Annotated in this window: 54 protein-coding genes and 1 tRNA gene (2 of these 55 running past the window's edge); 31 read left to right on the top strand and 24 right to left on the bottom strand. The window is 66.0% G+C overall.

Annotated features, from left to right (window positions below):
- Positions 1-21: the 5' portion of a response regulator gene (locus ABE464_RS03880; RefSeq protein ID WP_346470829.1), read on the bottom strand. Its footprint begins 3,096 nt before the window's first position; only the first 21 of its 3,117 coding nucleotides appear in the window; it begins with the start codon at positions 19-21; its stop codon lies off the left edge, out of view.
- 153 nt (positions 22-174) lie between these two features.
- Between ABE464_RS03880 and ABE464_RS03875 the strand changes: the two genes are divergently transcribed.
- From ABE464_RS03875 to ABE464_RS03860, 4 genes are all read left to right on the top strand, one after another.
- Positions 175-1,332: an ATP-binding protein gene (locus ABE464_RS03875; protein ID WP_346470828.1), complete on the top strand. Its 1,158-nt coding sequence runs from the start codon at positions 175-177 to the stop codon at positions 1,330-1,332.
- The gene (locus ABE464_RS03870) at positions 1,325-1,690 is read left to right on the top strand and encodes a response regulator (protein ID WP_346470827.1); all 366 of its coding nucleotides are present in this window, start codon (positions 1,325-1,327) and stop codon (positions 1,688-1,690) included. The genes ABE464_RS03875 and ABE464_RS03870 overlap by 8 nt, the downstream gene beginning before the upstream one ends.
- 110 nt (positions 1,691-1,800) lie before the next feature.
- Positions 1,801-3,585: an EAL domain-containing protein gene (locus tag ABE464_RS03865; protein ID WP_346470826.1), complete on the top strand. Its 1,785-nt coding sequence runs from the start codon at positions 1,801-1,803 to the stop codon at positions 3,583-3,585.
- 66 nt (positions 3,586-3,651) lie between these two features.
- Complete coding sequence (locus ABE464_RS03860) at positions 3,652-3,891, top strand: DUF1653 domain-containing protein (RefSeq protein ID WP_346470825.1); 240 nt, start codon at positions 3,652-3,654, stop codon at positions 3,889-3,891.
- Positions 3,892-3,928: 37 nt separating this feature from the next.
- Here the strand turns inward: ABE464_RS03860 and ABE464_RS03855 are convergent, their stop codons facing one another.
- On the bottom strand, positions 3,929-4,924 hold the full coding sequence (locus tag ABE464_RS03855) for a GAF domain-containing protein (RefSeq protein ID WP_346470824.1): 996 nt from the start codon (positions 4,922-4,924) through the stop codon (positions 3,929-3,931).
- A 172-nt stretch (positions 4,925-5,096) separates the two neighbouring features.
- Between ABE464_RS03855 and ABE464_RS03850 the strand changes: the two genes are divergently transcribed.
- The 3 genes from ABE464_RS03850 (at position 5,097) to ABE464_RS03840 (ending at position 9,504) form a co-directional block, all read left to right on the top strand.
- Positions 5,097-5,315: a hypothetical protein gene (locus ABE464_RS03850; RefSeq protein WP_346470823.1), complete on the top strand. Its 219-nt coding sequence runs from the start codon at positions 5,097-5,099 to the stop codon at positions 5,313-5,315.
- Positions 5,316-5,474: 159 nt separating this feature from the next.
- Positions 5,475-6,689: an MFS transporter gene (locus ABE464_RS03845; RefSeq protein WP_346470822.1), complete on the top strand. Its 1,215-nt coding sequence runs from the start codon at positions 5,475-5,477 to the stop codon at positions 6,687-6,689.
- Positions 6,690-6,786: 97 nt separating this feature from the next.
- On the top strand, positions 6,787-9,504 hold the full coding sequence (locus ABE464_RS03840; RefSeq protein ID WP_346470821.1) for a UvrD-helicase domain-containing protein: 2,718 nt from the start codon (positions 6,787-6,789) through the stop codon (positions 9,502-9,504).
- 27 nt (positions 9,505-9,531) lie between these two features.
- Here the strand turns inward: ABE464_RS03840 and ABE464_RS03835 are convergent, their stop codons facing one another.
- The 9 genes from ABE464_RS03835 to ABE464_RS03795 form a co-directional block, all read right to left on the bottom strand.
- Positions 9,532-10,320: a CHAD domain-containing protein gene (locus tag ABE464_RS03835; protein WP_346470820.1), complete on the bottom strand. Its 789-nt coding sequence runs from the start codon at positions 10,318-10,320 to the stop codon at positions 9,532-9,534.
- 57 nt (positions 10,321-10,377) lie between these two features.
- Positions 10,378-12,321 (bottom strand): response regulator, encoded by a 1,944-nt coding sequence (locus ABE464_RS03830; protein WP_346470819.1) that lies wholly within the window; start codon positions 12,319-12,321, stop codon positions 10,378-10,380.
- Positions 12,308-13,168, bottom strand: a complete 861-nt coding sequence (locus ABE464_RS03825; RefSeq protein WP_346470818.1) for an ATP-binding protein — start codon at positions 13,166-13,168, stop codon at positions 12,308-12,310. Before ABE464_RS03825 ends, ABE464_RS03830 begins: the two co-directional genes overlap by 14 nt.
- Complete coding sequence (locus ABE464_RS03820; RefSeq protein WP_346470817.1) at positions 13,165-14,181, bottom strand: ATP-binding protein; 1,017 nt, start codon at positions 14,179-14,181, stop codon at positions 13,165-13,167. The genes ABE464_RS03825 and ABE464_RS03820 overlap by 4 nt, the downstream gene beginning before the upstream one ends.
- Positions 14,172-14,573: an anti-sigma regulatory factor gene (locus ABE464_RS03815; RefSeq protein WP_346470816.1), complete on the bottom strand. Its 402-nt coding sequence runs from the start codon at positions 14,571-14,573 to the stop codon at positions 14,172-14,174. The genes ABE464_RS03820 and ABE464_RS03815 overlap by 10 nt, the downstream gene beginning before the upstream one ends.
- Positions 14,570-14,941, bottom strand: a complete 372-nt coding sequence (locus ABE464_RS03810) for an STAS domain-containing protein (protein WP_346470815.1) — start codon at positions 14,939-14,941, stop codon at positions 14,570-14,572. The genes ABE464_RS03815 and ABE464_RS03810 overlap by 4 nt, the downstream gene beginning before the upstream one ends.
- 1 nt (position 14,942) lies before the next feature.
- A complete protein-coding gene (locus ABE464_RS03805) occupies positions 14,943-15,803 on the bottom strand; it encodes an STAS domain-containing protein (RefSeq protein ID WP_346470814.1) in 861 nt (286 codons plus the stop codon).
- Between the two features lie 352 nt (positions 15,804-16,155).
- Positions 16,156-17,211: a hypothetical protein gene (locus ABE464_RS03800; protein WP_346470813.1), complete on the bottom strand. Its 1,056-nt coding sequence runs from the start codon at positions 17,209-17,211 to the stop codon at positions 16,156-16,158.
- Positions 17,212-17,327: 116 nt separating this feature from the next.
- Positions 17,328-17,843, bottom strand: coding sequence for a hypothetical protein (locus ABE464_RS03795; protein WP_346470812.1), 516 nt, complete (start codon positions 17,841-17,843; stop codon positions 17,328-17,330).
- 465 nt (positions 17,844-18,308) lie between these two features.
- On the opposite strand from ABE464_RS03795, the gene ABE464_RS03790 reads away from it, so the two are divergent.
- The 10 genes from ABE464_RS03790 to ABE464_RS03745 all read left to right on the top strand — a co-directional run bounded on the left by ABE464_RS03790 (position 18,309) and on the right by ABE464_RS03745 (position 30,896).
- Positions 18,309-19,649: a TlpA disulfide reductase family protein gene (locus ABE464_RS03790; RefSeq protein WP_346470811.1), complete on the top strand. Its 1,341-nt coding sequence runs from the start codon at positions 18,309-18,311 to the stop codon at positions 19,647-19,649.
- Positions 19,650-19,763: 114 nt separating this feature from the next.
- Positions 19,764-20,345 carry a YceI family protein gene (locus ABE464_RS03785; protein ID WP_346470810.1) on the top strand — a complete coding sequence of 194 codons (582 nt, stop codon included), beginning with the start codon at positions 19,764-19,766 and terminating at the stop codon, positions 20,343-20,345.
- Entirely contained in the window at positions 20,342-20,791 is a 450-nt protein-coding gene (locus tag ABE464_RS03780; protein ID WP_346470809.1) for a protein-disulfide reductase DsbD domain-containing protein, read from the top strand. Before ABE464_RS03785 ends, ABE464_RS03780 begins: the two co-directional genes overlap by 4 nt.
- 13 nt (positions 20,792-20,804) lie before the next feature.
- Positions 20,805-21,806 (top strand): cytochrome c peroxidase, encoded by a 1,002-nt coding sequence (locus ABE464_RS03775; RefSeq protein ID WP_346470808.1) that lies wholly within the window; start codon positions 20,805-20,807, stop codon positions 21,804-21,806.
- Positions 21,803-22,339, top strand: a complete 537-nt coding sequence (locus ABE464_RS03770) for a TlpA disulfide reductase family protein (RefSeq protein WP_346470807.1) — start codon at positions 21,803-21,805, stop codon at positions 22,337-22,339. The genes ABE464_RS03775 and ABE464_RS03770 overlap by 4 nt, the downstream gene beginning before the upstream one ends.
- A 176-nt stretch (positions 22,340-22,515) precedes the next feature.
- Positions 22,516-25,074, top strand: coding sequence for a TonB-dependent receptor (locus ABE464_RS03765; protein WP_346470806.1), 2,559 nt, complete (start codon positions 22,516-22,518; stop codon positions 25,072-25,074).
- A gap of 175 nt (positions 25,075-25,249) precedes the next feature.
- The gene (locus tag ABE464_RS03760) at positions 25,250-27,487 is read left to right on the top strand and encodes an ATP-binding protein (protein ID WP_346470805.1); all 2,238 of its coding nucleotides are present in this window, start codon (positions 25,250-25,252) and stop codon (positions 27,485-27,487) included.
- A complete protein-coding gene (locus tag ABE464_RS03755) occupies positions 27,484-27,957 on the top strand; it encodes a response regulator (RefSeq protein WP_346470804.1) in 474 nt (157 codons plus the stop codon). Before ABE464_RS03760 ends, ABE464_RS03755 begins: the two co-directional genes overlap by 4 nt.
- Positions 27,950-30,373, top strand: a complete 2,424-nt coding sequence (locus tag ABE464_RS03750) for a PAS domain-containing protein (RefSeq protein WP_346470803.1) — start codon at positions 27,950-27,952, stop codon at positions 30,371-30,373. Before ABE464_RS03755 ends, ABE464_RS03750 begins: the two co-directional genes overlap by 8 nt.
- A gap of 145 nt (positions 30,374-30,518) precedes the next feature.
- Positions 30,519-30,896 carry a response regulator gene (locus ABE464_RS03745; RefSeq protein WP_346471121.1) on the top strand — a complete coding sequence of 126 codons (378 nt, stop codon included), beginning with the start codon at positions 30,519-30,521 and terminating at the stop codon, positions 30,894-30,896.
- On the opposite strand, the gene ABE464_RS03740 is transcribed toward ABE464_RS03745, so the two are convergent.
- Entirely contained in the window at positions 30,893-33,778 is a 2,886-nt protein-coding gene (locus ABE464_RS03740) for a PAS domain S-box protein (protein ID WP_346471120.1), read from the bottom strand. The genes ABE464_RS03745 and ABE464_RS03740 overlap by 4 nt on opposite strands.
- A 308-nt stretch (positions 33,779-34,086) precedes the next feature.
- Between ABE464_RS03740 and ABE464_RS03735 the strand changes: the two genes are divergently transcribed.
- The 6 genes from ABE464_RS03735 (at position 34,087) to ABE464_RS03710 (ending at position 38,429) form a co-directional block, all read left to right on the top strand.
- Positions 34,087-35,046 (top strand): cation diffusion facilitator family transporter, encoded by a 960-nt coding sequence (locus ABE464_RS03735; RefSeq protein WP_346470802.1) that lies wholly within the window; start codon positions 34,087-34,089, stop codon positions 35,044-35,046.
- A 75-nt stretch (positions 35,047-35,121) separates the two neighbouring features.
- Entirely contained in the window at positions 35,122-35,382 is a 261-nt protein-coding gene (locus ABE464_RS03730; RefSeq protein WP_346470801.1) for a hypothetical protein, read from the top strand.
- A gap of 39 nt (positions 35,383-35,421) precedes the next feature.
- Positions 35,422-36,165 carry an SOS response-associated peptidase family protein gene (locus tag ABE464_RS03725; protein ID WP_346470800.1) on the top strand — a complete coding sequence of 248 codons (744 nt, stop codon included), beginning with the start codon at positions 35,422-35,424 and terminating at the stop codon, positions 36,163-36,165.
- A gap of 147 nt (positions 36,166-36,312) precedes the next feature.
- On the top strand, positions 36,313-36,483 hold the full coding sequence (locus ABE464_RS03720) for a CsbD family protein (RefSeq protein ID WP_123729593.1): 171 nt from the start codon (positions 36,313-36,315) through the stop codon (positions 36,481-36,483).
- 292 nt (positions 36,484-36,775) lie between these two features.
- Positions 36,776-37,987: a serine hydrolase domain-containing protein gene (locus ABE464_RS03715; protein ID WP_346470799.1), complete on the top strand. Its 1,212-nt coding sequence runs from the start codon at positions 36,776-36,778 to the stop codon at positions 37,985-37,987.
- A 79-nt stretch (positions 37,988-38,066) separates the two neighbouring features.
- Positions 38,067-38,429 carry a hypothetical protein gene (locus ABE464_RS03710; RefSeq protein WP_346470798.1) on the top strand — a complete coding sequence of 121 codons (363 nt, stop codon included), beginning with the start codon at positions 38,067-38,069 and terminating at the stop codon, positions 38,427-38,429.
- A 5-nt stretch (positions 38,430-38,434) separates the two neighbouring features.
- On the opposite strand, the gene ABE464_RS03705 is transcribed toward ABE464_RS03710, so the two are convergent.
- Both ABE464_RS03705 and ABE464_RS03700 read right to left on the bottom strand, forming a co-directional pair.
- Positions 38,435-39,130 (bottom strand): thermonuclease family protein, encoded by a 696-nt coding sequence (locus ABE464_RS03705; RefSeq protein ID WP_346470797.1) that lies wholly within the window; start codon positions 39,128-39,130, stop codon positions 38,435-38,437.
- A 75-nt stretch (positions 39,131-39,205) separates the two neighbouring features.
- The gene (locus tag ABE464_RS03700; protein ID WP_346470796.1) at positions 39,206-40,450 is read right to left on the bottom strand and encodes an MFS transporter; all 1,245 of its coding nucleotides are present in this window, start codon (positions 40,448-40,450) and stop codon (positions 39,206-39,208) included.
- Between the two features lie 104 nt (positions 40,451-40,554).
- Between ABE464_RS03700 and ABE464_RS03695 the strand changes: the two genes are divergently transcribed.
- On the top strand, positions 40,555-41,526 hold the full coding sequence (locus ABE464_RS03695; RefSeq protein WP_346470795.1) for an AraC family transcriptional regulator: 972 nt from the start codon (positions 40,555-40,557) through the stop codon (positions 41,524-41,526).
- A gap of 334 nt (positions 41,527-41,860) precedes the next feature.
- On the opposite strand, the gene ABE464_RS03690 is transcribed toward ABE464_RS03695, so the two are convergent.
- Positions 41,861-41,950, bottom strand: a tRNA-Ser gene (locus tag ABE464_RS03690).
- A 73-nt stretch (positions 41,951-42,023) separates the two neighbouring features.
- Positions 42,024-43,016, bottom strand: a complete 993-nt coding sequence (locus ABE464_RS03685) for a LysR substrate-binding domain-containing protein (protein ID WP_346470794.1) — start codon at positions 43,014-43,016, stop codon at positions 42,024-42,026.
- 126 nt (positions 43,017-43,142) lie between these two features.
- Here ABE464_RS03685 and ABE464_RS03680 point away from each other — a divergent pair, with 126 nt between their 5' ends.
- Complete coding sequence (locus tag ABE464_RS03680; RefSeq protein WP_346470793.1) at positions 43,143-43,724, top strand: NAD(P)H-dependent oxidoreductase; 582 nt, start codon at positions 43,143-43,145, stop codon at positions 43,722-43,724.
- Between the two features lie 100 nt (positions 43,725-43,824).
- Here ABE464_RS03680 and ABE464_RS03675 read toward each other — a convergent pair whose 3' ends face one another.
- Positions 43,825-44,472 (bottom strand): hypothetical protein, encoded by a 648-nt coding sequence (locus ABE464_RS03675; protein WP_346470792.1) that lies wholly within the window; start codon positions 44,470-44,472, stop codon positions 43,825-43,827.
- A 320-nt stretch (positions 44,473-44,792) separates the two neighbouring features.
- On the opposite strand from ABE464_RS03675, the gene ABE464_RS03670 reads away from it, so the two are divergent.
- On the top strand, positions 44,793-45,152 hold the full coding sequence (locus ABE464_RS03670) for an SH3 domain-containing protein (protein WP_346470791.1): 360 nt from the start codon (positions 44,793-44,795) through the stop codon (positions 45,150-45,152).
- A gap of 56 nt (positions 45,153-45,208) precedes the next feature.
- Here ABE464_RS03670 and serS read toward each other — a convergent pair whose 3' ends face one another.
- Entirely contained in the window at positions 45,209-46,489 is a 1,281-nt protein-coding gene (serS, locus tag ABE464_RS03665; RefSeq protein WP_346470790.1) for a serine--tRNA ligase, read from the bottom strand.
- A 112-nt stretch (positions 46,490-46,601) separates the two neighbouring features.
- On the opposite strand from serS, the gene ABE464_RS03660 reads away from it, so the two are divergent.
- On the top strand, positions 46,602-47,237 hold the full coding sequence (locus ABE464_RS03660) for an energy transducer TonB (protein WP_346470789.1): 636 nt from the start codon (positions 46,602-46,604) through the stop codon (positions 47,235-47,237).
- A 148-nt stretch (positions 47,238-47,385) separates the two neighbouring features.
- Entirely contained in the window at positions 47,386-47,964 is a 579-nt protein-coding gene (locus tag ABE464_RS03655) for an energy transducer TonB (RefSeq protein WP_346470788.1), read from the top strand.
- A gap of 60 nt (positions 47,965-48,024) precedes the next feature.
- On the opposite strand, the gene aroA is transcribed toward ABE464_RS03655, so the two are convergent.
- From aroA to ABE464_RS03635, 4 genes are all read right to left on the bottom strand, one after another.
- A complete protein-coding gene (gene aroA / locus ABE464_RS03650; protein WP_346470787.1) occupies positions 48,025-49,338 on the bottom strand; it encodes a 3-phosphoshikimate 1-carboxyvinyltransferase in 1,314 nt (437 codons plus the stop codon).
- Positions 49,339-49,455: 117 nt separating this feature from the next.
- A complete protein-coding gene (gene pheA, locus ABE464_RS03645) occupies positions 49,456-50,652 on the bottom strand; it encodes a prephenate dehydratase (protein ID WP_346470786.1) in 1,197 nt (398 codons plus the stop codon).
- 51 nt (positions 50,653-50,703) lie between these two features.
- Positions 50,704-51,789 carry a 3-phosphoserine/phosphohydroxythreonine transaminase gene (gene serC / locus ABE464_RS03640; RefSeq protein ID WP_346470785.1) on the bottom strand — a complete coding sequence of 362 codons (1,086 nt, stop codon included), beginning with the start codon at positions 51,787-51,789 and terminating at the stop codon, positions 50,704-50,706.
- A 124-nt stretch (positions 51,790-51,913) separates the two neighbouring features.
- Positions 51,914-52,714: an FHA domain-containing protein gene (locus ABE464_RS03635; RefSeq protein ID WP_346470784.1), complete on the bottom strand. Its 801-nt coding sequence runs from the start codon at positions 52,712-52,714 to the stop codon at positions 51,914-51,916.
- A gap of 121 nt (positions 52,715-52,835) precedes the next feature.
- On the opposite strand from ABE464_RS03635, the gene ABE464_RS03630 reads away from it, so the two are divergent.
- The 3 genes from ABE464_RS03630 (at position 52,836) to ABE464_RS03620 (ending at position 55,005) form a co-directional block, all read left to right on the top strand.
- Positions 52,836-53,111, top strand: coding sequence for a polyhydroxyalkanoic acid system family protein (locus ABE464_RS03630; RefSeq protein ID WP_346470783.1), 276 nt, complete (start codon positions 52,836-52,838; stop codon positions 53,109-53,111).
- A 99-nt stretch (positions 53,112-53,210) separates the two neighbouring features.
- The gene (locus ABE464_RS03625) at positions 53,211-53,705 is read left to right on the top strand and encodes a phasin family protein (RefSeq protein ID WP_346470782.1); all 495 of its coding nucleotides are present in this window, start codon (positions 53,211-53,213) and stop codon (positions 53,703-53,705) included.
- Positions 53,706-53,970: 265 nt separating this feature from the next.
- The gene (locus ABE464_RS03620) at positions 53,971-55,005 is read left to right on the top strand and encodes a restriction endonuclease (protein ID WP_346470781.1); all 1,035 of its coding nucleotides are present in this window, start codon (positions 53,971-53,973) and stop codon (positions 55,003-55,005) included.
- Between the two features lie 3 nt (positions 55,006-55,008).
- On the opposite strand, the gene hutC is transcribed toward ABE464_RS03620, so the two are convergent.
- Both hutC and ABE464_RS03610 read right to left on the bottom strand, forming a co-directional pair.
- On the bottom strand, positions 55,009-55,737 hold the full coding sequence (hutC, locus tag ABE464_RS03615) for a histidine utilization repressor (protein ID WP_346470780.1): 729 nt from the start codon (positions 55,735-55,737) through the stop codon (positions 55,009-55,011).
- Between the two features lie 27 nt (positions 55,738-55,764).
- Positions 55,765-57,100: the 3' portion of a formimidoylglutamate deiminase gene (locus ABE464_RS03610; protein WP_346470779.1), read on the bottom strand. Its footprint extends 41 nt past the window's final position; only the last 1,336 of its 1,377 coding nucleotides appear in the window; its start codon lies off the right edge, out of view — the gene reads right to left on this strand; it ends in the stop codon at positions 55,765-55,767.

Below are 57,100 nucleotides of genomic sequence, written 5' to 3'. Positions count from 1 at the left end.
GGAGGTAGGCGCAGAATTCATGCCGTGTTCCAGCTCAAAAGGGGGCTGATGGTACCCGAAGCAGTAAACGGCTGTTAAGCGCCAGAAGTCAGCGTGTTTGGCGCACGTTCTTGACACTTTCTTCACATCATGGCCCCTACGGTTCGGTCCCTTATCGGGGAGTCGATAACCGTCGTGGTCCAGGCCGTATCCAGCGTTGCACCGCTTGCCGACGAAAGCCGGCAGCTGAAGCTGTTGATCGACAACGTGAGCGATCACGCGATCTATCTGCTTGATACGCAAGGCAGCATCTGCAGCTGGAACCGGGGCTGCGAGCGGGTCAAGGGGTATACCGCCGAAGCGGTGATGGGCAAGCATGTCGGCCTGTTCTATACACCCGAGGACCAGCAGCTGGGTGTCCCGCAGCAGGCACTGGAATACGCGCGCGATCATGGCCGCTTCGTCGGTGAAGGCTGGCGCGTGCGCTGCAACGGTGAGCGCTTCCGCGCCGGTGAAGTGATCGAGCCGGTCCGCGAGGATGGGTGCCTGCTCGGCTTCGTCAAAGTCACCCAGGATGTCACCGAGCGCTACCAAGCCCAGCGCCTGCTGCAGGATGCCCAGCGCGCGCATGTGCAGCAGCGGCAGCTGGACAATGTCGGCCGGCTGACCCGTGGCCTGGCCCATGAATTCAACAATCTGCTGACCACGATCGGCAACGCGCTGGATATGATTGCGCTGCGCCCCGGCGCCGACGGGCGAACCCAGGAGCTGGTGGACCTGGCGCAGGCCGCCGCCGACCGCGGCTCGCTGCTGACCCGCCAGTTGCTGGCATTTTCCTCGGATCAGACCCTGGTGCGCGAGCCGGTGATGGTGCAGGAATTCCTGCTCGATGCCCTGCCCGTGCTGCGTCGCGCCTGCCCGGCCGGGATCGAAGTAAAGCTGGATCTGACTCCGAATCTGCCCCCGATCGTCACCGATGGCGTACAGTTGCACAGCGCCGTGTTGAATCTGGTGCTCAATAGTGGCGAAGCGATGCCCCAGGGCGGCACGGTCACGATCACGGCCGAGGTCGAACAGCGACTGGCACCGGATCTTTCCCAGCCCATGCGCCGCCACTATGTCGCCATCGCGGTGACCGATGAGGGCAACGGTATGCCCCCGGACATCGCCGAGCGCGCCAGCGAGCCGTTCTTCACCACCAAGGAAGTCGGCAAAGGCAGCGGGCTGGGCCTGAGCCAGGTATTTGGCTTCGTGTCCCAGTGCGACGGCTTTGTCGACGTACAAACCGCCCCCGGACGGGGCACCACCGTCCGCCTGTTGTTACCTGTCATTGAGGAAGTCGAGCATGTCTGAGCCCCTACGCGTATTGATGGTCGAAGACCAGCAGGACCTGCGTGAACTGATTGGCCAGGCGCTGCAGGACTTCGGCATCGAGATCCATACCGCCGACGATGGCCCGGCCGCACTGCGGCTGATGCAGGATCCAGGTGGGTTCGACGTGGTGTTCAGCGATATCAGCATGCCCAATGGCATGAGTGGCGTAGAGCTGAGCGAGCATGTGGCCGATGTGCTGCCCAATGCGCGCATCATCCTGGCCTCCGGTTATGCGCGCTCCCAGCTGCCGCCGCTGCCGGAACATGTCGAGTTCCTGCCCAAGCCCTATCGCCTGCGCCAGCTGGTGACCCTGTTGCAGTCCCCCATCTCGCCCTGAGCGGGCACGATGCTGCCAGGGTGAACGCTTCATCCGTGCTTTGCCTGCTTCACACCGGTTCCGCATGCCAGGCGGGATAGTAGCGGTGAAGTCGGAACAGGGCGCGGTAAATGCTGGACAGAAGCAATGATGTAGATCGGATCGCGTTGATCGAGGCACTCAACGTCATGGATCCAGCGTTGGGTACCGCGCTCGATCCCATTGCCGAGTTGACCGCCTTCAGCTTTGGCGTCCCGATCGCATGGGTGTCCATCCTCGATGCCGATCACCAGCACATCATTTCCCGCGTCGGCCTGGCCATCAGCCGCACCGAGCGGCATGCCTCCATCTGCGCGCGCGTTCTGGGATACAACACCGTCATGCAGGTCGCCGATCTGCGTCAGGACCCGCGCTTTGCCGACAATCCCCTGGTGACCGGACCGGAGCAGCTGCGCTTCTACGCCGGTGCGCCGCTGGTGACCAAGGCCGGCGTCGCGCTCGGCACGCTGTGCATCATGGACCGTACGCCACGGCAGCTCAGCGCCGAAGAACAGCTGCAGCTGCAGACCTTGTCGCGGGTGGTCGTTGCTCAGATGGAACTGAAAATGTCGTTGGGCCGCCGCGAGCAGATCAGCGGGTTGCCCAACCGGCACCAGTTCCAGGCCGATCTCAACGCCTTGGCCCGCCATGCCGATGCGCGTGCATTCACGGCCGTCGTGCTGGATGTGTTCGATCTGCAGAGCGCCAACGATGCTGGCCAGGCGCTAGGCATGAAACCGGTTGAAACCCTGCTGCGGCAGGCCGCCCTGCGCGTGCAGGATGTCCTGCGTGACCTGGCGCAGGTCTACCACATCGGCGTGACCCGCTTTGCGTTCCTGCTGGCTGACCACTCGCACGAACAGACCGAAGCGCTGCTGGATCGGCTGCGCATCCGCATGCGCCGACCACTGATGGCCGGCAGTATTCCGATGTCGCCGCAGTTCCATGCCGGTGTCTGCGATTTCGTCTCGGTACCTGAGCAGACCGGCGATCTGGTCCGCAAATGTCTGGTCGCCATGCACCACGCCATCCAGACGGATGCCTGCCTGTGCTGGTATTCGCAGGAGCGTGACGATGCACTGCGCCGCCGCTATCGGTTGGCCTCCGACGCCGGGCGCGGCCTGGCCCAGCACCAGTTCAGCCTGGTCTATCAGCCGCGCTTCGATCTGATCACCGGGCTGCCGGTATCGGCCGAGGCGCTGCTGCGCTGGACCCACCCGATGCTCGGTCCGGTCAGCCCCGGCGAATTCATTCCTGTTCTGGAGCGCACCGCGTTGATGCCCGCCATCAGCCGCTGGGTGATCGACCATGCGCTGGCCCAGGCGGCGCAGTGGCAGAAGATCGTGCCCGGCTTCAGCCTGTCGCTCAATCTTTCACCGCGCGATTTCGACGACCAGCGGGTGTGGAACGTGCTGTCCGAACGGCTGCACGCGCATGGGTTGGTGCCGGGACTGATTGAAATCGAAATCACCGAAGGCCAATGGCTGAACCACCATCCTGCAGCCCTTCCCCAGCTGCGGCAGATGGCCGCCGCCGGCGTACGCATCGCGATCGATGATTTCGGCAGTGGGTACAGCAACTTCGGTTACCTCAGCGAGGTACCGATCAGCCACATCAAGATCGACCAGACGCTGGTCACCGGGCTGGCGCGCTCGCGCACCGCACGCTTGAAGGTGGAAGCGATCATCAAGCTGGCCCGCCAGCTTGGCTATCGCACGGTGGCCGAGGGCGTGGAGAACGAGGCCGAGTTGTCCCTGTTGCGCCTGTGGGGCTGCAATGAAGCGCAGGGCTATCACCTCGCCCGCCCGATGCATCCCGACGCGGTGCTGCACCTGGTCAGCGCCTGCCGGGCGGGGCCGCTGCCGGACGCGGGCTGACCACCCGCGACGTTGTCTGCACCTCAGGCGATAATGTCCGGCCCGCCTGCCTCCCTTGCCAGACTCATGTCCGATCTTGCCCCGCTGCCCACTCTTCCGCTCGGTCACTACCGCCACTTCAAGGGCGGCAACTACGAAGTGATCGGCGTCGTGCGCCACAGCGAAACTCTGATGCCGATGGTGCTGTACCGGCCGTTGGATTCAGATATCGGGCTGTGGGTGCGACCGTTCGAGATGTTCGTCGCGCAGGTGGAGGTGGACGGGCAGTGGCGTGCGCGGTTTGCGCGGGTCGAGGTGAACGGCTGAGGGGCGAAAAAGGGCGCATCACCGTCCAGCGGCGCGATCAGCTCAAGACCGCCCGCCGCGCGTCCACCAGCTCACGCAGGCGCGCGATCACCGTGCGGAACTGTTCCGGCAACATCGCCGCATCCAGGGCGTCGACCTGACGGGACAGCGCCGACAGTGCCTCGCTCATGCTGGTCACCGGTTGGCCTGTCTCGGCAGACTCCTGCGGCACGTCCAGCTGCGCGCCGATGATGCCCGCCAGTACCTCGAATGCCTTCACCGTGGCGGCGTCGAGCTTGGAGGGGTTCGGATCCAGCGCACACAGGGTGCCGTGGAAGCCGCCATCGCGGCGGAACATCGGCACCGAGATGTAACTCTCGAACCCGTACAACGCCGGCGTGGGATGGCTGGAAAACACCGGGTGGGTACTGGCCTGGTCGAACTGCACCAGATGGCGATGCTCGCGGATCTCATCGCAGATGGTGGTCTCCAGCACCAGGTCTTCACCGGGTCGCAGACCAAAATCGAGGTGGTCACGCACCGCGCAGGCAGTCCATCGATCCGCCGTGACGCGTGCCACAGCGACAAAACGCATGCCCGTCATCGCGCTGGCCAGCTCCAGCATGCCCGGCACGGCAGGCATCGCCAGCAGCGCGGCAACATCCTCCAGACGCGGGTCGGTTGAGCTGGCCAGCAGCGCCACTGGCGCAGCGCCGGGGCCATCCTCGTCGAGCGGATTCTCCATCGCTGCCAAGCGGCGATCCAGTGCTGTCGCGTTGACCTCGTTGAACAGAGTACGCACCGACGCAGACAACGCGCGCGGGTCCTTGATGGCGCCCACGAAGTGAATGCCCTGCCCGACCAGCCGGATCTGCTCGACGCCGTGATCCAACCGCAGCGATGGCCATGCCTGGCGATGCAGGATGCGCATCCAATCGTTGGGGGGCGTGTCAGCCAGAAGCGCGGTGACGATCACGCGTGGCGCGCCGGCGCCCTCCTGGTGACATGGCAGATCAAAGCCGATGAGCGCTGGAAAGCCGGCACTGGTAGACATCACAACCCCTTTAGCCGCATGGCGCAGCCATCGACAGGTGGTGGCTTTGACCACGAATTGTCGCATGAATGAGCGAGACTAGCCGTGACCGAAGTCGCCACCGATGCCGCCCGGAAGGTGCGGCGGCTATCATGCAGGCACGGACATCTCTATCACGTACAAAGGAATGCGCATGTTGGACGGTTTCTCGCTGTTGATTGGCCTCGGCTGGGCGCTGTTCGGGCTGCTGTGGATCTTCGTCCCCTTCGCCATTTTCGGCATCAAGGGGCTGCTGCGCGAGATCCTGGCCGAACAGAAGCAGACCAACGAGATTCTCAGGCGTGCCCATGGCGTCAGCCCGCCGTTGGACATGCCCGAGTCCCAGCCGTTCAGGCCCGTGCGATATCCGTGAAGAACCGGCAATAGCCGGTCAGGACGGGCGTCGCAGGCGTCAACGGCGAGCGATTGCGCGGGAACGCACGGCCGCTCGAATCCAGCGTTCTACCGTATGCACTGATTATGCTGCGCTGCAGCAGTACAATGCCGCGCTCACCCGTTCGACGCCCCCTGAATGAGCTCTTCTTCCGTCCCCCTGGCCGCCCGGCTTTCGCCGCGCGAGCGCACCCTGATCCTGCTGGCCTTGTCGCTGGGTGGCTTTGCCATCGGCACCAGCGAGTTCGCCAGCATGGGGCTGATGCTGGAAATCAGCCGCGGGCTGTCCATCAGCGAGACCCAGGTCGGCCATCTGATCAGCGCCTATGCCATTGGCGTAGTCGTCGGCGCCCCGGTGCTGGCATTTGCCGGTGCAGGGTTCGCGCGCCGCACTCTGCTGCTGGCGCTGATGGGCTTTTACGCCATCGGCAACTTGGCCAGTGCGCTGGCCCCCAATTACGGCACGATGCTGCTGGCTCGGTTCGTCGCGGGTCTGCCGCATGGCGCGTACTTCGGCGTGGCGATGCTGGTGGCCGCCGCGATCAGTCCTCCGGCCCAGCGCGGCGCGGCGGTATCGAAAGTGCTGCTCGGCCTGTCCGTGGCGATCCTGGTCGGCAACCCGCTCACCACCTGGCTTGGCCAGCAGCTCAGCTGGCGCACCGCCTTCGCCGTCGTCAGCGTGTTGGCGATCGCCACGGTGGCGATGATCGCCCGCTTCCTGCTGCCCGATCCGGATGAAGTCCGCACCTCCCCAATGCGCGAACTGCGCGCCTTCAACCGCACCCAGGTGTGGCTGGCGTTGGCGATCGGCTCGGTGGGCTTTGCCGGCATGTTCTGTGTCTTCACCTACCTCGCCCCGACCCTGGTGCAGGTCACCGGCCTGGCCGAATCGTGGATGCCGCTGGCCGTAGGCATCTTCGGCATCGGCGCGATCATCGGCAACGTGGCGGGCGGCTGGCTGGTGGACCGCTTCCAGTTCCGCGCGGCAGCAGTGGTGCTGGTCTGGTCGATCATCGTGCTGCTGGCGTTCCCGCTGGCCGCGCAGTCGGTATGGAGTGTGTTCCCGATGATCATCGCGGTGGGCACCATGGGCGCCTTGGCCGCGGTACTGCAGACCCGGCTGATGGATGTGGCTGGCGAAGCGCAGACGCTGGCCGCGGCGTCCAACCACGCTGCGTTCAATACCGCCAATGCGCTGGGCCCGTGGTTTGGCGGCATGGCCATCGGTGCCGGCTTCAGCCCCGCCGTGACCGGTTACGTCGGCGCGGCCACCGCGCTGGGCGGCCTGCTGCTGTGGGGCGTGGCGATGCTGGTGGACCGCCGTTCGCGTGGCGAGCCGGTGCTGCAGCAGTAGGCGCACCGCGTCCACTGCAGGCCGAGCCGATATCCCCGCCCAGGCGGGGATTTTTTCATTTCCTTATCATGGGTGTCCGATCAAACAGCGCTTACCGATGACGTACGAATGGGCCCCGAGCGACTGGGGTCAACGCCTCACGCGATCGCCGCACTGGCGCCTGCGCCTGGAAGACGAACAGCTGCTGCTGACCATCGACGGTCATCCGTACCACGCGCCCCTTTCCGCGCTGCAGGTGCACCCGCGCCTGCCATGGGCACGGCTCACCCTGCACCGCGAAGGGCAGGCCCCGCTGACGCTCGGCGGCCTGTCTCCGGGCGCTGCCCGGGTGCTGGCGTCCGCCCTGGCCGACCGACGTGGCGCACAGCATCAACGCGACCACGTCGCCCTGTTCCAGCAGGCCTACGCCGCGATCCAGCGCTGGCTTGCGCAGGTGCAGGCCGCGACCGATCTGGCCGACGATGAGTCGCTGTGGTTCACGCATGAGCAGCAGCAGGCGCTGCTGCAGGCGCGACCTGACCTGCCGCTCGATGAGGATGCACTGTGGGCGGTCTTCGATGACGCCGAGCTGCGCAGCGAGCTGGACGGCGATCCCTCGGCCATCGAAGAAGCCCTGATGCTGTGGCTGGCCGACTGGCCGACCCAGTGGGCACGCCGCAATGACGCGCATGAGGCGCGCGAGCTGATCGCCTGCCGGCCCTTGCTGGACCGTGTTGAAACCCGCCCGCTCACCGACGAGCAGGCCCGTGCGGTCATCTGCTTCGACAACCGCGTCCAGGTGGTGGCGGCAGCCGGTTCCGGTAAAACCTCGACCATGGTCGCCAAGGCGGCCTACGCCATCGAGCGCGGCATGGTCGCGCCCGAGCGCATCGTCATGCTTGCCTTCAACAAGGACGCGGCCACGGAACTGCAGGCGCGCGCCGACCGGGCCTTCCAGCGCCTCGGCCTGGGCGAGGTGCGGGTGGAAGCGCGCACGTTCCATGCGCTGGGCCGGCACATCATCGCCCAGGCCACCGGGCGGATGCCGCAGGTACCCGAGTGGGCCGTCGATAGCACACAGGGGTTCCATCGGCTGGCCGAGATCATCGACGCCCTGAAGGACCGCTCCCTCCATTTCCGCACCCAGTGGGACATGTTCCGGCTGGTGTTCGGCCGTGATCTGCCCGTCATCGGCGGTCCGCTGGAGGCCGAGGAGTGGGACAAGGACGGCCAGGGTTACGTGCGTACGCTGCAGGGCGAGCGCGTGCGCGGCATCGAAGAATGCGTGATCGCAGACTGGCTGTTCTACAACGGCGTGGCGTACACCTACGAACGACGCCACGCATTCGATGCCGGAACCGATGGGTACCGCCAGTACCGCGCGGATTTCCACTATCCCGGCGTCGCGCTGTATCACGACCATCTCGGCTCGGAGGGACACGAACGGGCGCCGGCGCATCACGGGGGCGCCCCGGTCACCGGCGGTGGCATCGAGCGGATCCAGACCACGTCGCACCAGTTGCGGACCGGCGACCTGTTCGTGCGGTTGGGCGAGGCCTTGTCGCAGCGGGGCATCGAACTGGACCCGAATCCCGACCGCGAGCTGCCCGACGGCGGCGCAACGCCCATGCCGGACACCGACCTGATCGGCCTGGTGCGCACCTTCATCAGCCACGCCAAGAGCAATGGCCTGCAGATAGAGGACATGGTCGAGCGTCTGCGCCGCCTGCCCGACGATCACTTCAAGCACCGCTACCGGCTCTTCCTTGAACTCATCATCCCGATCCTGGATGGCTGGGAGGATGCGCTGGTCGCCGAGGGCGGCATCGATTTCGAGGACATGCTCAACCAGGCCGCCGAACACCTGGAACACGGCCGCTTTGTCGCGCCGTTCGATCTGGTGATGGCCGACGAGTTCCAGGATGCCTCGCGCGCGCGGGCGCGTCTGTGCCGTGCACTGGTGCAGGCGCCGGGCAAGCACCTGTTCGCGGTCGGCGATGACTGGCAGTCGATCAACCGGTTCGCCGGCGCGGACGTCTCGGTGATGACCGGCTTCGTGGACTGGTTCGGCCAAGGCCAGGTGCTCAAGCTCGAGCAGACCTTCCGCTGCCCGCAGGCGCTGTGCGATGTCTCCAGCGCGTTCGTGTCACGTAATCCGGCGCAGATTCCCAAACAGGTACGCTCGGTCACGCCCGCGCATGGGGCGGTACTGCAGGCCTTCCAGGTGGCCTCGCGCGACCGGCTGGCCGGCGCGGTGGAGCAGTATCTGGCGCAGTTGCACCAGCAGTTGCTGACGGGCCAGGTGCCGCTTGGGCGCGATGGGAAAGTCACGGTGTTCGTGCTCGGCCGTTACAACGCCGACCGCGCGTTGCTGCCGGCCACGTGGCGCGCACGCCATGGGCAGCATATGGAGGTGAGCTTCCTCACCGCGCACCGCTCCAAGGGTACCGAGGCGGATTACGTCATCCTGCCCGGCCTGCTGGATCGGCGCTTTCCCAACACGCGGGCCGACGATCCGGTGCTGACCCTGGCGATGCCCGAGAGCGATGCCTATCCGCTTGGCGAGGAGCGTCGCCTGTTCTACGTCGCGTTGACACGTGCGCGCCGCTCGGTAGCGATGTTCACGGTGCAGGGGCGCCGCTCGTCGTTCCTGACCGAACTGGTCAACGATGGTGCGGTACGGGTGACCTCGATGGCCGGCGACGCGATTCACGAGCAGGCCTGCCCGGCCTGCAGCGTGGGCGTGATCGTGCCGCGCACCGGGCCGTATGGCGCGTTCCAATCGTGCTCGGGGTATCCACGCTGTGAGTACAAGCCGCCGCGCGCCTATGTGTAGATCAACAGGCGGTCGACACGCGCCAGGTCACTGCGAGGCAGCCGCCAACTGCGCATCGATCTGTTCAATCAGCACCCGCCGCTCCGGAACGCCGGGCATCACCCGCACCAGATTGCGGACCATGCGCAGGTCCTGCTGCCAGCCCAGCTGATCGCTCAGCGCATGCAGGGCACGCGCGTGCCTGGTGTGCCCGGGTCCCTTGATCGGCACCGAGCGGGACGGCGCCAACTGCGGCAGCGCCTCCAGTTGCATGCGCAGGCGACGCACTCGGCGGCGCCAGCGATGCAGGTCGTCGGCATCGTGACTGCGTGTCGCGCGCTTCTCCGCCTTCTGCGTACGCCGTTCACTGCGCGCCAGTCCTTTTCGGATGTCACCGCCCCTCAGGGATTCCCATGGCTGCGCCTTGAGATCGGTCACGATACGCAGCAGGGCCGCCTGGCGGCGTGCAAAGGCAGGATCGCGCGCGAGCACGCGGGCCAGGACCGCCTCACGCCGTGCGGTCAGGCGCATGCATACCGCCTCCCACGGTTGGTCGGGCTGCGCTGACGCCAGCCGTGCGCAGGTCTCCACGACCACGTGCGCGTCGCGCAACGCGGAGAGGCCATCTCCCAGCCGACGCAGCGCGGCGTCCGCTGCGTCTGTCTCGAGCACGCTGCTTTCCAGCAACGCCAGCAGGGCACGAAGGCGACGGATGGTCTTGCGCGCCCGATGCACCGCCTCGTGCACCTCCGGCGTGCGCTCGAATGCGTCGGCGATGGCCTGGCACTCGCCATGCGCCAACGCGCGGGCGGCAGGACCGATCTCGGGTCGCGTCATCGCAGTCTCCCCTGAGGGCGTGGGGCGATTGTACCCATGCCGCAGCGCCGGGCCCGCTCAGCCCGGATTGAACATCTGGCGCACACCCCGGAGCAGCTCGTTCACGCTGAACGGCTTGGGCAGCAGGGACATGCCCGGCCCGAGGAACTCATTGCGGACGGCCGCGCTTTCCGTATAGCCGGTGACGAACAACACCGGCAGGTGGGGGCGCAATGCCCGTGCCGCATCGGCGAGCTCCCGGCCGTTCATGCCGGGCAGGCCCACGTCGGACAACAACAGGTCCAGCTCGCGGTCCGAATGCAGCTCCAACAGGGCCTGCTGCGCATTGATGGCTTCCACGACCTGGTAGCCGGCCTCGACCAGCATCTCCCGGACCATCATGCGTACCGAATCGGTATCGTCGACCAGCAGAATCCGCTCGGCACTGCCACGGGGCAGTTGTGCAGGTGCCGATGCGTGGGCTGCGGCGGGCTGGAGCTGCCCTTCGGGCAGCAGCAGCTCGATCTCGGTCCCCTCGCCGCGCTCGCTGGCGATGCGCGCACTGCCACCGGACTGACGCGCGAACCCGTAGGTCATCGACAGCCCCAGCCCGGTCCCCTCGCCCTGCGGCTTGGTGGTGAAGAACGGCTCGAACACCTTGGTCAACAGCTCTGCGGGGATGCCCACGCCGTTGTCGAGCACGGTCACGGTGATGTAGTGGCCAGGCGCCAGCTCATGGTCGCGCTCGATCTCGGCACGCCCGGCGCGGATGCGGATCAGGCCCTGGCCGGCCAAGGCATCGCGGGCATTGATGACCAGGTTGAGGATGACGTTCTCGAACTGGTTCGGGTCGGCCACCGCAATCAGCGGTTCAACGCCCAGCTCCAGCTCAAGCTCGATGTTCTCACCGATCGACCGCTGCAGCATGTCTTCCAGCGAGCGCACCCGCGCCACGACATCGAAGGTCTGCGGGTCGAGTGGTTGCTTGCGGGCAAAGGCGAGCATGCGCTGGGTCAGCGCGGCCGCACGGTGTGCCGAGCCCGTGGCGATCTCGACGTAGCGGGAGGCCTTGTCCCATTTGCCGCTGGAGGCGGCGATCTCGATCATGTCCAGCCCGGAAATGATCGTGGTCAGCAGGTTGTTGAAATCATGCGCGATGCCGCCGGTGAGCTGGCCCAGCGCGTCCATCTTCTGCGCCTGCATCAACTCGATCTCGGTGCGCTCGCGCTCGGCGATCTGGAACGCGAGCTCGGAGGTCGCGCTCTCAAGTTCCTGGCGCTGCTCGTTGGCGCGCGCATGGTGCTCGGTAGTGTCTTCGATCAGTACCAGGCCCTGCCCGGCGGCCTGGTACGGCGTCACCCGCCATTCGGTCATGCGGGTGGCGCCACCCACGCGAAGGCTGAAAGTGCCCTGCCAGCGCTCGCCTTCGGCCAGGGCCACCTTCAGCGCGCTGAGCGGCGCGACCTGATCCTGCAACAACTGATCCAGCTGGCCCGGCCCCACCTGCTGGCCCAGCAGGCGGGTAAAGGCATCGTTGGCATCGTGGGCATTGAGCGAGGCATCCAACACCGCGATCGGGGCATTGATGTGCCGGAAAATCTCGCGGAAGCGTGCCTCGGTCTCGCGCAACGCCTCTTCAGCGCGGCGGGCGCGCAGCAGGCTGCGCAGCGTGGCCAACAGCACATCCGGATCGACCGGATGGATCAGATACGCATCCGCGCCCGCGTTGAGGCCGGTGATCATGTCACCGGTGGCGATCGACGCGGCCGAGACATGCACCACCGGCAGCAACTGCAGCCGGCCGTGTTCGCGCAACTGCCGCACCACATCAAAGCCGCTCATGTCCGGCAGGTTCACATCCAGAACGAGCGCACCGAAATCATGCTCGGCCAGCCGTGCCAGGCCCTCACCGCCGGTACCGGCTTCCTCCACATGGAACCCGTGGTGCTCCAGCACGCGGCGTACCGCGTAACGGGTCGCCACGTTGTCATCCACGACGAGGATGCGATCAGGAATCGCCATGCACGGCCTCCGTGGCCAGGGTCAGCGGCAACACCACATAGAAATGAGAGCCGGCACCGATTTCGCTCTCGACGCCGACATGGCCACCGAGCAGTTCGGCAAAGCGCTTGCACAGCGACAGCCCCAGCCCGGTCCCGCGCAGGCGCTTCTGCAGCGGAGTATCGACCTGCACGAAATCCTCGAACAGGGTCGACTGCAGTTCTGCCGGAATGCCGATGCCGGTATCGCGCACACTGAAACGCACCGCGTTGTCACCCTCCAGCTGGGTCGATACCACCACCTGGCCGCTGGGGGTGAACTTCAGCGCATTGGAAATGAAATTGCGCAGGATCTGCGCCAGCTTCTTGTCATCCGTGTACAGCATCGGCATGACCGGCGGGTCTTCGAACACCAGATCCACCTGGTTGCCCTCCACCAATGGACGGAACATGCCACGCAGGGCCGAGAACAGATCCATCAGATCGAACCAGGCCGGCGAGATGGTGATGCGCCCGGCCTCGATCTTGGCCAGATCCAGCAGGTCGTCCACCATCTCGCGCAGCTCACTGGTGGAGGCGCTGATGAAACGCACCTGTCGGCGCTGCTCCGCGGTCAGCGGACCATCCATGCCATCCTCCAGCAGCCGCGTCATGCTCAGGATCGAGCCCAGTGGCGTGCGGAACTCATGGCTCATGTAGGACAGGAACCGGCTCTTCAGCTCGGATACCTCGCGCAGCTGCTCGGCCTGCTGATCCAGCTCGGCATACAGCGCCAGCACACCCTGATTGGTTTCATCCAACTCAGCGCGCAGCGCATCGGCTTCCAGGCGCAGCTGCTCCAGCTCCTGATCACGGGGTGAAGCGCTCAATGCAGGTCTCCAAGACGCAGGGCAACGATGCCGGCATCATCCCGGCCACGATCGAAATCACGGTGCAGCACCGCCACGATCAAGGCGGGGTGGCGGTGTAACAGGCCGGGGTAGTCGCGCAGGCTCCAACGCGCCTGCAGTCCATCACTGTGCATGACCAGCAGCGTGCCTGCCGCGGCGTGAAAATGGAATGGTTGTGCCTTGCGGTACTGCACCCCGACGATGCCCGGGTGCGAGGCCAATCCGCGTGAGCCGGTGGGCTCGCACAGGCTGGCGGCAATGTTGCCGATCCCCGCGAACTCCAGCTGACCGCTCGCCACGTCCACGCAGGCCACCGCCGCCGCACCGCCGCGGGTGCCGGACATGCCCGCGTGCAGGATGCCGATCAAGGCCGGTGCCCCCGCCGCGGAGGCTTGTGCAACGGCAGCCACACCGGCCTGCGCTGCATCGGCGGCGGGCAGTCCATGCCCCAGCCCATCGATCACGGTGACCGCCACGGTCTGTGCATCGGCACGCAGATGCCAGGCATCGCCACAGGCCAGCTCGTGGCGCATCGGAATCCGCAGCGCACCATAGGGCACATCGATATCGCCTGGTGCACGGCTGGCATAGATCCGCGCCACGACGACCGCGCCTTTGGCATCGGACCAGGCATCCAGCACGGTGGCCTGGCGCTGGATCGCACCCAGCCCCAGGCCTTGAGTACCACCTGTCGAGTAACCGTCCGGGAGGCATTCGGCCAACGAGAAGCCCGGGCCGGCATCGACCGTCACCAGCTCCACCCCGTTGCCGCCGCGACCGCACACCGCGGACAGGTACATGCGGCCGCCGCGCCCGTGTTTGAGCACGTTCGTCGCCATCTCGGTGGCCACCAGTGCCGCACGGCCGGCGTCCATTTCGTCCAGGCCGACATGATTGGCCAGTGCCAGCGCTTCGCGCCGGGCCTGCCCGACCTGTGAGGATTCTTCGACCACCACGATCCGCGTCACCTGGCCGCCGAAGTTCAGCTCCATTTGGTGATCGTGATACGGGTGCCCTGCCCCGGTGCACTCTCCAGTTCGAACTCATCCACCAACCGGCGCGAACCGGACAGGCCCAGGCCCATGCCCGAGCCGGACGACCAGCCATCGGTCAGGGCCTGTGCGACATCCGGGATGCCAGGACCGTCATCAGCGAAGACCAGCCGTACGCCCTTGCGCAGTCCCTTCTCGACCACTTCCCAATCCATGGTCCCGCCGCCACCGTAGATGACGGCATTGCGCGCCAGCTCGCTGGCCGCGGTGACCAGCTTGGTCTGGTCGATCAGACGCAGCTTGCACGCCACACAGACCTGACGTGCAGCCTGACGGGCCAGCACGACGTCCTGCTCGATGCGGATCGGCAGCGAACCACTTGAAGGCGTCATAAGGCGGCGTCGTCTTCGTCAGTACGCTGCAGCAGCTTCATGCCCCGCTCCACATTCAATGCGGTGCGCACGCCACTGAGCGTCAGCCCCAGCTCGACCAGGGTGATCGCCACCGCAGGCTGCATGCCGACCACCACCGTGGTGGCATCCATGATCCGCGCCAGCGACGAAATCGTGGCGATCATCCGCCCGATGAACGAATCGACGATATCCAGTGCGGAGATGTCGATCAGCACACCGCGTGCAGAGGTGCTGCGGATCTTTTCCGTGAGGTCGTCCTGCAGGGTCAGCGCGAGCTGGTCATGCATGTCCACCTGGATGGTCACCAGCAGCAGATCGCCCATCTGCAGGATCGGGATGCGCTCCATCTCAGCGGGCGGTCCGGGTAACGGTCTGGCCGGTACGCTTGAGCGCCAGCGCCAGTGCATCGGCCAGGTTGGCCTTGGTCACGATCCCCTGCAGGTCCAGCCCGAGGTGCACGATGGTCTGGGCAATCTGCGGGCGCACGCCGCTGATGATCGCGTCGGCGCCCATCAGACGGATCGCGGTGACCGTCTTCAGCAGATGCTGGGCCACCAGAGTGTCCACGGTCGGAACGCCGGTGATATCGATGATGGCGATTTCAGACCCGGTATCCACGATCCGCTGCAGCAGCGACTCCATCACCACCTGGGTGCGCTGCGAATCCAGCGTGCCGATCATCGGCAACGCCAGCACGCCGTCCCACAGCTTCACCACGGGCGTGGACAGCTCAAGCATTTCTTCCTGCTGGCGCTGGATCACGTCTTCGCGGGTCTTCTGGAACACGGTGACCGTGTGGAGACCCAGCTGATCGATCAGCTCGGAGATCGCCCACAACTGGTCGCCCAGCTGGGCCACATCGTTCGCGTATGCCTGCTGGATCACCTCGAACAACGGCCGCTTCAGCGAGAAGATGAAGCTGGCGGTTTCCGAGGAGTTGAACCCCTTCAGCACGCGCTCGCGCGACAGCTCCTCCAGGAAGCGCCGGATGTCCTGCCACTCGGCCCGAGCCACGGAGCTCACGTCGGCCGCGGACAGCGCGTCCAGAAACAGGCGCCAGAACTCGCGGACCTGGGTGTCCAGCTCACGGGAAGAAAGCCGGCCGTCCTGTGCCTGGCCGGAACCGGCGAGATTGCCGGCCCACGCGGCCAACAAGGGCTCCTGATGGCTGCGGATAAGATCGATCGTGCGCTGCTGCAAAGCCGCCATGGAAATGTCCTGGAAGATGAGGAAACACCGGTTGCGCTGGCGACCCATCACCCCTATGAATGGGGGTCGCAATCTCGAAAGCTTAAATGAATTCAGGAAGATTGGGCATCACGGGTGATGCTGATGATGTGAAGACGATCTGCACCTGGCTGACTGGTTCATACATCCGCCGTGCCGCGCCACGTTGATTCGATCAAACGGGCGCTCCGCAAACGCATCAGGCCGCCCGAAGGCGGCCTGATGAGGGGTCGTTCAGCGCAACAGCGCGAACAGGAGCAACAACGGAATCGGAATGCCCAGCATCCACAACAGAATGTACTTCATGGTGTTTCCTCCTTAAGGATGGTCAGGCTCACAGGTCCCGGCGACGGCCGCCCCAGGTGGCACTCAGGCTGGCGATGAAGGCACCGATCAGCAGCGTGATGAACAGCCACAATGCGGCGTACGCGGTCGCCTTTCGGGCATCGTCAGCCGCCTGCTTCGCCTGCTGCTTGGCATTGTCCAGCGCCGCACGCAGGCGGGTCTGCACATCGGTCACGCGGGCCTGTGCCTCTGCCTGGCTCATGCCGGTCTGTGCCGCCACCAGCTGGCCGAGGTACTGCGTATCGGCCGGGTCCATCGTGTCGGACTTCAGGCTGTTGACGATGATGCGGTTGACCTCGGTACGCACCTCACGGCTGTCCGGGCGGCGGTCGGTGCCCGGCATCGGGCGCGGCGGCGGCGGCGGTGCACCGTTGGCAACCGGTGCCGGTGCGAGTGCCGTCGCGTCGGCCGGACCGGCGGGACCGGCCGGCGGTGCGGGCTGCGCAGCGGTCGGGTTGGCACGGAACAGCGAATCCACCCAATACTGCACGTCGCCCTCATCGCTACCCATCGCGGCCGAGCCCGCACCTGCGGCGGCAATACCGCCTGCGGTCGAGACCGCAGCGCCGGCAGTGGCACCGGCCACCTTGGCACCTGCACCAAGAATGCCGCCGATCGCCGAGGTCAACAGCGCAGCGGTCAGCAAGGTAGCCACGGCCCAGGACACGAACCCATGTGCGGTGTCGCGGAAGTAGGTTTCATCACCGTGGAGATTGCTCCACTTCGTCCGCAGGCGGCCAGCCAGATAACCGCCCAGCCCCGAGGCAGCGATGGCAGTGAAGGTCAGCCATGCAATGCTGGACCAACCGAACGTTTCGGCGGTCACGCCTTCAAATGACCACGGCGACACCGATGAAAGGCCCAGGCCCACGCCGAGAATCACCAGAATCAGCGAGAGCGCAGCGGCCGCGATCGCGCCGGCGAGAATCGCGCCCCACGACACTGCGCTTTCGCGCGGAAGATCCACCACCGGCGGTGGGGTGACCACAGCCACGGTCGCTGCGGCGACGGGCTCTGGGTGGGCGTAATCGCCTCGGGTATTCATAGCGGATGACACTCCTTTTCAAGCACTGCGGACGCAGCGCGCATCGGCAGGCTGCGCTTGAGGTTGTGAAATACGCGAGACGCTGAAAACAAGACGGTGTGGATGCGGGGCCGGGATCAGAGCCGCCGGCCGAGCAGCATGAACACGCCGAACAGCCCACCGAGCGCGCCGACGATCGCAAGCTCGATGGACGGCTCACGCAACCGCAGTGCCATGAAAATGCACAGCGCGCCCAGCGCCACGATTACCGCACCCATGGCGGCGGCACGTGCAGAGCCGTAGAAGTGCGTGCGGCGGATCGACTCGCTTACTGCCGGCTGTTTCCGCTGCCAAACGTCCAGTGCATGCTGGAACTCGCGCAGCAGGCGGTCCCGACTCTGCTGATCGGCAGCGCTTACCATCAGCGTCGTGCGACCACGACGCACCAACGTCAGGTAATCATCGGTGCCCCAGCGGGATAGCTCACCGAATGGCACCGCGTCGCGTCGCGAAAACACCAAACCGTCAGGCATCACCATGACGTCGTTGCGGGTAGGAAATCCCTGGAAGGCCAGCAGCGGCGGAATTACCAGACACACGATCGCGACCACGATCGCGACCCCCACCGGCCCACGGTTGAGCACGATGAACATGAAACTTCCGGCGGCGAGTGCAAATGCCAGCGGGACCGACAACTGATGCCAACGGGTGTAGACAGACACCTGGATACCTTCCCTGGGCTTCACGATGGCTTTCTCCTGTATCGCCACGCGGCGGCCTCGATGCTTCGCCTGCCTGCCGCACTGCGCCCGGCCAGTGGGCGCTTCGGGCCACCATGGTCTTCGATATGGCACCCCGCGGCAAATGGGCGCCCGCAGCGCCTGTGCGCTGCTGATATCAAAACAGTTATCAGCCTGCCATCGTCGCGCTGCTGAATATGCTGATGAAGATGCGTTCCAAGCGACGATGAACTTTTACGACATTCACGTGGCAATAATCCCATCACGCCATGGATGGCACATGACCGGCCAAGGACGGCCATTCTGCGGATGCAGTGGAACGGGGGCTGCATCGCCGGCGACTTGGCGCGACCAAGGGGATTATCTGGAAGCACTCTCATGACACTGGCATTATCCGGTCGCGTCGTCGCGACCCTGTTTCTCGCCTCAAGCCTGTTGTTCGCTGCGCCTGCACCTGCTGCAGCGAAAACACCGTTCCCCGCCGAAGGCATCTGGCGGGGCGAGTTCACCATCGATGGCGACCCGATTCCCTTCAACTTCGAAGTGAAGGGCAAGCGCGCGCAGGACGCGACCTTCACCCTGCTCAACGGCGCGCGCACGGACAAATTCAAGGTAACGCCGCGCGATGACGGGACGTTCTCGGTGCGGATGAACACCTACGATGCCGTACTGGAGGGCAAGGTTTCCGAAGACGGAAAGCATCTCGTCGGCCAGTACAAGGACCTGGTGCCAAGCCGCAACGGTGCGCGCAACCTGGCCTTCACCGCCGAACACGATGCAGCCTGGCGCTTCGTCAAACCCGGCCAGGACGAGGCGCCGGCGGCAGACCTCAGTGGCAAATGGGCCGTGCAGACCATCGACAAGGCCGCCCGCCAGGACAAGCGTAATCAGGTCGCCCTGCTCAAGCAGGAGGGCAATCGCCTGTCCGGCGTGTTCATGACCGTCGTCGGCGATACCCGCGAGCTGGAAGGTACCGTGCAGGGCAACCGTTTCTATCTGTCCGGCTTCAGTGGGCCCAGCCCGCTGCTGATCCGCGGCACGATCGATGAGGACGGCAACATCCAGGGCGCATTCGGCAGCGGCATCTACAACGTGGTCAAGTTCGAGGCCGAAAAAAGCGACAAGGTAGAACTGCCCGATCCCTACAAACTCACCTTTCTCAAGGACGGCCAGGAACGGATCGATTTCAGCTTCCCCGATCTACAGGGCAAGCAGGTTTCGCTGAAGGATGACAAGTATCGCGGCAAGGTGATAATCGTTGAAGTGATCGGCACGTGGTGCCCGAACTGCACCGATCAGACCTACTTCCTGGCGCCGTGGTTCAAGCAGAACCAGCACCGCGGGGTGGAAGCGGTGGCCGTGGCCTTCGAGCAGGAAGACAACTTCGACTATTTCCAGAAGACCCTGACCACGTTCAAGGATTACTTCGACATCCGCTATGACATCGTGTTCGGCGGCATCGCCGACAAGAAAGTCGCCACCGAGAAGCTGAAGGGTCTGAACTATATGGCCGCCTTCCCGACCACCATCATCATCGGCCGCGACGGCAAAGTCCGCGAGATCTATACCGGCTATACCGGCACGGTGACCGGCGAGTATCACAAGGACTATGTGACCCGCTTCAACAGCCTGCTCGATGGACTGATCGCCGAACCGGATCCGTACGCCGCCAGCGCCGCTGCATCGGCCACGCCAGCAACACTGGCGATCGCTCCGTAATTCCCTGCGGCGGCCAGCACGCCTGGTCGCTGCTTCCCCTCCTGCACAGCACACCCCGCACGGCCTCTTCGTGATGCCGCGGGGGACTGCGCGCCACTGCCCAGAGAGCTTCTCATGCGTCCTTCCCTGTTGCTGGCCCTGCTTGTCATTTCCAGCGCCCCCGCCGTGGCGACCGCCGCGCCGGTGACCTACCAGCTCGATCCCACCCACACCGATGTGCTGTTCACCTGGAACCACAACGGCTTTTCCTTCCCGACCGGCCGCGCAGCAATCAGCAGCGGCACGCTCATCTACGACGCGGCCAAGCCCACCGCATCGCAGGTGCAGGTGGACCTGCCACTGGTCGAACTGGCCACTCACGTCCCGAAGCTGGACGAGATCGTCAAGGGCGACAAGCTGTTCGATGTCGCCAACTTCCCGCAGGCCAGCTTCCGCAGTACCTCGGTGACCGCGCAGGGCACCGGCCGGCTGAAGATCACCGGTGATCTGACCCTGCATGGCGTCGCCCGCCCGGTCGTCCTCGATGCCACCCTCAACAAGGTCGGCGAGCATCCCAGCCGCAAGGTCCCCACGATCGGCTTCAATGCCACCGCCGTCATCCGCCGTAGCGAGTTCGGCCTGACCGGGTTCCTGCCCAACATCGCCGACGAGGTGCAGCTGCGCATCACCACCGAGGGCCAGGGGGCGAAGGAGTGAATCGCAGCCTTGCCCCATGGGTCGCCGCGCTGCTGCTCATCCCGTTCGGCGCAGGCGCCGCCGATACCCCGAAGGTCGCGCTCGATCCCCGACTAGAAGCGCGTGCCGACGGTACCCGCGAGCTGGTCATCGACGCGCGCATCGAGCCGGGCTGGATTCTGTATGCCTCGGATTTCGAGCAGCCGCAGATCGGCCCGCGGGCAGCGCGGATCAGCTTGGCGAACGGAGCGCAGACCGAGGGCCCGCTGCGCTCGGTGGATGCACGCGAGGGCCACGGCCGCAGCTTTGCCGGTGACTATCGCTACACCTACTTCAGCGAGCGTGGGCAGCTGCGTCTGCCCATCGCCGCAGGCAACACCCCGGTGAACGGCACGCTGCGGGCGCAGGTGTGCTTTGAAGAGAGCGGCCTGTGCGAACTGGTCCAGCAGGAGATCGCTGCGCGTTGAGCGCGGCACTGTCATGCGCCGTCCTGCCCGCCCCCTCGCCCTGCTGACCACCCTGATCGGTGTCGCCGTGCTGGCGCCGGTGTTCTCCGCCGATGCGCCGACCTATGACGGAGATCTGACCGACAACCCACGCGCCCAGCTTGGCCGGCAGCTGTTTTTCGATCCCATCCTGTCGCGTGATCGTACCGTCTCGTGTGCGAGCTGCCATCAGCCTGTGCGCGCCTTCGCCGATGACCGCGCCGTCAGCCTGGGCGTGGAAGGCCGCGCAGGCACCCGCAATACCCCCAGCGTCATGAACAGCGCCGGCCGGACCCGGTTCTTCTGGGATGGCCGCAGCGAAACCCTGGAAGAACAGGCCTTGGGACCGATCGCCAACCCGCTGGAAATGGACCTGCCGGTGGATGACGCCGTCGCCCGCCTGCTTGCCGATCCGACCTGGGTGGCACGCTTCCAGGACACCTACAACGCACCGCCGAGCCCGCGCACCCTGGGCCGTGCCCTGGCGGCCTACCAGAAGACCCTCAATACCGTGGACAGTCCTTACGACCGTTATGCTCTGGGCCAGGAAGACGCGATCAGCGACGCCGCCAAGCGTGGCCGCCTGCTGTTCATCACCAAGGCGCAGTGCGTGAGCTGCCATGCCGGCGAGGACTTCACCTCGGACCGCTTCAAGAACATCGGCATCTACAACGGCCGCCAGTTCAACGACGAGGGTCGCGGCGGCATCACCGGCGATCCGGCGCAGAAGGGCGAATTCAAGGTGCCCGGCCTGCGCAACGTCGCGCTGACCGCCCCCTACATGCACAACGGCATGTTCAATACCCTGCGCGAGGTGATCGTCTACTACGACGACCCGGGCAAAGTGATCCCGGACTCCATCGGCCGCGATGCGCAGCTGCGCGACCCGCTGCACCTGACCGAAGCTGAGATCGATGACATCGAGCAGTTCCTGCACACCCTCACCGACGACCGCTTCGCGGCCCGCACGACCTCCTCGACGGCCTCCCCGCCATGACCCTGCCCGACGTCCGTTTCGCCATCGTGCTGACCATCGCGCTGTCCGTCGCCCTGCCGATCGCCTCCCGCGCCGCACCGCTGACCACCGCCCCGCCCGCCGGCCAGGCGGCGCCTGCCCTGCAGTGGACGGATCTGGACGGCCGCCCTGCCACGCTGGCGCAATGGCGCGGCCGCCCGGTGCTGCTCAACTACTGGGCCAGCTGGTGCGGGCCGTGCCTGAAGGAACTGCCCGATCTGCAGCGCTTCTCGCAGGCGCAGACGCCCCTGCCTGATGGCGTGCACGTGGTCGGCATCGCCCTGGACGACATCGATGCCGCCAAGGCCTTGCGCGACCAGCTTCAACTCACCTACCCGCAACTGGTCGAGGGCGACGGCCCGCCCGGCACCGCGGCCGCCTTCGGGAACCGCATCGGCACGCTGCCGTTCTCGGTCCTGATCGATGCGCACGGCAAGGTGCTTCAGGTTCACAACGGCCCGTTGCATCCGGCCGATCTCGCCCGCTGGGCCGCTGCCGCAGGTGGGTCGCCGTGATCGGCTCCATGCGCATTGCCGCTACGGGGCAACGCTGTTGTCCAGGCCAGTCGCGCCAACACACCTGCTGACCCGGCCGTTTCAACGCCGACTGCCGGTGTGCATGTCTGCACCTGTGTCCATCTGTCCGCCGCAATCGCTGCCGCAGCGGCCCACCATTCCCCGGGGGATCCTCCATGCTGTCCACGCACCATCGCCTGCCGCTGGTTGTCGCCGTCCTGTCGGCACTGTCGCTGCCCCTCACCGCCCACGCCGCACCCGAGGTGGACGCTGCCACCAGCGTCAACACCGCCACCCTGGATACCGTCACCGTCACCGGCACCCGCGCGCAGGGCCGCACCGTGCGGGAAAGTGCCGCGCCGATCGATGTGCTGTCGGCCGAGGACATCCGCGCCGCCAACGCGACCAGCCTGCTGGATGTGCTCAACACCACGGTGCCGAGTTTCAACCTGCCGCTGGAAACCGGCGATCTGAACAGCATGGTGCGCGCCGGGCAGCTGCGCGGGCTCAATTCCAGCCACGTGCTGGTGCTGGTGGATGGCAAGCGCCGCCACGCCACGGCCTTGCTGGGCGCCGGTGGGTTTGGCGGCGCCGCGCCGGCCGATCTGGCCTTGATCCCCACCGGCGCGATCGAACGCATCGAAGTGCTGCGTGACGGCGCTTCGGCAATCTACGGCTCGGACGCAATCGCCGGTGTCATCAACATCGTGACCAACAAAGCCGCCCGTGGGGGCAACGTCTCCTACCGCGATGGCACCTACTTCGCCGGCGATGGCCGTTCGCGCGTGATCCAGGCCGATGCGGGGTTCGGCATCGGCGATGGCGGCTACCTGCATCTGGCCGCCCAGCTGGACGACCAGCACGCCACCGACTACACCAGTCCCGCGCGCGACACGTTCCTGTACTACTTCCCCCGCAACGCCGCCGGCAATGCGATCCGGCCCGGCGGCAACCAGGCCAGCAACCCGACGCTGCCGGCCGGTGCCACGCCGGACCCGCGCGAAGCCACCCGCGACAACAACGCCTGGCGCAACCGCGGCATCCGCGCCTTCCGCACCAAGACCGCCACTGCCAATGCGAGCATTCCGCTGGCCGCGACGGTCGACGCGTACGGCCTGTTGACCTTCGCCCAGCGCGACGCGTGGGCACCGCAGAACTTCCGCCAGCCACTGCGCAACGAAGTCGTGCGTGCCATCGATCCGGATGGCTTCGCCCCCACCGAGCACATCGATGAGAACGATGGCGCGCTGACGCTCGGCCTGCGCGGCCAGCTCGGCCAGTGGGATTGGGATCTGAGCAGCGGCTACGGGCGCGATGCGATGGACATCAATCTGCACAACAGCATCAACCCGACCTACGGGCTGGAGAGCCAGACCGACTTCTACATCGGCGACCTGCGCTACAGCGCCTGGACGCACAACCTGGACCTGCGCCGCCAGTTTCAGACGGCGTGGCTGGCCGCGCCGCTGGAGTTCAGTGCAGGCGCGGAATACCGCGACGAGCGCTACCGGATCGGGGCCGGCGATGTGCAGTCCTACACCCATGGCGGGCAGCGGGTGCTGGATGGGCCGTATGCCGGCACGGTGCTGGGCATCGGCCTGGGTGGATCGCAGGCACTGCCGGGCTATCGGCCGGAGGACGCGGTGGATGTCAGCCGCAACAGCGGTGCGGTCTACGTCGGGGTCGCCGCCGATCTGGGCGCGCGCTGGCGCGTCGATCTGGCCGGCCGCCACGAGCGCTATTCGGATTTCGGCAGCGAGACCACCGGCCGTCTGTCCACCCGCTTCGCGCTGCATCCCCGGCTCGCCCTGCGCGGCACGATCAGCAACGGCTTCCAGGCGCCGTCGCTGGCGGCGCAGGCCTATCGCAACACCTCCAATGGCAACTTCTACACCGACCACATCCTGCAGGCCGGCTCGCCCCAGGCCATCGCCCTCGGCGCGCAACCACTACGCGCTGAAACGTCCCGCAGCCTCAGCCTGGGCATCGTCGCCGAGCCGTGGCAAGGCGCCTCGCTGACCGTGGATGCCTACCGCATTGATGTGGACGACCGCATCGCGCTGTCCACCACCTTCCGCGAAGGGCTGTATCCGGGCTCGGGTGCACTGGTCACCTCGGTGGGCCTGGGCGCCCAGGATGGCGTGCGCTACTTCATCAACGCTGCCGACACCCGCACCGAAGGCGTGGAAGCCACCCTGGAAGGCCGCTGGGACCTCGGGCGCGGTGGCAGCCTGCGCTGGACCCTGGCCAGCAGCCACACGCGCGCGAAGATCACCGGTCTGGCCCCCACGCCGGCAGTGCTGGCGGCCTTCAACGTGCCGGTGTTCAGTACCGGCTCGCAGAACGACCTGCTGTACAAGGCGCCCAGGTCGCGGCAGGTGCTGGGGTTGGACTGGACCCTCGGGCGCTACCGGGTCGGCCTGCGCCAGAGCCGTTATGGCGACATCCAGCGCTACGGCTCCCCTACCACCGTTGCCACCAGCGGCCCCTACGCCGGGCAGGCGGAGATCGCCTACGACATCGGTGGGTTGTGGATCACCGATCTGGAACTCGGTGCCACGCTTTCGCGCGGATGGGACGTGTCCCTGAACGCCAACAACGTCTTCGATCGCAAGGTCACGAAACTGCCCGCGCCGCTGCTCGCGGCGAACGAGTATTACCGCTACGCCAATGGCGGCCCGATCGATGGCTCGGGGGGCCTGTGGTCGGCCACCGTACGCTACCGCTGGGAGTGAGCTGCGCGTAGCGCAAGGAACCCCGTCGCATCCTCACAGATCAGGACCGTCGCCTATGTAAAAATACAGGAACTGTGGCACACCGCGTCGCAGTGGACGGTGTGTGCTCCTGAGGGTCAGGCGGCGCCGTGCCATTCGGGCGGTTTCCAGCACTGGCACTATCAGGAGTCAATGAATGTCCTCGAGGAATTCCGGCGCAAGCGCCTTGGATCTGTCCAGCTGCGCGCGTGAGCCGATACGTACCCCGGGGGCGATCCAGCCATACGGGCTGGTCCTGGTACTGGATCAGCCGACATTGACCGTCAAGGCCCGCGCCGTTGCCCGGCCGGAGCTCCTGGAGCACCTGGGCGATCCGCTGGGCCAACCGCTGGATCACGTGCTGGACGGTACCCTTGCCCACTGCGGGCCGGTCCTGGCGGCGCTGCAGGACGGCGCCTCCCATTTCCTCGGCGCGCACCCGGTGGGACCGGCCGGCAACCATCACACGGTGGCGCACCGGATCGGGGCGGACATCATCGTGGAGCTTGAAGCGCCGGTTGCCGGCGAACCAGGTTCGCTGGAAGACCTCTATCCCTCGATCCGCCGCTTCATGGCCGCCATCGAGCAGGCGCCGACCACCCAGGCATTGTGTGAACTCGCTGCCACGCATATCCGCGAGCTGACCGGCTTCGACCGCACGATGATCTACCAGTTCGACACGGACTGGAACGGCGCGGTGGTGGCCGAGGATCGCAATACGGTGCTGCCCTCCTACCTCGACCTGCGCTTCCCGGAGTCGGACATCCCCGCCCAGGCGCGCGAACTGTACCGGCAGAACCGGGTCCGGCTGATCGCCGACAGTCATTACACCGCGGTGCCGCTTGTGCGCGTGTCGGCGTTCGCCGATGCCCCGCCAACGGACCTGGGCCCGGCGATGCTGCGCAGCGTCTCCCCGGTGCACCTGCAGTACATGCGCAACATGGGCACCGGTGCATCGATGTCGGTTTCGGTGCTGTGCGAGGGTGAGCTGTGGGGCCTGATTTCCTGCCACAACCAGGTCGCGCGCCGGGTGCCCTACCACGTGCGCACGGCCTGCGAGTTCATCGGCCAGATCCTGTCACTGCAGATCTCGGTAAAGCAGCGCGCGGTGCTGATCGAAGAACGCATCGCGCGCCGGGCGATCCAGGTCCGGCTGCTTGGGCGCATGGCCGGCGATACCGACTTCATGGCCGCGCTCGGCCGCGACCAGCAGAGCCTGCTCGCGCTGACCCAGTCCACCGGTGCGGCGATCGTGCACCGTGGCGAGTGCATCCTGCATGGCGAGTGCCCGAGCCAGCGCCAGGTGATGCAGCTGGTGCAGTGGCTGACCGCGCAGCAGATCGAGGGCGACATCTTCTGCACCGACACGCTGCCACAGGACTGGAAGGACGCCGAGGCCTTCGCCGGTGTCGCCAGTGGCGTACTGGCCATCTCGATCTCGCAGATCCACGACAGCTTCGTGATCTGGTTCCGGCCGGAGGTAGTCCGCACCGTGCGATGGGGCGGCGACCCGCGCAAGGAAGAGACCGGTCAGCCGCTGTCGCCGCGCACCTCCTTCGAGGGCTGGAAGCAGACCGTGCGCCAACAGTCGCTTCCCTGGAACGATGTGGACCGTGACGCCTCGCTGGAGCTGCGCGCGGCGATCGTGGACATCGTGCTGCGCAAGGCCGAAGAAATGGCCGCCTTGAACGAACAGCTGCTGCGCAGCAACAAGGAGCTCGAAGCGTTCTCCTATTCGGTCAGCCATGACCTGCGTGCGCCCTTCCGCCACATCGTGGGCTACTCGGAGCTGCTGTGGTCCTCGGCGGGCGAGAGGTTGAACGATTCAGAAAAGAGATTCCTCGAGACCATCGTGGAATCGGCAAAATCAGCGGGAACGCTGGTGGATGACCTGCTCAGCTTCTCGCAGATGGGCCGCTCGACGATGGGCCAGATCGCGATGGACATGACCGCCCTGGTGGATGACGTGCGCCACAAGCTCGACATGGAATACACCGGCCGCGCCATCGACTGGCAGATCGCGGGTCTGCCCAAGGTCCTGGCTGACCCGGGCATGCTGCGGCTGGTCTGGCAGAACCTGCTGGCCAACGCGATCAAGTTCACCCGGGACACGCCCGAGCCACGCATCCAGATCGGGCACGAACGCAACGACACGGAGGACATCTTCTTCGTGAAAGACAACGGCTGCGGTTTCGACATGCGCTATGTGGACAAGCTGTTTGGCGTGTTCCAGCGGCTGCATCACGTCGATGAGTACGAAGGCACCGGCATCGGCCTGGCCAACGTGCACCGCATCATCACCCGCCATGGCGGCCGGACCTGGGCCGAAGGCCAGGTTGGCGCCGGTGCGACCTTCTATTTCACCATCCCCTTTGTTACTGGAGACCACCTATGAGAGATCTGCGACCGATCCTGCTCGTAGAAGACAACCCGAATGACGCAGAATTGACCATGGCAGCGCTTGCACGCTGCCAGCTGCTCAATGATGTGACCCATGTGCGCGACGGCGTGGAAGCGCTGGAGTATCTCCGCTGCCAGGGTCGTTATGAAGGCGCCATGCACGGCGGGCCCGTGGTCGTGCTGCTGGATCTGAAGCTGCCCAAGCTCAATGGCCTGGAAGTGCTCAAGGAAATCCGCACCGACCGCGCGCTGAGCAGCACCCCGGTGGTGATGCTGACCTCCTCCCGCGAAGAGCAGGACCTGATCCGCAGCTATGAGCTCGGTGTCAACGCGTTCGTGGTCAAGCCGGTGGACTTCAAGGAGTTCCTTGAGGCCATCCAGGGCTTGGGCATGTTCTGGGGCATCACCAACCAGCCCCCACCCCACGGCACTCTGTTTGGCGGGAAGAGTAGACAAGATGGCTGAGGCTGCCACAACAAAGACCATCAGGATCCTGATGGTCGAAGACAGTGCGCTGGATGCCGAGCTGATCACGGCCCAGCTGCGACGCGCAGGCCTGCCCTTCACCTTCGAACGCACGTGGTCCCACGATGGCCTGGTCCAGGCGCTGGACGCTGGCGGCTTCGATGTGATCCTGGCCGATCACGTGCTGCCCGGGTTCGACGGCGATGCCGCGCTCGCCCTGGCCAGCGCGTTGGCCCCCGAGATTCCCTTCATTTTCGTTTCCGGCACGCTCACCGAAGAGCTTGCCGTCAAAGCCCTCAAGCGCGGCGCCCGCGACTACGTGGTCAAGTCGCGTCTGCAGCGCCTGCCCGATGCCGTGGTCCGGGCCATCCATGAAGCCGACGAGCGCCGCCGCCTGCAGCGCGTGGAGGCCGAGCTGCACGACAGCCACCAACGGCTGCGGCTGATCACTGATTCGTTGCCCGCGCTGATCGCCTACTTCGGGCACGACCACCGCTTCCGCTTCGCCAACAATGCCTACGTGGAATGGCATGGCCTCACGCCGGAAAGCCTGGTCGGCAAGCACACCCGCGAGGTCATCGGCGAGGAGAGCTTCGCCGAGGTGCAGCGTCACCTTGAGCGCGTACTGGGCGGGGAGAAAGTCAGCTTCGAAATGCTGTCCCGGCGCAGCATCGGCGAGCCACGCCACGCCCAGATCGACTGCGTCCCCGAGCTGGCGCCGGATGGGTCGGTCCTGGGGTATTACGCCATGGCGCGCGATATCAGCGAGCTCAAACTGGCGCAGTCGCTGCTCACCGCCAGCAATGCCTCGCTCGAGCGCCAGGTGGGTGAGCGCACCGCCGAACTGCATCGCAGCGAGAGTCGCCTGCAGGCGCTGTTCGAGTCCAGCTTCCAGCACCAGAATCTGCTCAGCCTGGACGGGCGCATCATCGACACCAACTCCGCCTCGCTGGCCGCCATCCTGGCCGACAAGGAGGACGTCCGTGACGCCGTGTACTGCGAGTCGGCGTGGTTCGCCGATACGCCCGGCGTGCCCCAGGTCGTCTGCGCGGCCGTCGATCAGGCGGCGGCGGGCACGGCCTCCCGGCATGAGCTCGAACTGCGCCTGCCGACCGGCAAACGCGCCTTTGAGTTTTCCTTCCGGCCATTGCTCGATCACAACGGCCAGATCACCGCCGTGGTGTCTGAAGCGGTGGAAACCACGGCCCGTCGCCAGGCCGAAGAGGCGCTGCGGCAGAGCCAGAAGATCGAAGCGGTGGGCCAGCTGACCGGCGGTATCGCCCACGACTTCAACAACATCCTGACCGTCATCGCCGGCAACATCGAGTACGCCAAGATGTTGACCGACCGGCTGGGCGAAACGGCCGGCAATTCGTCGCGCTCGCTGGACAATGCGATGAAGGGCGTGATGCGCGCAGCCAATGTCACCCAGCGCCTGCTGGCGTTTTCGCGCCGGCAGCCGCTGAAGAACATGCCGGTGGATCTCAACGAGCAGCTGCGTGGCATGCAGGACATGCTGCAGCGCTCGTTGGGCGAGCTGGTGCAGATCGAGATGGTGTACAGCCCGGATATCTGGTGCGTGGAGATCGACCCCAGCCAGCTGGAGGCCTCCGTCCTCAACCTGGCGGTCAATGCACGCGATGCGATGCCCGAGGGCGGCCGCCTCACCATCGAAGTGGACAACATCCATCTGGACGAGGATTACGCCGCGCAGCATCCGGACGTGCCCGCCGGCCAGTACGCCATGGTCCGGGTCCGCGACTCCGGCCAAGGCATGTCGGCCGAGGTGATGACACGGGTGTTCGAACCGTTCTTCACCACCAAGGAAGTCGGCCGCGGCACCGGGCTGGGGTTGTCGATGGTGTACGGCTTTGCCAAGCAGTCCGGCGGCCATGTGCTGCTGGATTCGACCGAAGGCGCCGGCACCACGATCACCCTGCTGTTCCCGCGCTCGGCCGCGGCACTGCCCAGCGAGCGCCTCGCCGACGAGCAGGTGCTGAACGCCTACGAGGCACAGGACGAGACGACCGTCCTGGTGGCCGAGGACAACGACGATGTGCGTGCCTACACCGTAGAGACGCTGCGCCAGCTCGGCTACCGCGTACTGGAGGCCCACGATGGCCCCTCCGCACTGCGCCTGCTCGAACGCCCGGAAGCCGAGGTGGACCTGCTGTTCTCGGACATCGTGATGCCGGGCATGTCCGGCTGGGCGCTGGCCAAGCAGGCACTGGGCCAACAGCCCGGGCTGCGGGTGCTGTTCACCTCGGGCTATCCCCGCGACATCGAGGCCAGTGGCACGGTCGGCCGGAACATCGCCATCCTGCCCAAACCCTTTACCCGTACCGACCTGGCACGCTCGATCCTCGGCGCGCTTCGCGAGGATGGCGGCGCCCCTGCGGGCAATGCACTGAATTGAGCGGTGTACGGGAGCTGCCGACGGGGGCAGCTTCCTGGAACTCATGACGCCGATCTTCCGCGCGGTGCACGGCGGGCTAACAGGCGCGGGCGCTAAGGTGGACCTCCACGCAGACCCCTGCATGCCACGAGGACGCTTGACCGCGATGACCGTTGTGACAGACCACCCGCGATGCCGCGTGCTTCTGGTCGAGGACGATGCACCCATCCGGGAGATGACCAAGGACATCCTCAACGAAGACGGCTTTGATGTCCTCGATGTTGGCGATGCCGAAACGGCACTGGGGTGTCTCAAGCAAGGACCGTTCGATCTGCTCGTCTCCGATGTCGGGCTCCCGGGGATGGATGGCCGCGACCTGGCCACGCTTGCCACCACGCTCCACCCGGCCATGCCGATCCTGCTGGTCACCGGCTACGCCGGTCAGGCCGGCGCCCGCCCCGACTTCCTGGCCTGCGGCATCAAGCTGCTGCGCAAACCGTTCACGCTCAGACAATTGCTCAGTACCGTGCGGGCGCTCGTCTAGGCGCCCGGAGTGCGTTCTGCGCCCGCAGCCGTCAGCAATGCACGCGCCCTGCGCTCCAGTTCGGTAGTGGTGAACGGCTTGGTGAGCACCTCCATGCCCTCCTCCAACTGCCCCGCGCCTACGGCCGCCGACGCCGCATAGCCGGTGATGAACAACACGGGCAGCCCCGGGCGCACCTGACGCCCGGCATCAGCGACCTGCCGACCGTTCAACCCACCCGTCAGGCCGACGTCGGTGATCAGCAGATCGATGGTCTCCTCCGAGCGCAGCACCTCGATAGCCTGCCCGCCCTCCGGTGCCTGCAGGACCCGATACCCGGCCCCACCCAGCACCTCGGTCAGCAGCGCACGGATCGCCTCCTCGTCCTCGACGACCAGAATCGTGCCGACGCTTGGCGACACTTCTGAATTCACATCCTGCGTGGGTTCCTCTGCTGTCTCATCCGCCGCTTCACCGAGGAACCGCGGCAGATACAGCTCCACCGTCGTGCCCTGCCCGACCTGCGAATCGATCCGCACCTGCCCGCCGGATTGCCGGGTGAACCCGTAGATCATCGACAACCCCAGCCCGGTGCCCTGGCCGATCGGCTTGGTGGTGAAGAACGGCTCGAACACCTTTTCGATGACCGCCGCGTCCATTCCCGTACCGGCATCTTTCACTGCCAGGCGGATGTAATCGCCCGGCGGCGTATCCAGCGCTGCCGCTGCCGGCTCCTGCAAGGTGACGTTTGCTGCACTGATGATCAGCGGTCCGCCATCGGGCATCGCGTCGCGCGCGTTGATGCACAGATTCAGCAGGGCGTTTTCCATCTGTGGCACATCGACCAGCACCGCCCAGGGATCGGAATCCAACTGCGTGGAGATCGAGATCGAGGGCCCCAGCGTGCGGGAAATGATATCCAGCATGCCGCGCACCATTGCATCGGCGACGACCGCCGTCGGCGCCAGCGTCTGCCGGCGTGAGAAGGCCAGCAGACGCTGGGTGAGCGCCGTGGCGCGTGCGGCACTTGACTGCGCCATCTCCAGATAGCGCCCGACATCGTCATAGCGCCGCTGATCGATGCGCAGCTCCAGCAGCTCCAGACCGACGGAGATGGCGGTCAGCAGATTGTTGAAATCGTGGGCCAGGCCGCCGGTAAGCTGGCCGACCGCCTCCATCTTCTGGCTCTGCCGCAACCGCTCCTCGGCCACCTGCAGCTCGGCGCTGCGGGCCTGCACGCGCTCTTCCAGGGTCAAGGTCAGCTCACGCAGTTGTTCCTCAGCCAGGCGCCGCTCGGTCACATCGGCGGCGGTGCCGAACCACTCGGTCACCTCCCCCGTTTCATCCAGCAGCGGTACTGCGCGCATCTGCACCCAGCGCGCAGTGCCGTCGGCCAGCAACGTGCGGTGTTCCACCTCAAGCGGCTGACGATGCGCCATTGCACGCGCGATGGCCTGCTCCAACAGGGGCAGATCGTCCGGGTGGACATACTTTTCCCGCCAATCGGTGATCGCCGGGAAGCCCTCACCGGAAGGCTGCTCGCCAGTGGCCAGGATCTGCCGCATCTCGCGCCAATCGGCCGTGACCGCGTACAGCGACTGCGAGGACGCACTCACCAGCGCCCCAAGGCGACGCTCGCTGTGTACCAGCGCGGCACTGGCCCGTTGCTCCTCAGTACGGTCGCCCAACACCTTGACGAAGCCCAGCACGGCGCCATCCTCGCCGCGCAGCACGGTCATCGCACCATTGGCCCAGAAACGCTCCCCGGACTTGCGCGTCAACCAACGCTCGCCGCTGACACCGCCCGATTCGATCGAGACGATACGGTTCTGGTGCAGCCGCCCGGCCTGGATGTCCTCCGGTGTATAGATCACCTCGACGTTCTGACCCAGCATCTCCGCTTCGGTCCAACCGAAGATGTGCTCGGCACCCGCATTCCACAGCGTCACCCTGCCCTCCAGATCGGAAGCCACGATGGCGTAATCCCTGGCGCTGTCGATGATCTGGCGGTTGCGGGCCTCCACCTGCCGCATCGAGCGCTGCAGCTCGACGTGTGGCGTGATATCCAGACCCTGCACGAACACGCCTGCCGTGGTGCCGTCCTCACCGGCGACGGGCTGGAACACGATGTCCAGCAACCGCCGGGCCGACGACGGGTCCGACGGGAACGGCGCGTCGTACGCGACCTCGTTGCCAATGTACGGCGTGCCGGTGCGATACACCTCGTCCAGCAGCGGCAGGAAGCCCTGCTCGACGATCTCCGGCAGCGCTTCACGAATCGACTTGCCCAACACATGACGGTTGCCAACCAACCGCTCATAACCGGGATTGGCCAGCTCCACGCGATGCTCAGGGCCACTGAGGAACGCCATGAACATCGGCGATTTGTCGAACAGTGCGATGAGACGCTCGTTCTCACGGGCCAGGCGCTGCTGGGCCACGATGATGTTGGTGACCTCGTTGGTCACGCAGAACGCACCGCCAACGCTGCCGTCGTCCAGAAAGATCGGCGAGAACGAAAAGGTCCACCAGGTGTCTTCCGGTTCACCGCGGCGGCTCATGGAAATGGGCAGGTTTTCGTAGCGCGACGCGTTCCCCGAAAATGCCGCCTCGATCGGGACCCGCACCGCATCCCAGGCATCGGCCCACAACTGCCTCAGCGGCGCGCCCAGCGCTCCCTCCAGCCGAGGCCCCAGAATCGGGCTGTAGGCATCATTGAAGAAAAACGTCAGATCCTCGCCCCAGACCACATACATGCTCTCGGGCGAGGCCAGGATCAGGTTGATGGCGTTGCGCAGCGCCCCGGGCCAGGTTTCGATCGCACCCACTGGCGTGGCCTGCCAATCCAAGGCCCGGACCTGCTCGGCCACCGTGCCGGTACTGCCGGGGAAGCGCCCCAACAGTCCGCTCACGCGCGCCCCCACAGCAGCACCGCAGCGCACGCGCCGCACATCGGCGCGGCAAAGGAGGGACAGGCAGACGTCATCGGAGCACCAGACCTTGAACTGAAGGCGTTGCAGAGCGCGGAGAAGGCGCCGGGCAGCGGGCGGCCGACCGGAACGGGAAAGCAATTTACGCCACTGCCTGCAATTCTGCGTCAACGCGGTGGGCGGTGGAATCCCCGCGTCGATGCCCGTCCGGCCACGGCCTGCACGCGGCCCGGACAAAGGGTTGAGGATGATGCGTTTCTCCCCTCCCCTGCGCCCCCGCCATGGCCAAGCCAACCGGCTCCCGTCTCGTCATCTACGCCGCCCTCGCTGGCAACCTGGCCATCGCCATCGCCAAGTTCATCGCCGCCGGCATCTCGGGCAGTTCAGCGATGCTCAGCGAGGGCGTGCACTCGTTGGTGGACACCATCAACGAACTGCTGCTGTTGTACGGCCTGCGCCGGGCCGAGCAGAAACCCGATACCACCCATCCGTTCGGCTACGGGCGTGAGCTGTACTTCTGGAGCTTCATCGTCGCGCTGCTGGTGTTCGCCGCGGGTGCGGGCGTTTCGGCCTATGAAGGCATCCAGCACATCCGCGACCCGGAGCCGGCCACCAACCACCTGATCAGTTACATCGTGCTGGGCGTCTCGCTGGTGTTCGAGGGCGCCTCCTGGTGGATCGCGCTGCGCGAGTTCCGCGCCACCAAAGGCGCGATGGGTTACTTCGAGGCCTTCCGCCGCAGCAAGGATCCGTCCACCTTCACTGTGTTGCTGGAAGACAGCGCGGCGCTGCTCGGCCTGGGCGTCGCCTTGATCGGCCTGCTGGCGGCGCAACTGTTGGAGATGCCGATCCTGGATGGCGTGGCCTCGCTGTGCATTGCCGGCGTGCTGGCCGTCACCGCCTTCCTGCTGGCGCGCGAAACCAAGGGCCTGCTGGTGGGCGAGCCTGCGCACCCCAGCGTGGCCAAGCGCATCCTCGCCGTGGCCACCGGGGATGCCGATCTGCGCCGCGCCAATGGTGTGACCACGATGCAGATGGGCCCCGACCAGGTGGTCGCGATGCTGAGCGCAGAGTTCGAGGATGATCGGACGACGCCGCAGATCGAGGCGTGCATCACGCGTATCGAAAAGGCGGTGAAAGCGGAGTATCCGGAACTGGTGGCGCTGTTCGTGAAGCCGCAGACGCCGGAGGTGTTCCAGGCACGCAAGGCGGCGTTGGGGGATCCTCACTCTGCAACGTGAAACGCGGGAACGCCAGCACGACGCCATCACACCCGCCGGTGGATGCTCACTCCACCCCACTCCCCAGGAACAACGATGCCCCACGCACGCCCCTTCGTTGTCCATGCCTTCGAAGCCGCCTACTCCTACACAGGCGCGGTCGAACGCATCATCGCGCTGACCGTCGAATGTGGCCCCTGTGGCACCACCTCCTCGGCAGATGCCAGCCTGATCCATCTCCCCGGCGGCGCGCTGTTTCGCTGCCATCATTGTGGCTCGCACCAAGCGATCAGCCACGCACGTCTGGATGCCCGAAACGAGATGGCGCCGCAGACCTCCAGCGTCGCCCTGCTTTGAGCGAAGCGGCCCCGAAAGCCGGGGCCATGAGCCCACGCCATGCGCCGTTTTGCACAAGCCATTGCTGACACCGAGTCGCTTCCTGACGGACTTCCGGGGTCGCTGGCGCGCGCTCTGGTGACCGCGCCAGACCACTACAACATCGCCAAAGGCGGCGTCGCCGCGCTGATCGCCCGTGACCACGATGGGACGATCGTGGTGGCGGACATGGTGTGGGGCCTGGTGCCGCGATGGTCGAAGGAACCTGCCACCCCGTACACGACCGTCACCGCGCGCCTTGATCGCGCGCCGCGAAGCAGGATCTACGCGCAGGCGTGGGCGCAGCGCCCGTGCGTGCTGCCCATGACCGGCTATTACAAATGGGATCGGGCGCGCCGACCACCGTGGCCGCTGTTCGTGCAGCGCAAGGACGGGCTTGCTCTGCTCGCGGCGGGGCTGTGGGAGCACTGGGAAAACGAAGATGGCCAGCAGCTGGACAGCTTCACGGTGTTGACCGGACCAAACAGCGCGATCCCCTCCCCACTCACACCGGACGGGCCGATCTTCATCGCGCCAACCACCGCGCTGGAGTGGTTGAGTGGCGCCTTCAAGACGCCTGCGGCATTACGTGCCCACGCATCCACACCCGCGCTGGAGGCCTATCCGGTCAGCCGCGCGTTCCGTGATCCTTCGCGTGACGATTACACCCTGTTGGAGCCTGTCGATCCGGATGCCGCCGCAGCCATCGCCGAACCGCAGCAATGGGAGGGTGATGGATGGGATGAACGCGATGCGGATGAGTGACGTGCAGCGCATGTGAGCATCAACCTTTCCCGAGCTTGAACGGATTCCGCGTCCCCAGCGAATTTCACCTTCGCGCCACTGCGCTCGCGTCAGGGTGGAGATGCCCGGCAACACGGGCCCTCTCTCTAACCAATCGTGGAGTCAACCATGGACAAGAATCGCACTGAAGGCGCCAAGAACCAGGTCAAGGGCACCGTAAAGGAAGTCGTCGGCAAGGTCACCGGCAACAAGACGAAAGAAGTAGAAGGCAAGATCCAGAAGGGTGTTGGCGAAGTCCAAAGCGACGTGGGCAAGGCGCGCGACGACGCTCGCCGTTGATGTTGGATCCCGCGGCTCTCTGACCCGTTCAGGGCAGAGAGCAGCAGGAAGGGAGCACGCGATGCTGACGGCCATGCCCGCGGCATCGCCGCATGCACGCCCCGATACGGTTGTCTGCTTGGCCTGATCTGTAGTGATGCGTCCGCCATGCTTGGCGCACCCGCTATCACCTCGCCTGCTCGGCCAGAAGGCCATCCAATCTCGCGGTTCTATTTCTGGTGGCTGTTACTTACGGCACCTGCGAAGGTGCGGCGCTGAGCACAGGATCTGACCTCAGACAAAGGAGCCGGCCGTGACCCGTAGACGTTCTGCCTCCGCCATCCTGCTCTCGATGATTCTTGGCGTTCTTGCACCGCCGACCATTGCCGCACCCGCATCCGCGGCGCCCGTAAAGGCGCAGAGCATCTCCTCCATTGATGACCGAATTCGCGGCGAAATGACGGAGGGGGGACTGGTTGGCGTTGCGGCTGCGATCATCGTTGATGGCAAGGTCGTCTGGCGGGGCGGGTACGGGTTGGCGGATCGCGAAAGCGGCCGAGCATTCACCACCAATACGGTGATGAACATCGCGTCCATCAGCAAGACGTTCGTGGGTGCCGCCATGATGCTTGCGCAAGAGGAGGGAAAGCTCTCCATCGATGCGGACATCAACACCTATCTGCTCTTCCCGGTCAGAAACCCCAACCACCCCGCGCAGCCCATCACACTGCGGCAGATCGCTACCCATACGTCCAGCATCACAGATCGCTGGCCGATCTATGCTGCGCGTTATCACTTCGGGCGAAACTCACCTGAGCCGTTAGCGCAATTCCTGAAGGGATATCTGGCACCGGGAGGAGCCGACTATTCCCCGGCCAGCTATCTGCCCGCTGCCCCGGGAACCGAGCGCGACTATTCCAACATCGGTGCAGGGCTGGCGGGCTACATCGTCGAGCGCACGACCGGCCAGTCTCTGGACACCTACACCGAACGCCGTATCTTTAAGCCACTCGGCATGAACAGCACGCATTGGCGCCTTCGCCCGGACAGCACCTCCCCGGATGCCACGCTTTACATTTCCCAAGACGGCATTGCGGTCGCCATTCAACCGTATGGCGTGACGACATGGCCCGATGGTGGCGTGCATACGTCGGTCGAGGATCTGTCCAGGTTCTTCATCGCACTGCTTGACGGTGGCAAGGGACCCGTTGGCCAGGTACTTCGACAGCAGTCGGTGGATGAGATGCTTCGCCTTCAGTTTACGGCGGCATCCAAGCCCCTGAACGTCGATGTTGCCGAGAAGAACTCCGGGTTGTTCTGGCAGACCAAGTTCAATACGAAGTATGTGGGGCACGGCGGAAGCGATCCCGGGCTGAAGACAGAGATGCTCGCCACCCCTGATCTGCGCACGGGCATTGTCTTCTTCACCAATACGTCTGGAGCTGAGACCGAGAAGGCCTATGTCGCCATTCTCAAGGCGCTGTTCGAGCATGCAGAGGCACTTCGTCAGGGGCATCACGAGTAAGGCCTTGCGCTCGATCTGAATGACTCACGCACCGTCAACGCGACAATGGCATCCTGCATCTTCGTGCGGGAGCCCAACGATGCAGATGACCGGAAATTCCATTGCAGCAACGGCTGTCACGCTGAAGGTCGGCGTGGTGTTCTGGGTGCTGGTGGCCTGGCGGACACCCGGCGGCGAGCCTTGGGACGCGCCTGCGTTCTGGACCGTCGTCTATCCCATCGCACTGGGCATTGCCGCAGTGCTGGGTGCCTGTTTTCCCCGGAAGGCATGGCTATGGGGACTATTGCTCATGGTGCTGCAGGTGCCAGTGGTGGCCGTGATGTCGGGCGTTGGCCCGTTGATGCTGGCCGGACTGGTCTATGCGCTGGTGCTGGCACTGCCTGCGATGGCTGTCGCGGCAGTGGCGGGCGCGCTGCGTCGCCGCCTGTACGGGACGGCTTAAAAAGTTCAGCGCTTCGCCGGCTGCCACCCGGCTCGCATGGCATCCGCAGGGCTGCAGAACATGCGCTCGCCTCGGCTCAGGTCGATGCTCGTGCGCTCGTAGTCCCGCTGGCCTGGCACGTGGTAGATCTTCCTGCCTTCGCGGGAAATGTTGCCCTTGATGCGGCATCCGCCCGGCGACGGCGGCAAGGCCACCGGGGATTGTCGTGCCGTCTGCTCACGCTTGCTGCGACGATAGTCAGCTGGCATCTGGAACGGCCCCTGCCAGAGGTTCCGCTGGTGCTGGCGCGCGTCGGCTTCGTCTGCGATGAATGCCGTCGCGTACTGGCGATACGCGACCGCCCAACCGGCGCGCACCATCTGCCGATTGATCGACTGTCCTTGAACAAAGCACTCCGCCACCACCCGGCCGTAGCGATCCGTGTCCTTGGGCTGGCAACGAACGGTCTTGTCCAGCACATAGCCGTCCAGTGCAGCAGCGGACCGTCGGCCACAGGGCCAAGCACGTCCGTCGTTGGCGGTGCATTGCTGGGCACTTTCCGGCGCATCGATGCCCCACAGGCGAATGCGCTGCTTCGCCACGGTGAGCGTGTCCCCGTCCGTGACCGTCGCGCGGCCGACCAGCTCTGCTGCCGCACCAGGAACTGAAGCAACAACCAAAACCACAACCACCAGACCTTTCAACACCATCAACAACGACATCCTCTAAGCGCATGCTCGGGTGCGAGCGCCAGTTCAACGGGGTGCGACACTCTAGCGGAAGTGGTCGGCTGTCGGCTAACCATGAAACGCCGGACCTGCCGACAACGTCGGCGGGCTCACCCTGACCCTCAACGCAATGAGCAGGCTGGCGAGCAGCATTACTGCCGCGGCAACGGTGAGGACGGCAACGATGCCCCCCAGCCCAAACACCAGACCGCCCAAGGCGGCGCCCGCTGCGATGGAGGACTGCACCGCAGCGACCACCATCCCGCCGGCACTCTCGGCCTGATCGGGCACCGCACGCGCAACCCAGCTCGACCAGGCAACAGGCACGCCACCGAAGGCCAGGCCCCAGAGCGCGACCAGGATCGCCAGCCCGCCAACGCCCACCGGCAACAGCACCATGCCGAGCGCGGCAAGGCCAACCAAGGCAGGCATGATCACCAACGTGACTTTCAGACTGCGCTCCATGAGCCAGCCGGCCAGTAGTGTGCCGACAAAGTTCGCCACTCCGAATCCGAGCAGAATCAGCGCCAGGCCATCAGCGCTCATCTGTCCCAGGCTCTCCAACGTTGGGCGGATGTAAGTAAACAGCGAGTACTGACCGGTGTGCGCCAGAACGCAGCCCAGCATTCCGACTGCAATGCCTGGCCGGCGCAACAGGCCCACCACCGACTCTGGGAGCGCCGCCTTGCGCGGGGCCATTCGGGGCAGCGTGAACCACTGGAACGCAAACGTGAGTCCACCCACCGCCGTCGCCGCCCAGAAGGCGCTGCGCCAGCCCAGCAGCCCGCCGAGGTAACTCCCCAACGGAACCGACACCACCGTGCCGACCGCAATCCCGCTGAAGATGATGGAAAGCGCGCGAGGCACGCGCTGTGGCGGTACCAACCGCATGGCCACGGCCGCTGCCATGCTCCAGAAACCGCCCAGCGCGACGCCCAGAAGGACGCGCATCACCAGGAGAACGCCCATGCTGGACGACAACGCCACCAAGGCGTTGGAGAGGATCATCAGACCGGTGAAACTCAACAGCACCAGGCGCCTATCGATCGAACGGGTCAGCCGTGGCACAAGCAGGCCGGCGAACAAGGCCACGACCGCGGTGACCGTCACTGCTTGACCGGCCAGCGCCTCCGACACCCCAAGGTCCGCCGCCATCGGCGTCAACAGGCTGGCAGGCAGATACTCCGCCGTGAGCAGCCCAAAGACACCCATGGCCAGCGAAAACACGGCCACCCAGGCCGATGAAGACGGCTCCCCGCTATCCCAAGCCACAGAATCAGGCGCGTCCGCGGCGTCAACTACGTTATTGCTCATCAAAGATCCCAGTGCGTTGGTGCAGCCGAGAGTCTAGGGAGCCAGATCCGGATGATCTATGATTGTCGAACCTGTATTTTTGATCGAAACCCCGGGACGCCTAAGTGAGCCATCCTCCACACCCGTCCCAGTCTTCCGACCTGATCAGCGAGCTGCTGACCGGCATGCGGCTGCATGGCGTGCAATACCGACGCATCCAGACCGGACCGACCTTTGGGCTTGGATTTCCGCCGAAGCCAGGCCATGCCTACTTCCATTACCTGGCAGTGGGCACTGCGATTCTTCGTGGCGCGGACGGCAGCCAACATGTGCTCTCCGCCGGGGATGTCGTGCTTCTTCCCCGCGGAGAAGGCCACGCATTGGTGTCGGGCGAGGACCATCCCGTCCAGTGCCTGGAAACGATAGTCGCAGCCCCACTGAGTGACGCGGTGAGCGGGATAGACACCTGCCCGAGCACCCATGCCGTGCCAAGCGCAGTGCTTTTCCACGGATGCATGGTGTTCGATCTGGGTGGCATGCAAGGGTTGAGCAAGTTGATGCCGGCGGTGATGTTGGCCGATGGCAATGCCACTGCGTTTCCTGGACTGTTGCCGATGGTCGACGCGATGAAGCGCGAGGTGTGCTCCGGACGCATTGGCTATGCAGGCATACTCGCCCGGCTGGCGGATGCAGTCGCCGCGATGATCGTCCGTGACTGGGTCGAGCGCGGTTGCGATGGAGCCTCGGGCCTGGTCATGGCCATGCGAGACCCTCGCCTATCGCTGTCGTTGCTTGCCCTGCACAGAGACCCTGGGCGTGACTGGACCGTTGAAGCGCTGGCTGCAGAATCGAACACCTCGCGTTCGGTCTTTGCAGACCGGTTCCAGAGCGTCATTGGAACCGCGCCTCTGCGATACGTGACTGAGCTGCGCATGCAATTGGCGAGTCAGTGGCTGACCCAGCAAAGCCTATCGATCGAGGTAGTGGCAGAGCGTCTTGGGTACGCGTCGCAGGCTGCCTTTAGCCGCGCTTACAAGCGCGTGATGGGGCACTCGCCGGGGGCGACTCGGCGGGGGCGTGGGTTGGCCTCGGCATAGGGGGTCAGTTTAGGGGCCGTCGCTCAAACGGCCTCGGCGTCTTCAATGGGCGGTAGTTGGTTATTGATCGCATCGAAGCGCGCCGTCTTTGTTCGAACGCGACCAGCGGTAGTGCGTCACGCCCCTTTTGGAGCACTTCATGCGGAGGGCTGATCGGTGGCCTGGGATTGTTGGGTGCATCCATGCACCCAACCCTTCCGCGCTGCGCGCTACAGGGCCAGCCATTCGGCTGTCCGGATTCGCTCCGGGCGAATCCGTCGAACCCGCGCGGCGGCGGCACCCTCTTCTCTCCGCCAGATACGCAAAACGCCCCTTTCGGGGCGCTTTGCGTATCTGGCGGAGAGAGTGGGATTCGAACCCACGGAAGGAATGACCCTTCGCCGGTTTTCAAGACCGGTGCCTTAAACCGCTCGGCCATCTCTCCGGTGTGCGGTCCGGCGCTTGGCCGGGGCCGCATTCTCGCATGACAGGCCCGGTTTACCCAAGACCCGCGCGGCTCACCCCGCATCCACCGCCAACGCCCCCAAGGCACTGGCCTTGATCTTCTCCTTGGCCCGCTCGCAAGCGCCACCGCAATCCAGGCGCGAGGCCTCCAGCTGCGGCGGCAGATGTTCGGCCAGGAAGTCGATGAACACGCGCACCGCAGGCAGCAGGCCTCGGCGGGAGGCGAAGACGGCGTGGCAGATGCCCTGCGGCAGCGACCAGTCCGGCAGCACCACTTCCAGCTCACCGTTGCGCACGGCATCGGTGCAGACGGTTTCCGGCAGCATGGTGATGCCGAAACCGTCCTTGACCATGCTCTGCAGCAGCGGGAAATCGAAACCGGCTACGCGCGGCTGCAGATCCACCCGACGGACCGCGCCCTCGGGGCCGTGCAGTTCCCAGCGCTGACGGGCTTCGTCTTCGCTGATGCTCAGGGTGACGTGATTGGTCAGCTCGTCCGGGTCTTTCGGGCGGCCGGCGCGATCGAGGTATTTCGGGCTCGCTACCAGAAGTTCCTGCACCTGGCCGAAGCTGCGCATCACCAGGCTGCCATCGTCATCCAGGCGCGAGCGCACGCGCAGGGCGACGTCGTAACCTTCGTTGATGATGTCCACGCGGCGGTTGCTGATGTTCAGCTGCAGCCGCACCTTGGGGTACTGCGCCAGGAAGATCGGCAGCAGCTTGGGCAGCTGCATCTGCGCCAGCGAGACCGGCACGCTGGCGCGCACGAGGCCGCGTGGCTCGGCGCTGAGGCGATCCACCACCTCACGCGCGGCCTGGGCCTCGGCGAGCATGGTCTGCGCGTGGCGATGCACGCTGGTGCCGACGTCGGTCACCGCGAAGCGGCGCGTGGAGCGCTGCAGCAGGCGCACACCCAGGTCGGTTTCCAGCTGGCTGATACGGCGGCTCAGGCGGGATTTGGGGATGCCGAGCGCGCGTTCTGCTGCGGCGAAGCCACCATGATCCACCACCATGGCGAAGTAGTAGAGGTCGTTGAGGTCTTGCATACCGAAGTTCCAGATATAGAACAATACGTGGTATTCAATCACCTTTATTCCAATCAAGCAACAACCTAACCTGTTCTCCGTCGGCGGCGCCTTGCCCCGCCCCTCCCCAGATAACAGGTGATTGCCATGAAGCTTCTTCACATCGATGCCAGCGTACTTGGCGACAACTCGGTTTCCCGCCAGCTCTCCTCCGCCGTGGTCCAGCAGTGGCGCGATCAGGTACCGGGCCTGGAAGTGAGCTACCGCGACCTCGACGCCCAGCCCGTTGCCCATCTGCGCAGCTCGTCCCTGGCCCAGTCCGACCCGGCCGAAGTGGCCGACGCCGAGCAGGTCCTGGAGCAGTTCCTTGCCGCCGATGTGGTTGTCATCGGCTCCCCAATGTACAACTTCAGCGTCGCCTCCACCCTCAAGGCGTGGATTGACCGCCTGGCGGTGGCCGGACGCACGTTCAAGTACACCGAGAATGGCCCGGTCGGCCTGGCCGGCGGCAAGCGCGTGATCGTGGCCAGCAGCCGCGGCGGCCTGCACACGGGCGCCCCGACCGACTTCCAGGATCCGTACCTGCGCCAGGTGTTCGCCTTCTTCGGCATCGACAACGTCGAGTTCGTGCGGGCCGAGGGCATCGCCTACTCGCCCCAGCACCGGACCGATGCGATTGCGCAGGCCCTGGCCGCGCTCCCGCAGCCGCAAGCGCTCGCCGCAGCCTGAGCCGGCGCGACCCACACCGTTCCCTCCCCCTCGTCGTGACGGTGTGTGGATGTGGCACTGATGGCCCCTTTCGGGGCCATCTTTTTTTCAGCGGGTCGCCTTACTGAAGCTCACAGTCCCGCGTTACCGGTGAGCCCAGAATCATGCCGTTGCCCGTGCACGCCGCAACCACAGCGTCTCCCTTGCGCAGCGCAGCCGCCTCGTCCTTGGAGAGGCCGGACATCATCACCTGCTCGAAGCTGCCCGCCTTGAGGTGTACCTGCGGCTTGTCCAGCAGGTCCGTCTGGATCGTCGCCACTTCGCCGGCAATCAGCAGCCGCTTGTCTTTGTAGAGAACGTCGGCCGCGACCTCGTTGGCCTGGTAGTCCAGATACAGCTGGCGCGCCGCAACTTCGACCGGCGCGACCCGTGCGATGGCGGTGTCTTCAGCATGGCGCTGCTCGGCATCGCCCTTGGAAGAGGGCTGGCTCACCGCGCCGACGGCACCGGCGAAGATCATGACACCTACGAAGTACACCGCCGGGGACGCGATCAGGGACAGCAGAAGCTGGGCGATGCCCTTGCCTGCGCCGCCCTTGGCCATCGCGACGATCGCAAGGATGAAAGCCACCAGATTGAGTGGCCAGCCGAAGAGGAGACCCAGTCCAGGGAACGGGATCAGGAAGCACAACCAGGCGATGCCCAGAATCAGCCATGCGGCGAGTCCGGCGGGATTGGATGACGGGAGGGGTGCGGCCGCTGTGTTCACCGGGCGTCCTGTGGAAGGTGGATGTCAGTGCTCATGCTGTCCGCTCTGTGGCGCTGCAAATGGGCATCGATCACACCTCATCCTGCGGTCCTGCAGCTCGCCTGATCCGTGCTGGAGCCGCGCTGCATTGTCCACGCTGCATTTGTTGGCCGTCGTGTCGCGTTAGCCCTTCGCGACTGGCCACTTCGCCTACACCGCCCTACTACAATCTCCGACCTTCATCAGCGCGCTTGGGGATGCCGCGTCGATGACGCGTTCAGCCCTACGGCGTCCGGCGAATGGTCGGTAAGCTGAACCCCTTTGTAAACGGGCCCATCGGTATGGATTACCGCGTCACCGAAGCACACCGCAGTGAGTTCCCACACCCGATCACCCTGAACCCCGGCGACGCACTGGAGGTCGGCGAGCGCTATCAAGGCCCCGAAGGGTGGGACAACTGGTATCTGTGCCAGACGCCCGGGCAGGAAGCCGGCTGGGTGCCCGCACAGGTGATCGGCAGGAACGCCCAAGGCGATGCCGTGGCAGCCGAGGCGTACTGCGCGCGCGAGCTGGATGTGGACGTGGGCCAGCACGTGCGGGGTGAGCGCGTGCTCAATGGCTGGGTGTGGTGCGAGGTGGTGGGTGGTGATGCGTCCGGCTGGGCGCCGTTGGGCGTGTTGACGCCGATGACGCACCGGTAGAGCCGCCAACAAAAAACCCGCCTTTCGGCGGGTTTTTCATACGTAACGGCGCTCGATCAGCCGATGACGTCAAGACCACCCATGTACGGCTTCAACACGTCCGGCACGGTGATGCTGCCGTCGGCGTTCTGGTAATTCTCCATCACCGCGATCATCGCGCGGCCGACCGCCACGCCAGAGCCGTTGAGCGTGTGCAGCAGCTCGGGCTTGCTGGTTTCCGGATTGCGCCAGCGGGCCTGCATGCGGCGCGCCTGGAAATCACCACAGTTGGAGCACGAGGAAATCTCGCGGTACGTGTCCTGCGAGGGCAGCCACACTTCCAGGTCGTAGGTCTTGATGGCCGAGAAGCCCATGTCCCCGGTGCACAGCAGCACCTTGCGGTACGGCAGGCCGAGCTTCTCCAGCACGACTTCCGCACAGCGGGTCATGCGCTGGTGTTCTTCATCGCTCTGCGCCGGGGTGCACGCAGCGACCAGCTCCACCTTCTCGAACTGATGCTGGCGGATCATGCCCCGCACGTCGCGGCCACCGCTGCCGGCTTCGGCACGGAAGCACAGCGAATGGGCGGTCATGCGCAGCGGCAGCTGCTCGGCGTCGATGATCTCATCGCGCACGATGTTGGTCAGCGGCACTTCCGAGGTCGGGATCAGGTAGCGCGTGGACTCGCCCACGGCGGTCTTGAACAGGTCGTCCTCGAACTTCGGCAGCTGGCTGGTGCCGCGCAGCGACTCGGCGTTGACCAGCGCCGGCACGTTGGTTTCTTCATAGCCGTGTTCGCCGGTGTGCAGGTCGAGCATGAACTGCGCCAACGCACGGTGCAGGCGCGCGATCGGGCCACGCAGCACGGTGAAGCGCGAGCCGGACAGCTTGGCGGCGGTCTCACCATCCAGCCAGCGGTTACGCGCGCCCAGTTCGACATGGTCCAGCACCGGGAAATCGAACGCGCGCGGGGTGCCCCAGCGCTTCTGCTCGACATTCTCGGATTCATCCTGGCCGGCCGGTACATCCTCGGCCGGCAGATTCGGAATGCCCAGCGCGATCGCTTCGATCTTCTCGCGCAGCGCATCCAGGATCACTTCCGAGGCCTTCAGCTCATCGGCGAACGCGGCCACTTCAGCCATGATCGCCGAGACGTCTTCGCCCTTGGCCTTGGCCTGGCCGATGGCCTTTGAACGGCTGTTGCGCAGGCTCTGCAGCTCCTGCGTGCGCACCTGGATGCGCTTGCGATCGGCTTCCAGCGACTCCAGCCCGGAGACATCCAGCTCGAAACCGCGCGAGGAGCGCAGGCGTTCGGCAAGGTCGGCGGGCTGTTGGCGGAGCAGGGCTGGATCGAGCATGGCGGCAGAGGGGTCTACGGATTTGGAGGGGGATTATCGCCTGTTATGCGTTTTTCTGCCGCCGGTTCATCCCGGGCGTGGCAGAATCGCGGTGATCCATACGGTATGCCCCATGTCTGCTTCCCGCTCGACTTCTGGCAAGAACATCACCTTCCACCTGCCCCGCCGCAGCCTGCTGATCGCCGCGATCGCCTTCGGCGTAGGCCTGCTGCTGTTCCTGGTGGTGTGGCTGAGCAGCCGCAACAACGAGTTCTACAAAGCCGACCCGGCCGCGCAGACCCCCGCCCAGGTCGCCGAGGTGGAGCCACTGCCCGAGCCGCTGGCCGCCGCGGCCGGCTCCAGCGACATGCCTGATGCCAAGGCACCGCCGGCCAACGAGGAAAAGCCGCAGCTGGTGGAGACAGCCCCCCCGCCACCGCCGGTCGCCCCCGCTGCACCCGCAGCACCGGCAGCTCCCACGGCGATGGCGCCATCTGATCGCCCGCAGCCGATTGCCGACCAGTCCCCGCCGCCGAGTTACCCGCCGGCCGCATTGCGCCGCGGTGATCGCGGCACCGTGGTGGTCCGCGTGGATGTGGACGCCACTGGCTATCCTTCGGCGGTCACGCTGATCCAACGCAGTGGTTCACGCGACCTTGACCGCGCGGCGTCCGATGCAGTGCGGCGCTGGCGCTTCCAGCCGGCGCAGAACAACGGCGTACCGGTGCCTGGCAGCCTGGAAGTCCCGTTCGACTTCACGCCCCAGTGAGCGTTCGCCGCCTCGCGTGGCGATTTCGCAACGGCTCAGCAAACTGAACCCCGATGGGAATGCAGTCGTCGCGTTGACGGTGCGCTGACACATTCACAACCGTGCACGGGCAAAACTGGCGGTGTCACATCGACACCAGGAGTCAGCCATGAGTGTTACCCATGCCCCGGACATGCCCCACTCGCCGCAGCATCAGCGCGACGTGATCGATGAGCCCCACAATCGCCGCACGTCGCCTTGGTTGTGGGTGGCGTTGATCGTGGCGATGTTCGCCGCCGCGCTGGTGTGGCTGCGGTATGCCACCCCGGGCGATACGAATGACGCACCCGTGGGTCAGCGCATGTTGCCGGCCACAGAGACCGCCCCCGTCGCAACCGCGCCTGCCCCGGCAGCGCGACAGGCGGCACCCGCCGCCGAGCAGCGCAAGGCGACGCCGGCCGTGCGTAATCGTGAGGCGCGCCCGCTGGCGAGCAACGCCAAGCCGGCTTACCCGCGCACTGCGCTGCGTAGCGGCGTGCAGGGCAGCGTGGTGGCCAGTCTCAACGTGGATACCCGCGGTCAGGTAACCGATGCGAGCATCGTGCAGCGCACCGGTACGCGTGACCGCGATCTGGATCGCGCCGTGCTGACCACCGTGCGCGACTGGAAGTTCGAGCCGGCCATGAACAATGGCCGTGCCGTGGCCAGCGTGGTGCGCGTGCCGGTGGATTTCCGTACCGAGCGCTAACGTGATGCGCTGAGGCCGGAACGAAAAGGGAGGCCGATGGCCTCCCTTTTTTGCGTCAGGTCAGCCGGCGCGCAGCCCGAAGCCCGCGCCGGTCGCCAGGCCATCGAAGTCCGGGAACGAGGTCGCCACGTTGGCGATGTCATTGACGCGCACTTGACCACTGCTGAGCTGGCCGGCAATCGCGAACGCCATCGCGATGCGGTGATCGCCGTGACTCTCGATGGTGCCGCTGCCCAGCACGGCGCCGCCGTGGATCGTGGCGCCATCATCGGTTTCATCCACCTGCACGCCCAGGGTCCGCAGACCGGTCGCCATTGCGGCCAGACGATCCGATTCCTTGACCCGCAATTCGGCCGCACCGCGCACCACCGTGTTGCCCTGTGCCGCTGCCGCCGCGACGAACAACGCCGGGAACTCATCGATCATGTCCGGCACCAGCGCTTCGGGAATTTCGGCACCGTGCAGCGGCGCGTATCGCACCACCAGATCGGCGACCGCTTCCCCACCCTGCTCGGCATGGTTTTCTTCAGTGATGTCCGCACCCATCAGCCGCAGCGCCGCCAGCAGACCGGTACGGCGCGGGTTGAGTCCCACCGCGCGCAGGCGCAGTTCGGAACCCGGGATGACGCTCGCCGCCACCAGGAAGAACGCCGCCGAGGAGAAATCGGCCGGCACCACGATATCGGTGGGGCGCAGACGCTGACCACCACGCAGGCGTGCCTTGCCCGGCGAAAACTCGATCTCCACGCCGAACGCGCGCAGCATGCGCTCGCTGTAATCGCGGGTGGGGTGCGGCTCGGTGACGGAGGTTTCGCCATCGGCATACAGCCCGGCCAGCAGCACGGCGGATTTGACCTGCGCGCTGGCCACCGGCGAGGCGAACGCGATGCCGTGCAGCGCCTGGCCGCCATGCACGCGCAGCGGCGGAGTGCCATCGGCCTCGGTATCGATCTTCGCGCCCATCTCGGCCAGCGGACCGGTCACGCGACGCATCGGGCGGCGCGACAGCGACTCATCGCCGACCATCACCGAATCGAACGGTTGTGCAGCAAGCAGACCCGCCAGCAGGCGCATGCCGGTGCCGGCATTGCCACAGTCCAGCGGGGCGCTCGGCGCCTTCAGGCCATCCACGCCGACGCCATGCACGATGCGCTGCGAGGGCGACGGCGTTTCAATGCGCACGCCCATCTGCGAGAAAATCGCGGCGGTGGCGCGGGTGTCTTCGCCTTCCAGGAAGCCATCGATGCGCGACACGCCATCGGCCAGCGCGGCAAACATCACCGAGCGGTGCGAGACGGACTTGTCGCCGGGAATGGTCAGGCTGCCCTGCAGGGGCTGGCCCTTGTGGGCGATCCAGTACGGAGATGCGGTCATCGGAAATCCTATGGGACGGGCCGCCACGGCGGCGATGCAACGGTGTGCGGGAGGGGCCGCAGCGTCCCCACGGGCGCCGGGCCGGGCTTAGCGCGCGAGGCGGCTACGCCGATCGGATCAGGGCACGGCGACCGGATAGGAGCCGAGGATCTTGATCTGCGCCGAGTGGGCTTTGAGTTCGGCAAGGGCCGCCTGCATCGCCTCGTCCTCGACATGGCCGGCCAGATCGATGAAGAAGCCGTACTCCCACTTGGCGTTGTGCGAGGGGCGCGACTCGATCCGGTTCATGCTGATGCCGTGCCGCGCGAACGGGCTGAGCACATCGAACAGTGCACCGGGCTTGTCGTGGATGAACACCAGCACCGAGGTGCGGTCGTGGCCGGAGGTCGGGAAGATGTTGCGGCCGATGACCAGGAAGCGCGTGGTGTTGTCCGCATCGTTCTGGATCGGCTTGGTCACCACCTTCTTCAGGCCGTACACATGCCCCGCACTTTCGCCACCGATCGCGGCGGCGTCATCGGCATTGCGCGCGCGGCGCGCACCTTCGGCATTGCTGGAGACCGGCACCTTCTCGGCCTTGGGCAGATTGGCCCGCAGCCACGAGGAGGTCTGCATGAACGACTGCGGGTGGCCGTAGACACGCTCGACATCCTCCAGCCGGCCACTGCGCGACATCAGGTACTGCTGCACGCGCAGTTCCACTTCGCCGCAGATCTTCAGGTTGGAGGTCAGGAACATGTCCAGGGTGATCTGGATGGTGCCCTGCCCCGAGTTTTCCACCGGCACCACGCCGAAATCGGCGTTGCCCGCTTCCACTTCCTGGAACACTTCTTCGATGCTGGCCAATGGCAGGCCCAGCGCGGAGCGGCCGAAATGCTTGAGCACGGCCTGCTGGCTGAAGGTGCCTTCCGGGCCGAGGTAGCCGATCTTCAGCGGCTCCTGCTGGGCCAGGCAGGCCGACATGATTTCGCGGTAGACGTGGACCAGCACTTCATCGCTGAGCGGGCCCTCGTTGCGGTCCACCACCATGCGCAGCACCTGCGCTTCGCGCTCGGGGCGGTAGTAATCCACGGCGGCAGCGAGCTTGCCCTTGGCCTTGCCGACCTGGTGGGCGAAGTTGGCGCGCTCGGCGATCAGCGCCTGGATGCTGCGGTCGATATGGTCGATCTTGGCGCGCACATCCGACAGCACGGGCGCGGCAACCGCCGGCGCGGCATCGCGCTTGGCGGCCTTGGTCTTCTTCGCGGGGGCAGCCGCCTTGGGCGGGGTCGGTGCCGGCTTGGCAGCCTTGGGCTTGGCGGGTTTGGTGGCCATCTGGGTTCCAATTGCAGTGGGGCGGCGAGCGCCCCGGGAAAAACGAATGCGTCAGCCGTTGCGTTGCTGGAAATCGCGCATGAAGGCGGCCAGCGCCTGCGCGCCCTCCACCGGCATGGCGTTGTACAGCGAGGCACGGATGCCGCCGACCGCCTTGTGGCCCTTCAGCGCCAGCAGGCCGGCCGCTTTGGATTCACTGACGAAACGCGCATTGAGCGTGTCGTCGGGCAGGAAGAACGGGATGTTCATGCGCGAGCGTGCGGCCGGCAGGACCTCATTGCGGTAGAAGCCGCCGGACTGGTCGATCGCCCCGTAGATCAGGCCCGACTTGACTGCGTTGCGGCGCGCGAATTCCTCCACGCCGCCTTCGGCCAGCATCCACTGGAACACCAGGCCGGCCAGGTACCAGTTCCAGGTGGGCGGGGTGTTGAGCATGGAATCGCGGGCGACGTGCGAGCGGTAATCGAAGATGTCCGCGCGCGGCTGGCCGCTGCGCTCGAGCAGGTCGCGGCGCACGATCACCACCGACACACCGACCGGGCCGAGGTTCTTCTGTGCGCCGGCATAGATCACGCCGTACTTGCTGACATCCAGCGGCTCGCTGGCGATCGAGGAGCTGAAATCGGCGAACAGCGGCACGTCACCCACGTCCGGGGTGTCACGGAACTCGACCCCGTGGATGGTTTCGTTGGCGGTGATGTGCACGTAGGCCGCGTCATCGGAGAGCTGCCAACTGGCGCGCGCCGGGATGTCGTGGAAGCCGTTGGCCTCGCTGCTGGCGGCGACGTTGACCGTGACGTACGGGCTGACCTGCTTGATCGCGGTCTTGCCCCAGTGGCCGGTGACCACGTAGTCCACGGTCTGGCCGGGCTGGGCGAAGTTGAGTGCGAGCAGGGCCTGCTGGGTGGTCGCGCCGCCGGCCAGGAACAGCACCGCGTAGTCGTCCGGGATGCCGATCAGGCGCCGCAGATCGGCGTCGGCCTGGGCGGCGACGGCCATGAACTCCGCGCCGCGATGGCTCATTTCGACAATGGAGGCGCCCGCGCCGTTCCACTCCAACATCTCTTCCTGCGCCTGGCGCAGGACCGATTCCGGCAACGTTGCAGGGCCGGCACTGAAATTGAACGCGCGCGTCATGTCACACCTATGGGGCAAGACCCCTAGTATGCCGCAGCGCACCAGCCTTTAGGCCTTGCAGGACAAGGCGAATTTGGTTGCAAACGAATCTATCCACGGCCCGGCCGACAGCCGGAGCCACGGTTTACCGTGCCCCGAACCAGAGCAGGCCACTGATCACCGCCGCGAGCAGCAGCGCACTGACCAACAACCACGGCCAGCGGCTCACGCGCTTGGGCGCGGCGACCGGTTCCGGACGCTGACGCGCCTCGAAGCCATCGTCCTCTTCTTCGATGACGATGCGCTTGCGGCCATCGTGCGGGACTTCGAGCACGAAGCGGTGCTGGGCATCGAAGACCAGCTGGTCGCCCGGCTGCAGCCAGCAATGGCGAACGGTGACGCCATTGACCCGCGTCGACTCGCCGGCGCCCAGGTCGCGCAGCAGCAGGCGCTCCCCGTGCTGCTCCAGGCGGGCATGCTGTTCGGCGAAGGCAGGGTCGTCGATGACGATGTCCGCGTCCGGTCCCCGTCCGATCACGCGCGGGCGATCCAGGGTGAAGCTGCGCCCGTGGTGCTGGCCACCGACCCCGCGCAGCAGCCGCTGGTCGTCGCCGCCATCATCGCTGCGCGGCGGCGCATGGACGACGGCCTCGCAATCGCCCTGCACCACCATCTCCACGCCATCGGCGTAGACAGCGTCGCCGGCGCGCAGCAGCGCCATCCGCCGCACCGGGCGGCCGTTGACGTGGATGCCGCGGATGCCGTTGGCGACCTGCAGCCACAGGCCACGGTCGTCCAGGCAGAACTGGGCCAGCAACAAGGTGCCGGGCGTGTCATCGCCAAGCCGGACGGTGCCCGACGCATGACGCACGATGCGCTGCACCCCGGGCCGCAGTGGCTGGTCGGGGTGTTGGTGTTGAGTAAAGTGAACTAGCAGGTTCTGCACGCGGCGCAGCCTAGCAGGTTGAATGTCAGGGAAGAAGAAGTGTGACGCAGACCTTGGAGTTGTGCCTGAGGATGCGCACAATGCACGCCCACATCCGCGCCGTTGTCCGCCAGGAGTCCGCATGTCCAGCATTGATATCCGCCACGCCCATTCCCTGCCCGCTGAAAGTGCGCGCAAGGCCATCGAAGAAGTCGCCGCCAAACTGTCCGAACGTTTCGGCCTGCAATCGAGCTGGGTCGGCGATGTGCTGAACTTCAACGGTTCCGGCGTGGATGGCGCGATCGCGCTGCAGCCCGGCCAGGTGCAGGTCACCGCCAAGCTCGGCTTCCTGCTGTCGGCCATGAAGGGCATGGTGGAAAGCGAGATCCAGCGTGTGCTCAAGGAAAAGCTCGGCTGAACCGACGCTCGGCCTGGCGCCCCGCAGGCGCCGGCCATCACATCGCTTGAAGCCGGCGATGCATACGATCCAGGGGTGTCCACCCACAGGGATCGCCCCATGAATTCACCCAACGACTTCGACGATCGCATCCCCGGCGAGAAGCCCTCGCTGCAGGATCAGGCCGAGCGCTTCTCGCGCAAGCTGACCGATTCGGCCCAGCAGATCTGGCTGGCGGGCCTGGGCGCCTTCGGGCGTGCACAGGCCGAAGGCAGCCGTGTGTTCGACAACCTGGTCAAGGAAGGCGAGAACATCGAGGCCCGCAACCGCGAACAGACCGGCGATACGCCGCGCTGGCGCGACAATGTCGAGGAACACCTCGGCGAGGCCCGCGAAAAGGCCAGCGGCACCTGGGACAAGGTCGAGAAGGCCTTCGATGATCGGGTCCAGGGCGTACTCAAGCGCCTGCACATTCCGACCGCCGAGGACGTCGCCGCGCTCAATGCCCGGATCGACGCGCTCAACACCCGGGTCAACCGCGCCGAGGCCCGCAACGCCTCGCCGTCGGGTGCGCCGTCCCCCGGCACCCACCAGTCGCCGACCTCGGACGCCTGACCTGACCTCGATTGTTGCAAAGCAGCACAACTTTGTTGACAATCGAAACCGACCCGCCAATCGCTTCCACCGCCGTTTGTTCCCTCCCCTCACGGCTCTGGATTGGCGGGTTTTTTGTGGGCGCTCGATCCGAGGATCGCCACAAAGTGCGACGGCCGTCACCGACGTGATCTCCCGCCCCCTGCCAGTCCGAAAACGACGCGCCGCAGACGTGCAAAGGCGCATATAAACTGTCTATCGCACTTCCCTGTTCATATCCCCCTGCATGCTCTCCTGGATCCTGGCCCTGCTGTTGGCCCTCATTGTGTGGTTGTTGGCCACGGCCTACTTCTGGCTGATCAAACGGAAGCAGAAGGAGACCCAGCTTGGCCTGAATGCCTTGGCAGGGATGCACTGGCGCGAGTTCTCGATGATCGTGCGGCGCGCCATGCAGGAGCAGCGTGGCCTGCAGGACGTGGCCGACGAGGCTGCCGACCGCGGCGAACCTCGCAGCGATTTCCTCATGCACGATGGCCCGCAACGCTGGCTGCTGTCCTGCAAGCATGGCCGTGCCTACCGGATCGGCACGGCGGCGGTGAACGAGCTGGGCGCCGCTGCGCGCCTGGCCGGTGCCCGCGGCGGCATCCTGATCACCGAAGGCAAGGTCGAGCGCGATGGCCGCATCGCCGCTGAAAAACAGGGCGTCGAGGTGCTGGATGGTCCGCTGCTGTGGCCGCTGCTCAAGCCCTACCTGCCCGGCGACATGGAAGATCGGGTCGAGGCCGGCGCCCGTGGCGAGGCGATCCGGCGTATTTCCATCGCCGGGCTCGGCGCGGCGACGCTGGGCCTGATGGTGGGCTTGGGCTCATTGACCGCCGGGCTGGAAAAGGAGTGGGCCGACGACGAAACCGCGGAGGCCGCGCCTGCTGCCGCCGCACCTGCCGCCGCGGAAGCCCCCGCAACGGCCGGCACACAGCCCCTTGCTGCAGCGACGCCCGCCCCGGCTGCCCCTGGCAGCGCGGAAAACCGCGCCGCCGATGCCGCCCCGTCTGCGATGGAAGCGAACCCGGACAATGCCACCCTCGACCGTTATCAGCAGGAACTGTCACGGAAAGTGGCGACCCGCCCCGGGGTGGCCAGTGGCATCTGGCTGACCCGGCAGACGCTGGCGATCAATCGTACCGGTGAGATCGACACGATCTGGCCGCTGATCTGCGAAGAAGTCACCCGCTACCCCGCGCTGCGCACGGTCCGCATCCAGCTCAACCCGCGCCCCGGCGTGGATGAGCCGGTCCGCTGGCGGCAGTGCACCACGCTGTGAGGCTCAGCGCGCGCCCGGGGAGAACCGGGCGACCAGATCGTAGGCATCGCCCAGGAACATCTGTCGGACGCAGGTGATCGGCTGCTCGCCGCGCCAGGTGAGGCGATCGATGACCAGGCAGGCGGTACCGGGTTTGACCTGCAGCAGCGACGCCGCCGCGTCATCGGCGCCCCAGGCACTGATCCGGTGCTGGGCGCGCGTCCAGGAGACGTTCTGCAGCAGCCAGCTGCCTGGCGCCGTGGTCTCGAAATCCACCTCGAGCACCTCCGGCACGCCGACCGGGCTGATCAGGCGGTGCTCCAGCGCCAACGGCCGGCCATCGGCCAGATGCAGGCAGCGGATCGCCAGCAGCTTCTCACTCCCGGACAGCGCGGTTTCTTCGGCCACATGCTCACGCGGCAGCCGGTAGGCGCGCTCGAGCAGCTGGTAACCGTAGACATGGCCACGCGCCTGCACTGCCATGGCGATGTCGGGAATCTCCAGCGCCACCTGTTCCAGGTGCGGCGGCTGGCGCGCGACAAATGAGCCCGCACGCCGGCGGCGCTCGATCATGCCGCTCTCGGCCAGTGCGGTCAGCACCTTGTTCACGGTCATCCGCGAGCAGCCGTACTGCTCCATCAGTTCGTGTTCGTAGGGGATGCGGAAGCCAGGCTCCCACTGTCCACTGAGGATGCGGCTTTCCAGATCAGCACGGATGCGCTGATTGAGGGTTGCTGCTTTCTTGCCCGTCACTCTGGATTCCTGCATGGGAGGGTCGGATCAGACCCTCAACAACGGTCGAAGTGCCGCGGCAAACCGTGCGGCCACCGCCTCGCGTTGCGGGTGGCGACCATCACGGACCAACTGGCGCCCTTGGCGCCACACCGATCGCACGGCGCCATTACGTGCGGCGAACACCCAGCTGTCAAGCAAGGCATCGCCATCGCGGGCGATCAGCGCCGGGTGGTCCGGATCGAGCTCGACCAGATCGGCCGGTGCGCCGGCGCGCAGGCCGGTGGCCACGCCCAAAGCCTGCGCGGCACCGCTCAACGACTGTTCGTACAGCCAGCGGCCGGTGGATTGACCATCGCCCGGGGCCAGCACATTGCGCCCGCGAAGTTGCAGACGCTGGCCGTACTCGAGCAGGCGCAGCTCTTCGGCCGCGTCGATCAGCACGTTGGAATCCGAGCCCACCCCGAACCGTCCGCCGGCACGGGCGAAGGCCTGCATCGGGAACAGACCGTCGCCCAGGTTCGCCTCGGTGATCGGGCACAGCCCGGCCACCGCATGGCTGGCCACGATCTGCTGCATCTCCGTTTCGGTGATATGAGTGGCGTGCACCAGGCACCAGCGCGCATCCACCGGCGCGTGTTCGTACAGCCATTGCACCGGGCGCATCCCGCTCCAGGCGATGCAGGCATCGACCTCGCGGGTCTGCTCGGCGATGTGGATGTGGACCGGCCCGGTGTTGAGCGGCAGCAGCGCCGACAGTTCCTCGCCGGTCACCGCGCGCAGGCTGTGCGGGGCAAAGCCGAGCACCGCGTCATCCTGGTCCTGCAGCGCGCGCGTGCAGCCCTGCAGCAACTCGGCAAAGCCGCCGACGTCGTGGATCAGGCGGCGCTGGGCCGGGTTCGGTGCGGCGCCGCCGAAATCGGCATGGGCGTAGAACACCGGCAGCAGGGTCAGTCCGATCCCGCTGGATCGCGCAGCGGCGGCGATGCGCCAGGCCATTTCGGCGCGATTGGCATACGGCACGCCGTCCGGGCCATGGTGCAGGTAATGGAACTCGCCGACACGGGTGAAGCCGGATTCCAGCATTTCCACATAGGCCTGCTCAGCGATCGCCTGCATGGCTTCGGGCTGCAGATGCGCCAGGAAGCGGTACATCAACTCGCGCCAACTCCAGAAGCTGTCGCCGCTGTTTCCGCCGATCTCGGTCAGCCCGGCCATGCCACGCTGGAAGGCGTGGCTGTGCAGGTTGCCCAGGCCCGGCAGCGCGATCGCCAGCGGGGTATCGCCCGGCTCGGCCGACGCGCCTTCGGTCACCTCGAGGAGCGTGCCGCCCTGGCTGAGGATGCGCACATCGCGCGCCCAGCCGTGTGGCAGCAGTGCGTGG

Source organism: Stenotrophomonas sp. TWI587, from assembly GCF_039674145.1.
Classification (GTDB): Bacteria; Pseudomonadota; Gammaproteobacteria; order Xanthomonadales; family Xanthomonadaceae; genus Stenotrophomonas; species Stenotrophomonas maltophilia_AY.
This window is presented reverse-complemented; position numbering and strand designations above follow the sequence as displayed.

Bases quoted from the DNA above. Each gene is read 5' to 3' on its own strand.
- ABE464_RS03630 (WP_346470783.1), top strand. From the start codon at position 52,836: ATGTCCAGCATTGATATCCGCCACGCCCATTCCCTGCCCGCTGAAAGT.
- ABE464_RS03770 (WP_346470807.1), top strand. From the start codon at position 21,803: ATGACCCTGCCCGACGTCCGTTTCGCCATCGTGCTGACCATCGCGCTG.
- serS (WP_346470790.1), bottom strand. From the start codon at position 46,489: ATGCTCGATCCAGCCCTGCTCCGCCAACAGCCCGCCGACCTTGCCGAA.
- ABE464_RS03625 (WP_346470782.1), top strand. From the start codon at position 53,211: ATGAATTCACCCAACGACTTCGACGATCGCATCCCCGGCGAGAAGCCC.
- serC (WP_346470785.1), bottom strand. From the start codon at position 51,789: ATGACGCGCGCGTTCAATTTCAGTGCCGGCCCTGCAACGTTGCCGGAA.
- ABE464_RS03860 (WP_346470825.1), top strand. From the start codon at position 3,652: ATGTCCGATCTTGCCCCGCTGCCCACTCTTCCGCTCGGTCACTACCGC.
- ABE464_RS03795 (WP_346470812.1), bottom strand. From the start codon at position 17,843: ATGTTCATCGTGCTCAACCGTGGGCCGGTGGGGGTCGCGATCGTGGTC.
- ABE464_RS03670 (WP_346470791.1), top strand. From the start codon at position 44,793: ATGGATTACCGCGTCACCGAAGCACACCGCAGTGAGTTCCCACACCCG.
- ABE464_RS03705 (WP_346470797.1), bottom strand. From the start codon at position 39,130: ATGTCGTTGTTGATGGTGTTGAAAGGTCTGGTGGTTGTGGTTTTGGTT.
- ABE464_RS03850 (WP_346470823.1), top strand. From the start codon at position 5,097: ATGTTGGACGGTTTCTCGCTGTTGATTGGCCTCGGCTGGGCGCTGTTC.
- ABE464_RS03720 (WP_123729593.1), top strand. From the start codon at position 36,313: ATGGACAAGAATCGCACTGAAGGCGCCAAGAACCAGGTCAAGGGCACC.
- ABE464_RS03685 (WP_346470794.1), bottom strand. From the start codon at position 43,016: ATGCAAGACCTCAACGACCTCTACTACTTCGCCATGGTGGTGGATCAT.
- ABE464_RS03755 (WP_346470804.1), top strand. From the start codon at position 27,484: ATGAGAGATCTGCGACCGATCCTGCTCGTAGAAGACAACCCGAATGAC.
- ABE464_RS03660 (WP_346470789.1), top strand. From the start codon at position 46,602: ATGTCTGCTTCCCGCTCGACTTCTGGCAAGAACATCACCTTCCACCTG.
- ABE464_RS03845 (WP_346470822.1), top strand. From the start codon at position 5,475: ATGAGCTCTTCTTCCGTCCCCCTGGCCGCCCGGCTTTCGCCGCGCGAG.
- ABE464_RS03785 (WP_346470810.1), top strand. From the start codon at position 19,764: ATGCGTCCTTCCCTGTTGCTGGCCCTGCTTGTCATTTCCAGCGCCCCC.
- ABE464_RS03820 (WP_346470817.1), bottom strand. From the start codon at position 14,181: ATGGAGCTGAACTTCGGCGGCCAGGTGACGCGGATCGTGGTGGTCGAA.
- ABE464_RS03810 (WP_346470815.1), bottom strand. From the start codon at position 14,941: ATGGAGCGCATCCCGATCCTGCAGATGGGCGATCTGCTGCTGGTGACC.
- ABE464_RS03790 (WP_346470811.1), top strand. From the start codon at position 18,309: ATGACACTGGCATTATCCGGTCGCGTCGTCGCGACCCTGTTTCTCGCC.
- ABE464_RS03775 (WP_346470808.1), top strand. From the start codon at position 20,805: ATGCGCCGTCCTGCCCGCCCCCTCGCCCTGCTGACCACCCTGATCGGT.
- ABE464_RS03735 (WP_346470802.1), top strand. From the start codon at position 34,087: ATGGCCAAGCCAACCGGCTCCCGTCTCGTCATCTACGCCGCCCTCGCT.
- ABE464_RS03840 (WP_346470821.1), top strand. From the start codon at position 6,787: ATGACGTACGAATGGGCCCCGAGCGACTGGGGTCAACGCCTCACGCGA.
- ABE464_RS03725 (WP_346470800.1), top strand. From the start codon at position 35,422: ATGCGCCGTTTTGCACAAGCCATTGCTGACACCGAGTCGCTTCCTGAC.
- ABE464_RS03865 (WP_346470826.1), top strand. From the start codon at position 1,801: ATGCTGGACAGAAGCAATGATGTAGATCGGATCGCGTTGATCGAGGCA.
- ABE464_RS03835 (WP_346470820.1), bottom strand. From the start codon at position 10,320: ATGACGCGACCCGAGATCGGTCCTGCCGCCCGCGCGTTGGCGCATGGC.
- ABE464_RS03730 (WP_346470801.1), top strand. From the start codon at position 35,122: ATGCCCCACGCACGCCCCTTCGTTGTCCATGCCTTCGAAGCCGCCTAC.
- ABE464_RS03830 (WP_346470819.1), bottom strand. From the start codon at position 12,321: ATGGCGATTCCTGATCGCATCCTCGTCGTGGATGACAACGTGGCGACC.
- ABE464_RS03750 (WP_346470803.1), top strand. From the start codon at position 27,950: ATGGCTGAGGCTGCCACAACAAAGACCATCAGGATCCTGATGGTCGAA.
- ABE464_RS03700 (WP_346470796.1), bottom strand. From the start codon at position 40,450: ATGAGCAATAACGTAGTTGACGCCGCGGACGCGCCTGATTCTGTGGCT.
- ABE464_RS03800 (WP_346470813.1), bottom strand. From the start codon at position 17,211: ATGAATACCCGAGGCGATTACGCCCACCCAGAGCCCGTCGCCGCAGCG.
- ABE464_RS03815 (WP_346470816.1), bottom strand. From the start codon at position 14,573: ATGACGCCTTCAAGTGGTTCGCTGCCGATCCGCATCGAGCAGGACGTC.
- ABE464_RS03805 (WP_346470814.1), bottom strand. From the start codon at position 15,803: ATGGCGGCTTTGCAGCAGCGCACGATCGATCTTATCCGCAGCCATCAG.
- pheA (WP_346470786.1), bottom strand. From the start codon at position 50,652: ATGGCCACCAAACCCGCCAAGCCCAAGGCTGCCAAGCCGGCACCGACC.
- ABE464_RS03710 (WP_346470798.1), top strand. From the start codon at position 38,067: ATGCAGATGACCGGAAATTCCATTGCAGCAACGGCTGTCACGCTGAAG.
- ABE464_RS03870 (WP_346470827.1), top strand. From the start codon at position 1,325: ATGTCTGAGCCCCTACGCGTATTGATGGTCGAAGACCAGCAGGACCTG.
- ABE464_RS03680 (WP_346470793.1), top strand. From the start codon at position 43,143: ATGAAGCTTCTTCACATCGATGCCAGCGTACTTGGCGACAACTCGGTT.
- ABE464_RS03765 (WP_346470806.1), top strand. From the start codon at position 22,516: ATGCTGTCCACGCACCATCGCCTGCCGCTGGTTGTCGCCGTCCTGTCG.
- ABE464_RS03745 (WP_346471121.1), top strand. From the start codon at position 30,519: ATGACCGTTGTGACAGACCACCCGCGATGCCGCGTGCTTCTGGTCGAG.
- aroA (WP_346470787.1), bottom strand. From the start codon at position 49,338: ATGACCGCATCTCCGTACTGGATCGCCCACAAGGGCCAGCCCCTGCAG.
- ABE464_RS03855 (WP_346470824.1), bottom strand. From the start codon at position 4,924: ATGTCTACCAGTGCCGGCTTTCCAGCGCTCATCGGCTTTGATCTGCCA.
- ABE464_RS03655 (WP_346470788.1), top strand. From the start codon at position 47,386: ATGAGTGTTACCCATGCCCCGGACATGCCCCACTCGCCGCAGCATCAG.
- ABE464_RS03620 (WP_346470781.1), top strand. From the start codon at position 53,971: ATGCTCTCCTGGATCCTGGCCCTGCTGTTGGCCCTCATTGTGTGGTTG.
- ABE464_RS03760 (WP_346470805.1), top strand. From the start codon at position 25,250: ATGTCCTCGAGGAATTCCGGCGCAAGCGCCTTGGATCTGTCCAGCTGC.